The 57671-nt window shown below is 33.5% G+C and carries 53 protein-coding genes and 3 tRNA genes (1 of these 56 running past the window's edge); 41 read left to right on the forward strand and 15 right to left on the reverse strand.

Translation table 11 applies throughout. From position 1 onward, the window contains the following. Nucleotides 1–90: 90 nt before the first annotated feature. Nucleotides 91–486 carry a Fur family transcriptional regulator gene (locus tag QZ659_RS07095; RefSeq protein WP_291724078.1) on the reverse strand — a complete coding sequence of 132 codons (396 nt, stop codon included), beginning with the start codon at nucleotides 484–486 and terminating at the stop codon, nucleotides 91–93. Nucleotides 487–568: 82 nt separating this feature from the next. Between QZ659_RS07095 and QZ659_RS07100 the strand changes: the two genes are divergently transcribed. From QZ659_RS07100 to QZ659_RS07145, 10 genes are all read left to right on the forward strand, one after another. Next, on the forward strand, nucleotides 569–973 hold the full coding sequence (locus tag QZ659_RS07100) for a MerC domain-containing protein (protein ID WP_291724081.1): 405 nt from the start codon (nucleotides 569–571) through the stop codon (nucleotides 971–973). Further along, the gene (gene folE, locus QZ659_RS07105) at nucleotides 966–1628 is read left to right on the forward strand and encodes a GTP cyclohydrolase I FolE (RefSeq protein WP_291724083.1); all 663 of its coding nucleotides are present in this window, start codon (nucleotides 966–968) and stop codon (nucleotides 1626–1628) included. Before QZ659_RS07100 ends, folE begins: the two co-directional genes overlap by 8 nt. A gap of 153 nt (nucleotides 1629–1781) precedes the next feature. After that, nucleotides 1782–2228: a hypothetical protein gene (locus tag QZ659_RS07110; RefSeq protein WP_291724086.1), complete on the forward strand. Its 447-nt coding sequence runs from the start codon at nucleotides 1782–1784 to the stop codon at nucleotides 2226–2228. A 263-nt stretch (nucleotides 2229–2491) separates the two neighbouring features. After that, entirely contained in the window at nucleotides 2492–3346 is an 855-nt protein-coding gene (locus QZ659_RS07115; RefSeq protein ID WP_291724089.1) for an MbnP family protein, read from the forward strand. A 63-nt stretch (nucleotides 3347–3409) separates the two neighbouring features. After that, nucleotides 3410–4462 (forward strand): cytochrome-c peroxidase, encoded by a 1053-nt coding sequence (locus QZ659_RS07120; protein ID WP_291724092.1) that lies wholly within the window; start codon nucleotides 3410–3412, stop codon nucleotides 4460–4462. A 43-nt stretch (nucleotides 4463–4505) separates the two neighbouring features. Next, nucleotides 4506–5435, forward strand: coding sequence for a hypothetical protein (locus tag QZ659_RS07125; RefSeq protein WP_291724095.1), 930 nt, complete (start codon nucleotides 4506–4508; stop codon nucleotides 5433–5435). 20 nt (nucleotides 5436–5455) lie between these two features. Further along, nucleotides 5456–5797 (forward strand): hypothetical protein, encoded by a 342-nt coding sequence (locus tag QZ659_RS07130; RefSeq protein WP_291724098.1) that lies wholly within the window; start codon nucleotides 5456–5458, stop codon nucleotides 5795–5797. A 268-nt stretch (nucleotides 5798–6065) separates the two neighbouring features. Continuing rightward, entirely contained in the window at nucleotides 6066–8414 is a 2349-nt protein-coding gene (locus QZ659_RS07135) for a transglycosylase domain-containing protein (protein ID WP_291724101.1), read from the forward strand. 11 nt (nucleotides 8415–8425) lie between these two features. Further along, entirely contained in the window at nucleotides 8426–8839 is a 414-nt protein-coding gene (locus QZ659_RS07140) for a hypothetical protein (RefSeq protein WP_291724104.1), read from the forward strand. 55 nt (nucleotides 8840–8894) lie between these two features. After that, nucleotides 8895–10130 carry a hypothetical protein gene (locus QZ659_RS07145; RefSeq protein ID WP_291724107.1) on the forward strand — a complete coding sequence of 412 codons (1236 nt, stop codon included), beginning with the start codon at nucleotides 8895–8897 and terminating at the stop codon, nucleotides 10128–10130. Between the two features lie 153 nt (nucleotides 10131–10283). Here the strand turns inward: QZ659_RS07145 and QZ659_RS07150 are convergent, their stop codons facing one another. Continuing rightward, a complete protein-coding gene (locus QZ659_RS07150) occupies nucleotides 10284–11357 on the reverse strand; it encodes a Fe(3+) ABC transporter substrate-binding protein (protein WP_291724110.1) in 1074 nt (357 codons plus the stop codon). Between the two features lie 178 nt (nucleotides 11358–11535). Between QZ659_RS07150 and QZ659_RS07155 the strand changes: the two genes are divergently transcribed. From QZ659_RS07155 to QZ659_RS07165, 3 genes are all read left to right on the forward strand, one after another. After that, the gene (locus QZ659_RS07155) at nucleotides 11536–12657 is read left to right on the forward strand and encodes a DUF3616 domain-containing protein (protein WP_291724112.1); all 1122 of its coding nucleotides are present in this window, start codon (nucleotides 11536–11538) and stop codon (nucleotides 12655–12657) included. Nucleotides 12658–12718: 61 nt separating this feature from the next. Beyond that, nucleotides 12719–14083, forward strand: a complete 1365-nt coding sequence (locus tag QZ659_RS07160; protein WP_291724116.1) for an AAA family ATPase — start codon at nucleotides 12719–12721, stop codon at nucleotides 14081–14083. After that, a complete protein-coding gene (locus QZ659_RS07165; protein ID WP_291724119.1) occupies nucleotides 14080–14658 on the forward strand; it encodes a hypothetical protein in 579 nt (192 codons plus the stop codon). Before QZ659_RS07160 ends, QZ659_RS07165 begins: the two co-directional genes overlap by 4 nt. A 2-nt stretch (nucleotides 14659–14660) precedes the next feature. On the opposite strand, the gene QZ659_RS07170 is transcribed toward QZ659_RS07165, so the two are convergent. Beyond that, a complete protein-coding gene (locus QZ659_RS07170) occupies nucleotides 14661–18359 on the reverse strand; it encodes a sensor histidine kinase (protein WP_291724121.1) in 3699 nt (1232 codons plus the stop codon). Between the two features lie 238 nt (nucleotides 18360–18597). On the opposite strand from QZ659_RS07170, the gene QZ659_RS07175 reads away from it, so the two are divergent. Further along, nucleotides 18598–19410: a lysophospholipid acyltransferase family protein gene (locus tag QZ659_RS07175; protein ID WP_291724124.1), complete on the forward strand. Its 813-nt coding sequence runs from the start codon at nucleotides 18598–18600 to the stop codon at nucleotides 19408–19410. Between the two features lie 11 nt (nucleotides 19411–19421). Further along, entirely contained in the window at nucleotides 19422–20504 is a 1083-nt protein-coding gene (locus tag QZ659_RS07180; protein ID WP_291724127.1) for an aminotransferase class V-fold PLP-dependent enzyme, read from the forward strand. Nucleotides 20505–20726: 222 nt separating this feature from the next. On the opposite strand, the gene QZ659_RS07185 is transcribed toward QZ659_RS07180, so the two are convergent. Together QZ659_RS07185 and QZ659_RS07190 are read right to left on the reverse strand one after the other, a co-directional pair. Next, a complete protein-coding gene (locus QZ659_RS07185; RefSeq protein ID WP_291724130.1) occupies nucleotides 20727–21272 on the reverse strand; it encodes a YbhB/YbcL family Raf kinase inhibitor-like protein in 546 nt (181 codons plus the stop codon). A gap of 95 nt (nucleotides 21273–21367) precedes the next feature. Beyond that, nucleotides 21368–22201 (reverse strand): helix-turn-helix domain-containing protein, encoded by an 834-nt coding sequence (locus QZ659_RS07190; protein ID WP_291724133.1) that lies wholly within the window; start codon nucleotides 22199–22201, stop codon nucleotides 21368–21370. 349 nt (nucleotides 22202–22550) lie between these two features. On the opposite strand from QZ659_RS07190, the gene QZ659_RS07195 reads away from it, so the two are divergent. The 6 genes from QZ659_RS07195 (at nucleotide 22551) to QZ659_RS07220 (ending at nucleotide 27069) form a co-directional block, all read left to right on the forward strand. Further along, nucleotides 22551–23915, forward strand: coding sequence for a 4Fe-4S dicluster domain-containing protein (locus tag QZ659_RS07195; RefSeq protein WP_291724136.1), 1365 nt, complete (start codon nucleotides 22551–22553; stop codon nucleotides 23913–23915). A gap of 152 nt (nucleotides 23916–24067) precedes the next feature. Beyond that, nucleotides 24068–24859 carry a (Fe-S)-binding protein gene (locus QZ659_RS07200; RefSeq protein WP_291724139.1) on the forward strand — a complete coding sequence of 264 codons (792 nt, stop codon included), beginning with the start codon at nucleotides 24068–24070 and terminating at the stop codon, nucleotides 24857–24859. Between the two features lie 81 nt (nucleotides 24860–24940). Then, nucleotides 24941–25375, forward strand: coding sequence for a hypothetical protein (locus tag QZ659_RS07205; RefSeq protein ID WP_291724142.1), 435 nt, complete (start codon nucleotides 24941–24943; stop codon nucleotides 25373–25375). A 74-nt stretch (nucleotides 25376–25449) separates the two neighbouring features. After that, a complete protein-coding gene (locus tag QZ659_RS07210; protein ID WP_291724144.1) occupies nucleotides 25450–25749 on the forward strand; it encodes a rhodanese-like domain-containing protein in 300 nt (99 codons plus the stop codon). Between the two features lie 14 nt (nucleotides 25750–25763). Beyond that, a complete protein-coding gene (locus QZ659_RS07215; RefSeq protein WP_291724147.1) occupies nucleotides 25764–26405 on the forward strand; it encodes an ATP-binding cassette domain-containing protein in 642 nt (213 codons plus the stop codon). Between the two features lie 223 nt (nucleotides 26406–26628). Continuing rightward, nucleotides 26629–27069 (forward strand): hypothetical protein, encoded by a 441-nt coding sequence (locus QZ659_RS07220; protein ID WP_291724149.1) that lies wholly within the window; start codon nucleotides 26629–26631, stop codon nucleotides 27067–27069. A gap of 94 nt (nucleotides 27070–27163) precedes the next feature. Here the strand turns inward: QZ659_RS07220 and QZ659_RS07225 are convergent, their stop codons facing one another. Beyond that, entirely contained in the window at nucleotides 27164–28000 is an 837-nt protein-coding gene (locus QZ659_RS07225) for a hypothetical protein (protein WP_291724151.1), read from the reverse strand. 286 nt (nucleotides 28001–28286) lie between these two features. Between QZ659_RS07225 and QZ659_RS07230 the strand changes: the two genes are divergently transcribed. Continuing rightward, entirely contained in the window at nucleotides 28287–29690 is a 1404-nt protein-coding gene (locus QZ659_RS07230; RefSeq protein ID WP_291724154.1) for a tetratricopeptide repeat protein, read from the forward strand. A 6-nt stretch (nucleotides 29691–29696) separates the two neighbouring features. Here QZ659_RS07230 and QZ659_RS07235 read toward each other — a convergent pair whose 3' ends face one another. The 3 genes from QZ659_RS07235 to QZ659_RS07245 all read right to left on the reverse strand — a co-directional run bounded on the left by QZ659_RS07235 (nucleotide 29697) and on the right by QZ659_RS07245 (nucleotide 31600). Further along, nucleotides 29697–30644 (reverse strand): lytic transglycosylase domain-containing protein, encoded by a 948-nt coding sequence (locus QZ659_RS07235; protein WP_291724156.1) that lies wholly within the window; start codon nucleotides 30642–30644, stop codon nucleotides 29697–29699. A 94-nt stretch (nucleotides 30645–30738) separates the two neighbouring features. Beyond that, the gene (locus QZ659_RS07240) at nucleotides 30739–30897 is read right to left on the reverse strand and encodes a hypothetical protein (protein ID WP_291724159.1); all 159 of its coding nucleotides are present in this window, start codon (nucleotides 30895–30897) and stop codon (nucleotides 30739–30741) included. A 457-nt stretch (nucleotides 30898–31354) separates the two neighbouring features. Further along, a complete protein-coding gene (locus QZ659_RS07245) occupies nucleotides 31355–31600 on the reverse strand; it encodes a hypothetical protein (protein WP_291724161.1) in 246 nt (81 codons plus the stop codon). 357 nt (nucleotides 31601–31957) lie between these two features. Here QZ659_RS07245 and QZ659_RS07250 point away from each other — a divergent pair, with 357 nt between their 5' ends. The 5 genes from QZ659_RS07250 to QZ659_RS07270 all read left to right on the forward strand — a co-directional run bounded on the left by QZ659_RS07250 (nucleotide 31958) and on the right by QZ659_RS07270 (nucleotide 37263). Continuing rightward, nucleotides 31958–33832: a T9SS type A sorting domain-containing protein gene (locus QZ659_RS07250; protein WP_291724164.1), complete on the forward strand. Its 1875-nt coding sequence runs from the start codon at nucleotides 31958–31960 to the stop codon at nucleotides 33830–33832. A gap of 220 nt (nucleotides 33833–34052) precedes the next feature. Continuing rightward, the gene (locus QZ659_RS07255; protein ID WP_291724167.1) at nucleotides 34053–35834 is read left to right on the forward strand and encodes a T9SS type A sorting domain-containing protein; all 1782 of its coding nucleotides are present in this window, start codon (nucleotides 34053–34055) and stop codon (nucleotides 35832–35834) included. Nucleotides 35835–36193: 359 nt separating this feature from the next. Further along, a tRNA-Ile gene (locus tag QZ659_RS07260) sits at nucleotides 36194–36267 on the forward strand. A 419-nt stretch (nucleotides 36268–36686) separates the two neighbouring features. Further along, nucleotides 36687–36758, forward strand: a tRNA-Leu gene (locus QZ659_RS07265). A gap of 421 nt (nucleotides 36759–37179) precedes the next feature. Beyond that, nucleotides 37180–37263, forward strand: a tRNA-Cys gene (locus tag QZ659_RS07270). Between the two features lie 74 nt (nucleotides 37264–37337). On the opposite strand, the gene QZ659_RS07275 is transcribed toward QZ659_RS07270, so the two are convergent. Further along, a complete protein-coding gene (locus QZ659_RS07275) occupies nucleotides 37338–37937 on the reverse strand; it encodes an arylesterase (protein WP_291724170.1) in 600 nt (199 codons plus the stop codon). 221 nt (nucleotides 37938–38158) lie between these two features. Here QZ659_RS07275 and ppk1 point away from each other — a divergent pair, with 221 nt between their 5' ends. Further along, nucleotides 38159–40378: a polyphosphate kinase 1 gene (gene ppk1, locus QZ659_RS07280; protein WP_291724173.1), complete on the forward strand. Its 2220-nt coding sequence runs from the start codon at nucleotides 38159–38161 to the stop codon at nucleotides 40376–40378. A gap of 1 nt (nucleotide 40379) precedes the next feature. Here the strand turns inward: ppk1 and QZ659_RS07285 are convergent, their stop codons facing one another. Continuing rightward, the gene (locus QZ659_RS07285; protein ID WP_291724176.1) at nucleotides 40380–41033 is read right to left on the reverse strand and encodes a metallophosphatase domain-containing protein; all 654 of its coding nucleotides are present in this window, start codon (nucleotides 41031–41033) and stop codon (nucleotides 40380–40382) included. Nucleotides 41034–41207: 174 nt separating this feature from the next. Here QZ659_RS07285 and QZ659_RS07290 point away from each other — a divergent pair, with 174 nt between their 5' ends. Then, on the forward strand, nucleotides 41208–42008 hold the full coding sequence (locus QZ659_RS07290) for an alpha/beta fold hydrolase (RefSeq protein WP_291724179.1): 801 nt from the start codon (nucleotides 41208–41210) through the stop codon (nucleotides 42006–42008). Nucleotides 42009–42094: 86 nt separating this feature from the next. Beyond that, nucleotides 42095–42670: a DUF4199 domain-containing protein gene (locus QZ659_RS07295; RefSeq protein ID WP_291724183.1), complete on the forward strand. Its 576-nt coding sequence runs from the start codon at nucleotides 42095–42097 to the stop codon at nucleotides 42668–42670. A 48-nt stretch (nucleotides 42671–42718) separates the two neighbouring features. Here the strand turns inward: QZ659_RS07295 and QZ659_RS07300 are convergent, their stop codons facing one another. Continuing rightward, entirely contained in the window at nucleotides 42719–43237 is a 519-nt protein-coding gene (locus QZ659_RS07300) for a hypothetical protein (RefSeq protein WP_291724187.1), read from the reverse strand. A gap of 141 nt (nucleotides 43238–43378) precedes the next feature. Further along, a complete protein-coding gene (locus tag QZ659_RS07305; RefSeq protein ID WP_291724190.1) occupies nucleotides 43379–44347 on the reverse strand; it encodes an acetyl-CoA carboxylase carboxyltransferase subunit alpha in 969 nt (322 codons plus the stop codon). Nucleotides 44348–44730: 383 nt separating this feature from the next. Here QZ659_RS07305 and QZ659_RS07310 point away from each other — a divergent pair, with 383 nt between their 5' ends. The 3 genes from QZ659_RS07310 to purS all read left to right on the forward strand — a co-directional run bounded on the left by QZ659_RS07310 (nucleotide 44731) and on the right by purS (nucleotide 49823). Further along, entirely contained in the window at nucleotides 44731–45489 is a 759-nt protein-coding gene (locus QZ659_RS07310) for an RNA ligase family protein (RefSeq protein ID WP_291724193.1), read from the forward strand. Nucleotides 45490–46021: 532 nt separating this feature from the next. Further along, the gene (locus QZ659_RS07315; protein WP_291724195.1) at nucleotides 46022–48955 is read left to right on the forward strand and encodes an MSEP-CTERM sorting domain-containing protein; all 2934 of its coding nucleotides are present in this window, start codon (nucleotides 46022–46024) and stop codon (nucleotides 48953–48955) included. A gap of 607 nt (nucleotides 48956–49562) precedes the next feature. Next, complete coding sequence (purS, locus tag QZ659_RS07320) at nucleotides 49563–49823, forward strand: phosphoribosylformylglycinamidine synthase subunit PurS (protein ID WP_291724198.1); 261 nt, start codon at nucleotides 49563–49565, stop codon at nucleotides 49821–49823. A gap of 97 nt (nucleotides 49824–49920) precedes the next feature. Here the strand turns inward: purS and QZ659_RS07325 are convergent, their stop codons facing one another. Beyond that, entirely contained in the window at nucleotides 49921–51288 is a 1368-nt protein-coding gene (locus QZ659_RS07325) for a tetratricopeptide repeat protein (protein WP_291724201.1), read from the reverse strand. 438 nt (nucleotides 51289–51726) lie between these two features. Here QZ659_RS07325 and yajC point away from each other — a divergent pair, with 438 nt between their 5' ends. The 3 genes from yajC (at nucleotide 51727) to QZ659_RS07340 (ending at nucleotide 53895) form a co-directional block, all read left to right on the forward strand. Continuing rightward, nucleotides 51727–52023, forward strand: coding sequence for a preprotein translocase subunit YajC (gene yajC / locus QZ659_RS07330; RefSeq protein WP_291724204.1), 297 nt, complete (start codon nucleotides 51727–51729; stop codon nucleotides 52021–52023). 25 nt (nucleotides 52024–52048) lie between these two features. Then, nucleotides 52049–52579, forward strand: coding sequence for a hypothetical protein (locus tag QZ659_RS07335; protein WP_291724207.1), 531 nt, complete (start codon nucleotides 52049–52051; stop codon nucleotides 52577–52579). A gap of 143 nt (nucleotides 52580–52722) precedes the next feature. Then, complete coding sequence (locus tag QZ659_RS07340) at nucleotides 52723–53895, forward strand: acyl-CoA dehydrogenase (protein WP_412728039.1); 1173 nt, start codon at nucleotides 52723–52725, stop codon at nucleotides 53893–53895. Nucleotides 53896–53979: 84 nt separating this feature from the next. On the opposite strand, the gene QZ659_RS07345 is transcribed toward QZ659_RS07340, so the two are convergent. Beyond that, complete coding sequence (locus QZ659_RS07345) at nucleotides 53980–54792, reverse strand: hypothetical protein (protein WP_291724209.1); 813 nt, start codon at nucleotides 54790–54792, stop codon at nucleotides 53980–53982. Between the two features lie 40 nt (nucleotides 54793–54832). Between QZ659_RS07345 and QZ659_RS07350 the strand changes: the two genes are divergently transcribed. From QZ659_RS07350 to QZ659_RS07370, 5 genes are all read left to right on the forward strand, one after another. Continuing rightward, entirely contained in the window at nucleotides 54833–55474 is a 642-nt protein-coding gene (locus QZ659_RS07350) for a vancomycin high temperature exclusion protein (protein ID WP_291724212.1), read from the forward strand. A 105-nt stretch (nucleotides 55475–55579) separates the two neighbouring features. Further along, entirely contained in the window at nucleotides 55580–56002 is a 423-nt protein-coding gene (locus QZ659_RS07355) for a hypothetical protein (RefSeq protein ID WP_291724215.1), read from the forward strand. Between the two features lie 54 nt (nucleotides 56003–56056). Beyond that, the gene (locus QZ659_RS07360; protein ID WP_291724218.1) at nucleotides 56057–56665 is read left to right on the forward strand and encodes a TetR/AcrR family transcriptional regulator; all 609 of its coding nucleotides are present in this window, start codon (nucleotides 56057–56059) and stop codon (nucleotides 56663–56665) included. A 117-nt stretch (nucleotides 56666–56782) separates the two neighbouring features. Next, nucleotides 56783–57661 (forward strand): ATP-binding cassette domain-containing protein, encoded by an 879-nt coding sequence (locus tag QZ659_RS07365; RefSeq protein WP_291724222.1) that lies wholly within the window; start codon nucleotides 56783–56785, stop codon nucleotides 57659–57661. Between the two features lie 4 nt (nucleotides 57662–57665). Then, nucleotides 57666–57671: the 5' portion of a hypothetical protein gene (locus tag QZ659_RS07370; RefSeq protein ID WP_291724225.1), read on the forward strand. The gene runs 681 nt beyond the window's last position; only the first 6 of its 687 coding nucleotides appear in the window; it begins with the start codon at nucleotides 57666–57668; its stop codon lies beyond the right edge, outside the window.

Below are 57671 nucleotides of genomic sequence, written 5' to 3' on the forward strand. Positions count from 1 at the left end.
CAGCTTATGGAGCTAAAAAAGTATATGATTTTAGAAACAATCAGAATGATGAGAACTAGTATATACAACTAAGCATGATGACTTTTATTGTTATGATATAGAAGTTTTTGCCAAACAGTTGCTACATTCTCCTTGAATCAAAATGTGAGAACTTGTTACTTTCCTACTTGGAATAGTAGGCAGTTTTACCTTTATTTTTATGCACTCAATCTTTCCACAAACCAAGCACTGGAAGTGTGGATGGTATTCTGGAGGCTCAGATGAACTGTTGCACAGATGTTTGGCATACCACTTTATTCCATCTTTTCCGAAGAAAGAATATAAAGTACCGTCATTTTCTAGTCTGTCCAATACACGATATACTGTGGTCTTGTTTACCTCAGATTCAAAAAGTTTGACTAGTGAGACTGCAGAAATGGCTTCTTGTCTCTTATAAAACTCTTCTAAAATTAGTTCAACAGCCTTTTTTTTCTTGATAAATCTCATAAAACAAAATTAATGCAACAACGTTGCATTTGCAAATTTTCTTTATATTTGCAATAATGTTGCATTTATATAAATTGTATTTATGAGATTATCTTTCTCCAAACCAGATGCTATGGGGGCATTGGCAAGTACAATGTGCCTAATACATTGTATAGCCACACCTTTTATTTTTGTCGCTCACAGTTGTGCGATGAGTTGTTGTGAGGTCACTCCAATTTGGTGGAAGTGGATAGACTATTTCTTTCTAGTAATTTCTTTCCTCTCTATCTATCAATCTACACGTACAAGTTCCAATGATTTTGTCAAGTATGGTTTATGGATAAACTGGGTAATTTTGCTTGTTGTGCTAGTCAATGAAAGTCTAGAAATATTTGCCTTACCAAAAATTACAATTTATGTAGTTGCACTTTCTTTAGCCTCACTACACCTCTATAACCTCAATTATTGCCAGTGTAAGAATGAAAAATGTTGTACCAACTATGAATAAAGAACAAGTAGAATTGATAGGAGATAATCATATTTCTTCAAGTATAGAAACACCTTTACTTCCCAATGCTTTTGAAAAGTCTGATAAAGAAAAAATTGAAAATATTGAAAGATACTTTGCTAAAATAATGACTGAGTTAGGTCTTGACCTTTCAGATGATAGCTTATCTGGAACGCCCTACCGTTTTGCTAAAATGTATGTAAAAGAATTATTTTATGGACTGAATCCTAAAAACAGACCCAAGCTATCTACTTTTGAAAATAAATATGGTTATAATAAAATGCTTGTAGAGCAAAATATTACCATAGATTCAGCTTGTGAACATCACTTTTTGCCCATTATTGGACAAGCACATGTGGCTTACATTCCTAAAGATAAAGTTATAGGTCTTTCCAAAATTAATCGTTTAGTAGATTATTATGCTCATCGTCCACAAGTACAAGAAAGGTTAGCACTGCAAATTCTTGATGATTTGCAAAAGGTCTTAGAAACAGATGATGTAATCGTTATGATTTCTGCCAAACATCTTTGTGTTTCTTCAAGAGGAATTAAAGACAAGAGCAGCTTTACTACTACACTGGAATACGGAGGTTGTTTTGAAGACAAACTGATGCGTGAGGAGTTTTTCAAAATTGTTGGTAATTCGGAAATCTAATGATTTGTAAGGCAAAGTATAGTTTTTTTCACTAGAAAACTCTAAAGTTTTTATAGTAAAGTAGTATCCGAAAGACTTTAGAGTTTTTGTTTTGCTTTTTGTTTTTTTAGTATGTAAATTTGCAAAAATAAAACAAACCAATATCGCAGTTTTTTGAAGCAATCATCTTCCATATTCTCAACTCTCTTGATACTCATTATCTTGATACAACCTTTCCAAAAACTTTGGATTGTTTTGTCTTTCGAAATGAATAGAGAATACATTGCCCAAAACATGTGTGAGAATAAAGAAGCAGAGGAAAAACGCTTAGAAGAACTAGCAAGACTACGAAAAGCAAAAGACTTTCAAGAACAGTATGGCATTCGTTGTGCAGGTTCTTGTCAGCTTCAAAAACAACTTGCAGAGGCTGAAAAAGCAAATCAAGAAAGCTCTTCTATTTCGCCAAAATATACATTAGATGTTCTTTTTTTAGAACCAAGAGAGCTTTTTACCTTTGAAAATCAATTTTTTAGTTCAGAACAACCTGTTTTGAATGGTTTTTATAAAGGTTTTGATTCTACCTCAAGTTTACACGGAATTTTCCGTCCTCCTATAGTTTAAATCTCTATGTATTGTTGTATCATTTTGTAGGTTTAAAGGCTTGCCTTTAACTATACTGTGTGTTTTCCTGTAAAATAACCATTCTACACATTTCAAAGGCAAGCCTTTGTACGTTACCTCAATTTCATACTATTTTCTTATTTCATTGTCAGTGTCTTACCGACGATATATAATTTACATCGATTTTGACAAAATTTTTATTCCAAAATCGCCCTGCTTTTCTATTGATTTTATTCTATTTATTAAATATAAAATAAACAAAAATGAATACTAAAATAAATTTATCAAAAGTTTCTCTTTTTGCCTTATTTATGGCATTTTCTCTAATACTTTTCTCTTGTAAAAAAGACAGTGAAACAGAACCTGAAATAGATCCTAACAAAAGTGGAACGGTCGAAATCAAGTTTGACAATATTTATGGTCAAGATGATTTTACCCTCAATACCGAATATACAAATTCTGTAGGAGAAAATTTTACAGTAGATATGTTACAGTATTATATCAGCAATATTGTTTTAAAAACTGAAGATGGCAGAGAGTACGTCGTGCCACAAGAGGAATCCTATTTTCTTATCAAGGAACACGATGCAAACACACAAAAGATACAACTTCCTAATGTTCCAGAAGGAAATTACAATGAAGTTACTTTTACGATTGGTGTGGACAGTTTGCGTAGCACTATGCTTCCAGAAAACCGTACAGGCGTGTTAGATATTGGTGTAGAAGGTGCAGGAAAAGAAATGTATTGGAGATGGAACTCGGGCTATATTTTCTTTAAAATGGAAGGAGTTTCTTCTGCTATTGAACCAACAGAAAATAATCCTGATGGTCGTTTCTTTTACCATATCGGAGGTTTTGGAGGATATGAATCCCAAACTATCAATAATATCAGAACTATTACACTTTCTTTGGGAAGAGATGCTGCCAAAGCAAGAGAAGAAGCAATGCCATCCATTCATATTGTAGCTGATATGGAGAAAGTATTAGGTGGAAAAACAGATGTTTCTTTGAGAGAATATCCTGTTGTGATGTTTAATCCTTTTTCACTTAGTGTTTCTGAAAACTATATGAAAGCCTTTGAATATCATCACGTTCATAACGAACACGGACACGAATAAAATTTAAACAAACCTATAAGGTTTTCAAAACCTTATAGGTTTGGCAGTAAAAATCCACCAATTATGAAAAATCTAATTTTATCTACTTTCTTCATGATATTTTTGGTTTCCTGTCAAACAGAAAACATAAACCCAAAAGAAGAATTTGGTTTCCAACAACCGAGCAACTTTCCTCCTCCTGTCTATGATTTGTCGGAAAACCCTATAACAGTAGAAGGATTTGAACTAGGCAAAAAATTATTTTATACTGGACTTTTGTCAAGGGATGGGACAGTAAGTTGTGGTTCTTGTCATCAACAAACTTCTAGTTTTACGCAGCACGGACACAGCCTAAGCCATGGCATAGACGACCAACTTACGATGAGAAACTCACAACCAATTCAAAATTTGGCTTGGTCTAAAAGTTTTTTTTGGGACGGTGGTGTTTTTCATTTAGATTTATTTGCTCCTGTTCCTATTGAAGCCGATAATGAGATGGGTGAAACATTGCCAAATGTTTTGCAAAAACTAAGAGAAACAGAAGGTGCTAAATCTCCCAAAACAGATTATCCACTGCTTTTTGAAAAGGCTTTCGGAACAAAAGAAATCACGACTGCTAATTTTTTAAAGGCATTATCACAGTTTCAACTCATGTGTATTTCATCAAATTCTCGTTACGACAAACACATTAGAAATGAAAGTACAGACGAAAATAAACTCACTGCTCAAGAACTAAAAGGTTTAGAACTCTTCAATCAGAAATGTGCGACCTGCCACACTACGGAGCTTTTCACAGACTATTCCTTTAGAAATAATGGTTTGCCTATTGGAAATCCGAATGATGAAGGACGTTTTTTGATTACACAACTAGAAGAAGACAAATTTAAGTTTAAAGTACCCAGTCTTAGAAATGTAGAAGTTACTCGTCCGTATATGCACGATGGTAGGTTTAGAAATTTGGAAGCTGTTTTAGACCATTATGCTGATGGAATTGTAGATTCTGAAACACTAGACCCAATTTTGAAGAAAAATTTGAAAATAGAATTGAACGAAGACGAGAAAAAAAACATAATAGCTTTTTTAAAAACACTTACCGATGAGGAATTTTTGAATAATCCTCTTTTATCTGAATTTTAACCATCAACGAGCTTAAAAGCGTCGTTGAGGAAATTGCACAACAATGAAAAATCTTATTACCGTTTTACTTCTTATAAACTCCTTTTTATTCATATCATATTCCTCACAAGCCTGTGATTTGTGTGGGTGTGGTGCAGGAAGTTATTATTTGGGTGTGATGCCACAGTTTCAAAAAAACTTTATGGGTGTGCGTTATCGCCAAGCTAGTTTTGATTCTCACTTAGGAGGAACTGGAAATTATTCAGACCTTTTCCGAACACAAGAGCGTTTTTATGCTACCGAAATTTGGGCAAGATATTATCCCACCCCAAAACTACAACTTTTGGCTTTTTTGCCTTACCAATGGAATTTTCAAGATGAAAGAGGCAATACAAAATCGCTTCATGGCATGGCTGATGCTTCTTTGATTGCTCAATATGAGATTTTAAATACCACAACAGATACTATTTCTCAAATCTTTGAACACAATTTTTTGATAGGTGGAGGCATAAAATTACCTACTGGAAAATCAAACTTCGACGAGGAAGATGTCTTGCAAGTCGCTAATCCTAATTTTCAACTTGGCACAGGCAGTACAGATTTTCTTTTGACGACTCAATATACTCTTCGTTATAGAAATGTAGGTTTTACAGCCGATGCTTCTTATAAAATCAATACAAAAAACAACGAAAATTATCGTTTTGGAAATCGTTTTAGTAGTAATGCTACACTTTTCTATGTCAAGCAAATTGGAAAATTTGGTTTTATGCCAACCTTAGGAACATACTATGAATACAATCAAAAAGACCAGAGAGAAAATACTATTGTTTTTGATACAGGAGGAAATCTTCTAAATGCCGTTTTTGGAACGCAAATTTATACTGGACGTTTTATGGTAGGAATAAATTATCAAAAACCAATTTCTCAAAATTTGGCTAACAAAAAAATCAAATCAAGAGATAGATTTATGATTCAGACGGCTTTTTTGTTTTGAGTATAAATTAAACCAATTCAATGAATCCAAAAAAAAGAACAGAGTGGCTTATAAAAAATACGGAAGAAATTTATCAGAAAGCAGAACAGTGGAAAGACAAGGAGATAAAAGCAAGTATTTCTCTAACAGATAGAGATTTTGACCGACATGGAACGAGCAATACTTCTTTTTTATTTATGCTAAAGTCATTTTCTCTACGAATAAGTGGAGCAAGAATGATGTTTTGGGGAACAAAAGACGAACTCATAGAAATAGCTACTGATTTTCTTGTAGAAATAACTTTAGAAGAATCTAAAATTACTTTCTTAGAAGATTTGGGTAATAAATGGTATAAAAAAGTGATTTTAGAAAAACAGGAGTAACTTGTTGATAATTTACTAAATCTTATCACAGTTCTTTATGTAGTTCAAACTTTTAGTCTAACGACAAAGATTAAAAAGAATTTATTTCATTTAAAAACTTAGTTTTTGATTTTACAGACTATTCTGGAGGACTGGTGTATAAAATTAACCGTGATAATTTGTACTTTTCAAAATATTTTCATCTTGCAAAATATATTTGGTTAGATTCAAACAAAATGTTTTGTAAATTGTAGTGTACTAATTACAAACTACTCTGATAAGACTATTTATGAAGAATTATCTTCCATTTTTTAAAACAATAGCGCAAAAAATATGGTCTGTTTTCGGTTTTCCAAAAGGAGAATCTAAGCTAATACGCTTCTGTCGTGTGCTTTGGTGGCTTACCATAACAGGACTTTCAAGTATCATTTTATTGTTCGTTGCCATAATTTTCAACTGGTTTGGTTTTTTTGGAGAAATTCCTTCTCTAAAAGCCTTAGAAAATCCTAAAACGCCTATGCCATCGGTGGTTTATACATCAGATAGTGTAGAAGTAGTGCGTTATTATAGCCGAAACAAAACGCCACTCAAGTACGAACAGATAGATTCGATGACTATTTTGGCTCTTCTAGCGACTGAAGATGCTCGTTTTGAAAGGCATTCAGGCATTGATGCAAAAGCTACGTTTTCCATTTTTTGGTATCTTTTGAAAGGAAATAACAGAGGAGGCAGCACCCTAAGTCAGCAACTTGCTAAAAATATGTTTGATACTCGTTCCAAAGAAAATACTGGTAAATTGGCAGGCAAAGGCAAAATCAGTACTATCATAGCAAAGGCAAAAGAATGGGTTATGGCAGTTCGTTTAGAACGTTCTTATACTAAAAAAGAAATCCTTAATATGTATCTGAATGAAGTAGCTTTCGGAAATAATGCCATCGGACTTCATGCAGCAGCAAGAAAATATTTTTCTACTTCCCCTGATAGCTTGGAGGTACATCAGTCGGCTCTGCTTGTGGGACTTTTAAAAGCTCCTTCTACGTACAACCCTCTAAGAAATCCAGAAAAGGCTATCAAAAGAAGAAATACAGTGCTGAATCAGATGGAAAAATATAAATATATTTCTTCAAAAGAAGCGTCCTCTCTGAAAGAGTTACCCTTAGATTTAGATATTTCGTACGAAGTAGCTGAAACAGGAACAAGTACTTATTACAAGAATTTTGTTACACAAAAACTCAAAAAATGGTGTGAGCAAAATGGATATGACCTTTATGCCGATGGGTTGGAAATTTATCTTACCATAGATTCCAAAATTCAAGCTCATGCAGAGGCTGCCATAGCTAGACAAATGCCTATTCTGCAAGATAAATTTTATGAGCAATGGAAAGGTTTAGTTCCGTGGACAAATAGTGATAAAGAACCTATCGAAAATTACATTGAAAATGCTGTTGCTAAAACAGATTATTATAAGTTTTTGGTAGAAAAATATGGAAAACAGAGTGATTCTGTTCAAATTTTATTAGAAAAGCCTAAAAAAATGACTGTCTTTACTTGGGCTACAGAAAACCATAGAACAGATACTACACTCTCTACCATAGATTCGGTAAAATACTACAAGCAAATTTTGAGGTCAGGCTTGGTTTCACTAGACCCCTACACAGGACATATAAAAGCGTGGGTAGGAGGAATCGATTTCGAATATTTTAAATATGACCAAGTACGACAGGCAAAAAGACAACCAGGTTCTACCTTTAAAATGTTTGTCTATGCTGCTGCGATTGATTCATTGAATATGTCACCTTGTGATACTATCTTGGATACAAATCCTATCATCAGATATGAAGAAAATGGAGAGCAAAAAGTTTGGACACCTCATAATGCAGACTGGACAAATACTTACCGATATATGACACTTCGACATGCTATGGGACGCTCTATTAATACGGTTACAGCGAAGCTAACTGAAAAAGTAGGTTGGACAACAGTAGCACACTACGCAAAAAAAATGGGAATAGAATCTAAGTTAGCAGAAGTTCCTTCTATCGGATTAGGTTCTAGTGATGTATCTCTTTTCGAAATGGTGGGGGCATATTCAACCATTATGAATGCTGGAATGTGGCAAGAACCACAAATTTTATGGCACGTAAAAGACAAACACGGTAAAATATTGAATTATTTCTACAACGACTCTCATCGTGCTTTGTCTAAAGAATCGGCTTGGCTAATGAGTTATATGCTTAAAGGAGGAACACAAGAACCTTATGGAACATCACTTGCTTTATGGTCGTATGGCGTTTTGGGAAATGGAAATGATATAGGAGGAAAGACAGGAACATCTTCCAACTTTGCTGATGGCTGGTATATGGGAGTTACAAAAGACTTAGTTACTGGGGTTTGGGTAGGTGGAGACGATAAAGCTATTCGCTTCCGAACCTCTAGTGTGGGAGAAGGTTCTAAAACGGCACTTCCTATCTTTGGAGTTTACCTCAAAAGCCTTTATGAAGATAAAAATACAGGTATCAGAAGAGGAAAATTTTTGCCTCCCACAGTAGAAGTACAACGTTCTTATTATTGCCCTACTCCAAAATATGACCGTTATCCAGAAAAGGATAGTACGGATGTAGAGGAAGTTATTGAGTAAATTTTAATTTTATGCAAGGAACATACAGATTAAAATTAGGTTGGTTAATATTTATTGGAGCAGGTAGTTTACTACTTTTATACCTATATTTTGTAGGAGTTTTCATGATTTATGAAAGTAGAGAGTTATATAATCTAACTGATTTTATAGTGTTTTTTATATTCTCACTCCCTTTATTAGCTTTAGGAACAGCAGGAGTTATTGAGCTTTTTTATGCAAAAATTGTAATTGAAAAAGATAGAATCTACTCAAAAGGAATTTTGAATAATCACTCATTTACTTTTGATAAAATTACAGGAGTAAAGAGAACGATTCATTATGTCCATATCTTTTCGGGGCAAGAACATATAGATATATCTAAATATGTAAAAGATGTTGATAAAATATATAATTGGTCAAGCAATAAATTCAAAAAAATTAGATAAATACTGTAAAAGATAGGTATTCCTTGGCTAATGCCTAATTAAAAACTAAGACGATATGCAAGATATAGAAGGCACTTATAAATTAGTTAAAAAGGCAAGTCAACAGAGTTTAATAATAGGTTTAGTTGGTATACTTTTGAGTATCACCCCATATTTTTTTCTGATTAGAGCAGAGCTTTTGGAAGCTGCTCTATATTTATCTTTTTTTCTAATTCCATTTTTGATTTTAGGTTTAGTAGTAACAATACACCCTTTTATTTATCAAGTTACAATAACAGAAAAATCTATTTCTTTAAAACTACCAACTAAAAAACGCTCGTTTTCTTTTGATGAAATAAGAGGGTTTAGAACAAGTCCAGGCTATATCTATATTTACTCTAAGAGAAAGAAAATAGCCATTTCTGCATATACTGAAGGTATTGATAAGATACGTAACTGGGTACATCGAAGCTTCGTGAACTTAGATGCACTACCACAAGAGGAAAATGATTTTGCAGGAAAGTTTAATGCTTTTTTCGACAGGCATTTTTCGAATCTTGATAATGAAGAGAACACTGATATTTCTTTAGCTTCATATCAAAAGCAGCTAAGTAGAGCCAAATACGTCACTAAGATATATAATATTATATGTGTCATTTGTATTATTTGGTTGTTCTTATACCCTTATATTGGCAACTCTTCTTTTTTTGCTGATACTTTTTTTGATAGTTATAAAAATGCTTTTATTTCAATAGTTGTACTCATTATAACAGGTATAATTCTTCCTAAGATATCAAATGGATTTATTAAGTATTCCAATAAAGAAGATAACAAACCCTACGTAAGTAGTATGTTTTTACCATTGGGGGCAGTTTTAACTTTGAGAGTTTTACTTGATATAAACCTACTAGGCTATTCTACTATACTTCTTTACAGTGGCATGATAGGATTACTATTAACTATAACCGTCATGACAAGCAAAGAATTTAATGTTAAGCAATTAAAGACTTACTTACAAGGAGTATTTTTTCTGTTCTCATTTACCATTTTTGGATATGGAACAATAGGTATAGGTAATTTTTTATATGATGAGTCAATGCCAAAGATATATAGGGCTAAAATTATAAAAAGAGAAATGTATTCTGGAAAAGTAATCACATATAATTTGAGAGTAGAAAAGTGGCACGAAACTTTTTCCAACGATAGAATAAATATCTCAAGAAATAAGTATCGAGAGTTAGAAGGTGAAGATAGTGTTACAATTTATCTAAAAGAGGGCAAGTTGGGTATTCCTTGGCTTATTCCTAACTAACTTTTTAAAAACCTAGACCCTTTTGAGGATACTCCTTTTCTTCGTAGTGTTGGATTTATAAACCCAACGCTACGAAGAGACAAGTAGAGTTTGATTAACTAAACTGTCAATAGGCAGAATTGTAAAAAACTGTGATAGCCTTTAATTTTTAATTTATTTCCAACTCACTTCATCAAAAATGATAACAGCTTTTTCTTGGTTTTCGCCTAGTTTTGAAAGGTTGAGAGTATCTTCTTTGAATGTTCCCCAATCTTTTAGTGTTTGTGCCATCTCTACGTCTGTGCGAACAGGATATTCCATTTCTTCTCTTACATAGACTTCTTGTGCTTCTTTGCTTGTCAAAAACTCAATCAGTTTGATAGCATTTTCTTTATTAGGTGCATATTTGGTTACAGCTGCTCCACTTACGTTGATATGTGTTCCTCTTCCATCTTGATTTGGGAAAATAACAGCTACTTTTTTTGCTGCATTTACGTTGGCTTCATCTGTATCGTTGAGCATTTGAGCAAAGTAATAGGTGTTTGTTACAGCAAGTGTTCCTTCTCCTGCTGCAATGGCTTTGATTTGGTCACGGTCGCCTCCTTTTGGCTCTCTTGCCATATTTGTGACTACACCAGTAGCCCATTTTTTAGCTGTTCCTTCATCCGAATTGGCAATAACTGAAGCTAAAAGCGACTGGTTGTACACATTGCTAGATGAACGGATAAGTAGTTTTCCTTTAGCTTTTGCATCAGCAAGACTCTCATAAGTAGAAAAGTCTTCTGGCTTTACTTTTTCTTTATCATAAACAATAACTCTAGCACGCTTTGTAATGCCAAACCACTGATTATCTGCATCTCTCAAGTGAGCAGGAATATTTGTAAACAAAACTTCTGATTCAATCGGCTGTAAAAGGTCTTTTGCTTTAGCTCTATGCAAACGCCCAGCATCTACAGTTATCAGAATATCAGCAGGTGAATTTTGTCCTTCCATTTCTAGTTTGTTGATAAGCTCATCAGCCGAAGCCTTCACAACATTTACTTTAATGCCTGTTTGTTTTTCAAACTCTTCAAAAAGATTTTTATCAGACTCATAATGACGATGCGAATATACATTTACTTCCTTCACTTCTTCTGCTACAGTAGTAGAGTCAGTAGTTGTTTCTGCATTATCTTTTTTATTGCCATTGCAAGAGAAAAATGAAAGAGACAGGATAAATAAAATAGCACTTAAAAAAATACGGTTCATAATTTAGAAATTAATTGTTGTTCTTATTTAGAATCATTTTAAACAATGCAAAGATAGTAATTAGATTTAGATTTGCCTTGTCTGATTTATTTTTTTGAAAAAATTAGTAACTAAACAATATGAGTATAGGGAAGTTGAATCAATACACAATTTTTTAACCTAAAGCCACTTTTTAGATATGCAAGACAAAAATATAGACAAAGAACCAAAGCGTATTCAGTTTTATCTCAACAACGAACTCAATCCTTTAGAAGATGCCAAAATTAGAGATGATATTTCATCAGTTGTCAGAACAGGAAAAAATATTTGGATTGGTTTTGATGAGAGCTTAGGATTGGAACGCTTAGAGCTTGTTACTTTTGGAGAGAAACAGAGTTTTAGAAAGCACACTCATTTTCCATTAGAAGATTATATTGATTTGACAGACGATAGTGAAGTGGACATTGAAGGTTTGGCGTATGACAATTATTATCTTTGGGTAACAGGCTCACAGAGTAAAAAACGCAATGATGTAGATAAAGAAGATGACCTAAAAGAACAGATAGACGACCTTACCGAACTCAAATACGATTACAATAGATACACGCTTGCTAGAATCCCTTGTGTTCCCAATAAAGAAACTGGAGACTGGGAACTTCACAAAGAAATTCAGCATCCAAAAAATGAAGATATTACGCTTAGAGCTGCCAAACTAAAAGGAGGAAAGAAACATACACAGCTTTCTAAAAAGTTGGGTAAAGACAAGCACTTTAAGGAATTTATGGATTTGCCTTGTAAGGAAAACGGTTTTGATATTGAAGGGTTGGCAGTAGATGGAGAGCGTATTTTTCTAGGAATGCGAGGTCCTGTATTGAGAGGTTGGGCAACTATTATTGAAATTGCTGTCAAGGAAACCAAAAAAGGAAAGCTAAAGCTCAAAAAAATAGGAGAAGAAAAAGATGGAAAGACAATGAAGTATCGCAAACACTTCCTAGACCTCAAAGGAATGGGAATTAGAGAACTTTGTTTGCAAACGAACGATTTGCTCATCTTGGGAGGTCCTACAATGGATTTGGATGGAACAATTTCTTTATACAGAATAAAAAATGGTTTGGAAGATGCCAGTTATTCTATTAACCCTGATGTAGAACGTGTTTTTGATGTAGCCAAAGGCGCAGAAATAGAACGAGGCAAAGACAAAGCAGAGGGAATTACACCTATGGCAAATGGCGATTTGCTTATTGTTTATGATGCACCAAAAGACGACCGTCTGATTGGAGAATCTAATATAGAGATGGATATTTTTCCATATCAAAATTGATAAATACTAGAATGTTATTTAACTTCAAATGAGTTAATAACAAAACAATGAAATAAGAAAAATGGAAAAACTGATAGTAAAGAACTTCAAAGCCATAGAATATGCCGAAATAGAAGTAAATGACCTTACTTTTTTTATTGGACAACAAGCTAGTGGAAAAAGTACACTCGCTAAGTTGGTGTATTTTTTTAAGACTTTGGGGAAGTTTATTGGTAATGAATTACTTTATCAAGAAAATACTTATGATGTTTCTCAAATAGAAAAGAAAATTGAACATATTATTTGGGTATTTTTCTTAGCTCTATTTGGCAACAATGAAAATTTCTACATAAATTTTGTTTATGCTAATGGTAACTCTATAAAGTTTTTTGCAAGTGAAGAAGTGGGTTTTACATTACAAGATGATAATGATTTTTTATCAAAACTATCTGAAGAATTAATACAACCCATCGAAGAATTAAATTCATTGCGAAAAACAGATACTTCATTTAATGATAGAATATTCAAATTGTGGGAAGACAAAATTGATAGAGAATTAAATAAATATTTGCCTTATAAAAAAGATAATATTTATTTTCCTGCTGGGCGAAGTTTTTTGTCTTTAGTCGATAAAAATATAATAGAGATTGGAAGAGGATATAGAGAAGAGTTTGAAAATTATATAAGACAAGCCGAAACAGGAGATTCAGGCTCTCCTTTATTATATCCTACTATTAATGAAAATGCTTTACTCATTTCTTCTTATATTAATCATTGTTTAGACTTAAAAAAAACTTTTAAAACTCTAAGTAACATTATTTTCCAAGATAAAAATTTGATAGAGTTTGTGGTTAAACAAGAACAAATTTTAAAGGGAAATTATTTTCAAAATAATGGAGAAGAAGGAATAAACACAGAAAAAAATAAAATACTTTTACAAAACACTTCATCAGGACAACAAGAAGCAATCAGACTTTTACAAGATATTAAGAGCCTTATAATTTATAACAAAAAAACAGCCTTCCGAGTGTACGAAGAACCTGAAGCGCATTTATTTCCTGCCTCACAAAAAGCATTAATGGAAATGATTGTAATTTTATTAAATTCTAATCCAAATGTACAATTACTTATTTCTACGCATACGCCGTATTTATTGGCTGTTTTGAATACGTTGATGAAGGCAAAAAAATTAGAAAAACAGCTAGGAGAAAATGATTTGACTTTAGATTCTTTAGTTCCAAAAGAAGAACGTTTAGATTCTAGTCGTGTACGAGTTTATAGTGCAAAACAAACAGAAAATGGAAGATTTGTTTTTGAGAATGTTGTTAATCAAGAAACACAAAGTATTGATGCAGAAATCATAGATAAAGTTTCAGAAGAAATTGGAACTACTTATGAGCAGCTTTTAGACTTACAAAGTAATCTTTCTAACTCTGTATCTGAATGAAAAAAATAACCTCTAAAAAGTGGATAAGTACAGCCAATCAGAAAGAAAGACATAATAGGCTAACTACTATTTTATTTGACAAACAAAACTGTTTTGAGTTTTTTGAGGAAAATACATTTTTTGAAAAAACAGAAAATGGAAAAACCATTATTTTGAAGTCAAAACCTACAAAAAATACAGCACAAACAAATCGTCTCATCTGTATAGACTTTGAAAAACTTTTTGATTTTGTGAATAGTAACTTGAGCCAAAAGTGCGATTTTGTTTTTATCGATTATTACAATCAAGAATATTACTTTATAGAATTGAAAGGAAATGCAGAGCATATGTCAAAACCTTACGAACAGATAAAAATAACTATTGAACTTTTCAAGCAACGAGCAAATATCAATAAAAACTCCATTTTTGGAATAATCATAGGAGGAAATAACAAAATAGCAGGTATTGGTATTCCACAGGTTGTAAGTAAAAGAAATGAGTTTATTCAAAAAGTCGGTAAAGACTTATTTCACGCTCAAAATAAAGGTATTATGAATTCGCCATTTATTTCAAGTACTGATTTTATTGGCTCATAATTCTATTCTACCAAAGGCAGTTCTATAAAAAAGGTTGTTCCAAAATAAGGTTCTGTTTCGAACCAAATTTTTCCTCCTGCGTGTTCTATTCCACGTTTGGCAACTGAAAGACCAATTCCAGACCCTGTTGATTTGGTTGTGAAGTTAGGAATAAAGAGCTTTTTAGCTGTTTCTTCATCAATTCCCTTTCCATTATCACGAATATAAATCAATATCGTTTCAGGGGATTTCTGATTTGTTTTTTCCAAAACAACATTAATATGTGGGTCTTTATCTTGAACTGCCTGTATTCCATTCAAAATAAGGTTTGTCAAGATACGTCCCATTAGCTTTGAATCTCCATTGATATAAAACTCTCCTTGGTCTAGGATAGCATCTAAACGAACGCTTCCATCATTTTTGTAAAGAATTAAAGTTTCTTGCAAGACCATCGAAACATCAAAACGTTCACTCTTAGGAATAGGCATTTTGGCAAATGCTGAAAAAGAAGTCGCAATATCGCTTAGTGTATCTACTTGTGTAAGCAAACTTTTTATAGAACGCTCGGCAGGAGACTCTTCATTAGCAAGCACTCTTTGTAAATGTTGTAATGTCAGTTTCATCGGGGTTAGAGGATTTTTTATCTCGTGTGCTACTTGTTTTGCCATTTCTCTCCACGCCGATTCTTTTTCACTAGCAGCCAGAGCAGCTCTACTTTCCTCTAGTTTTACCAACATCTTATTGTATTCTCCAGCTAGAAGACCAATTTCATCATCTGATTTATAATCCAAAGGCTTATTATCTCCACTAAGCGTAATTCTTTTCAAACGAGATGTAACAAGATTCAATGGCTGTGTCAAATCACGAGAAGCAAAAAATGAAAGCACTACCAAAAGCAAAAATATTCCTGTAAAAACATTGAGGATGGTAGAAACTACTTCCACAATCTGCTCATCTGCATAGCGTTGAGATTCAAAAAAAGGAACATCAATAATCCCCATCACTCTGCCTGTTTCTGGAGATTTGACCACTACATAGGCAGAATTATAATTTAGCTTTCCAATAGACTCACTCAAAATGGCTTTGTTTTGTTTTTGTTCGATAAGCAATGCCATTGCCTTTGGATTGATGAGTGAAGAAACCAATCCGTTGTCGTAAATGGTGGGTTGGGAAGAAGCTAAAAGAACACCATTTCTGTCAAAAACATTGATTTCGGTTTGTGTGAGGCGAGCAATTTCTTCTAATGATTCTAGTAGTTCGTCTTTTGAAATATCCTTATCAATAACATAATCACTTAGCTTGTCTGAAAAGTTTTGTGCCACATTTTCAGCCTTTTGAAAATAGGTTTCTATGGTCTGATTTTTATTTTCTGAATTAAGAATACTGACAATCAGAATACTCAAAAGAATGGTAGGAAGGAAAAACGCAAGGTTGAGATAAAGCTGAATTTTTCCAGTAAGGTTAAAGGCAAAAGGCTGTTGTCTAAAGTAGAAACGATAAATTGCCAAAAGCAAAAGCATCATCAATACAATACAGATAAATTGCATTGAAAAATTGGTCAGTATAGATTTTAAAGGATATTTTACAGATGAAATAACAACAGCTTTTTCGTCATTGTTTTCTGTTACTAAAAGATGCTTATAGGAGGAAGTGGAAAAGGTTTTTTGACTATCAAAGTTTGTTAGAAAATCTTTTTCATAAACAAAATTTCCTTGTGTGTATATGGGTTCGCCATTTTTAAGAATAGCATAACTCCACGCATTTCTTCCTCCCCAACGGTTATATGTTAAATAAGGATTGTCTGATAAAAGATTTGGATAAACACTATTCGAAACCACTTTTTTGAGCTGTAATTCTAACACAATTTTTCCAATCTTGACACCACTTCTACTAATTTCACTAAAAGCAAAATAGCGTTTAGTATTGGTGGGCAAATCATGAACTAGGAAAATACTTTCATATTCTGTACTGTACTCTTTTTGCGCATACCTAGAGTACATCTCATCATAGGTCATGGTGTTTTCATAAGGCATTCCATTTCCATTAAACAAATGCACTTTTATATCATACTTATCAAAATAATAGTCTAAATAAAACTTGCGTATTTTTCTTGAAATAATATCCTTTGTAGTAAAGGATGTCATAAGTCTATTTTTAATAATAGGGTCGTAGGGCAAAGATTCGACAACGTCATTGAGTAAAAACTCTCCTTGCAAATCATTTTCTAATAAAAGCTGTTCAGCAAAATTTTCTTTGGCTGTTTTTTCTCTTGTCTGTTCGAAACAATAGATGATATAACTACTCATAATAGAAGTAGTAATTGCCCCTAAAAATATATAGATAAAGATTTGATAGGTAAAAGAACGTTCCGAACGTGGCAATTCTACAAAAATAACTATCAAAATATAGATAGTATGAGCAAGGGCAATCCAACCATCTGAAATATTAGCGTGTACACTAAAAGCATAAATACCACTGATTATCCAACCTATCAACATTCCTATCATAACCATTGAGATTATCTTCTTCTTGTCCACATGTAGCCATTCTACAAACCTAACTAATATATGAATCAGCAAAAAATAAGTTGTGGCTGTCAAGATACCTATCAGAAGAGCAGTTATTTTTAGTAGAGAAAAGTCTAGTTCTCTTGTAAAGTCTAAGGAAATTTGAGGCGAGTGAATATAAAGGTTACGAATATTTATAAAATGATAGAAAGCAACAGCAAAAGACAGAGCAATAGCTATCACGATGCCAAACTTTTTACGTTTTCGGCTGCCAATGCTTCTCATGTGTGAGAGTTCGCTAAAGTGTACAAATAGAAAACTACTGATAATAAAAATACAGACTACATTTAAAAACAAATCTCCCAACGAAGGAGCAACTATCGAAGAGGCATAATAACGAGCATTGAAAAGCAAAGTAGGAACAGCACTATTGGGTAAATCTAAAAATAGCATCAAAAAACGAATGCCAAGGAAAGTGGACAGTAAAATAAAAAAAGCTGACCAAACTTTTCCATTTTTGAGATGGTAAAGCATCGAAATGCGAGCTTGCAAAAACACAAAAATACAGGAGATGAGCATAAAGAAAAGCACTGTATAGTTTTGTGAAGATTGCCAGCTATAATCAGAGGGAAAAATAAGTGCAAATAGTAGATTACTTCCTGTTCCATAAATTCTATAAGATGAACCCTCTGGAGTGAGTTGTATGCCTATATCTGGTTTTGAAAAGAGCTTTGGGTTTACACCTAACGTAAGAAACTGATTGTAGATTTTGTATTCAGAAGCAAGTGGAATCAGTACAACACCTGTCATATTATCATATTTGGTAACGATAATTTTTTGTTTTATCAGAAACAGACCCTTTGGTGTTTCGATGGTATATTCTGAATACTTATTTTTGAGTTGGTCATAAGACAATATATAGGTATTGTCTGTCCAGAAAAGCAGTTCACTATTCCTAAAAATATAAATTGGATATTTTCCTGTGTTGGAAGTGATGAGGGAAAAATCTAGTTTTTTGTAGTTTTGAATAACAGCTTCCTCTAGTTGTGTAAGTTCTTGTTCAGCAACTTCTAACTCCTTATCTACTTTATTGCTTACTTCTTGTCTATATTCATTATAATCCTTCGTATTTACCAAAAAGTATCGAAAGCCCAAACCAGCTAGCAGAGTAGCTAATGCAATAAACAAGAAAGAATAAGAAACAGGTTTTGACATGCTTTTTCTATAGACCAAACAAATAAAAATAAAACGCTAAAATAAGTCTCAAATTTTGAACCTTAAATTTTACAAGAACATTTTGATGAAAAATAAATGACAGACTGTTAGATTATAAAAGAACAAAACCTCATATTTGTACGTATATTTGCAACTATTTAATTTTTTATTGGCTTTTTTGGTACTACATTAAGTGTTCTATTGATTCAATCAAAAAATTTCTCTTTCTAAAACAACTATGATGATACAGGAAAAATTATATGAGCTTAGAGATGCTTTCTTGCTTTATGCAAAAGATAGAGGGCTAATGATTTTGATGCGTCCTTTCACAACCCTTTTTCAAATTGCCTTCTCTATGTGGACATTTTTCAATTTCTTTTGGATTATGGTGGTTTGTGCGCCTTTTATCATCTTTCCAATTCTTATGGGCGAAAAAAGAGGTGGAAGGTTTGCCTTTACAATTATGAAGATTTGGGGTTTTAGTTTTAGTCTTTTGAGTGGAATTATTTATCGTATCAAAAACAAAAAAACGCTTCAAAAAGGACAGCCTTATATTTTTATTGCTAATCATAACTCTTTTTTAGATTCGCCTGCCATTACGCTTGCTATTCCAAATCAGTTTAGAGCCTTAGGAAAAATTGAAATTTTGAAGATGCCAGTTTTCGGACTTATTTTCAAATATATCGGTGTTGTAGTAGATAGAAGTAGTATGCAAAGCAAAAAACGAAGCCTACGCCTTATCAAAGAAAAACTAAAAAAGCAGATTCATGTCATGATTTTTCCAGAAGGAACAATGAATAATTCTGACTTTGATATGCTGCGCTTTCACGATGGGGCATTTCTAGTTGCTATCGAAACACAAACACCTATTGCCCCTCTTGTCATTAAAAATACTCGCAGAATGCTTCCTAAAAACAGCTGGAGAGTGAAAGCTGGTTTTATAGAAGTAGAATTTTTAGAGCCTATTTCTACTGAAGGAATGACAATTCAAGACCTTCCTGCACTCAAAATGCAAGCCTACCAAATGATGCAAACTGCATATTCAAAATAATATTTTTTTCTATGAAAATCTATCTTACCCCCGGACCTTCTGAAAACTATTTTATTGTAGAAGAAGCCATCAAAGAAGCCTTAAAAAATAAAGTAACAGCCATTTCACATCGTAGTAAAGAGTTTAAAGCTATCTTTGAGCATACTGTTTCAGAGCTTAGAGAATTGCTTCAACTTCCTGCTAATTTTTCGATGGCTTTTACAGGGTCTGCCAACGAAATTTGGGAGCGTATTCTGCAAAACTGTGTAGAAAAAGAAAGTTTTCATTTAGTTAATGGCTCATTTTCTAAGAAGTTTTATCAGTTTGCAGAGCAGCTTCATCTTAGTCCTTCGAAATATGAAGTAAAGTTTGGGGAAGGCTTTGAGGTAGAAAATATTAATGTTCCTTCATCTGCCGAACTTATTGCTGTTATCCAAAATGAAACAAGTAGTGGAGTTCAGTTTCCAGTAGAAAATATAGCCAAAATACGAGAGAAAAACCACGACAAACTCATTGTTGTAGATGCAGTTTCGTCGTTGCCGTATGCCAATCTTGATTATTCTGTGATAGATTCAGTTTATTTTTCTGTACAGAAGGGTTTTGGTGTTCCTGCTGGGTTGGGTGTTTGGGTATATAATGACAAAATGATAGAAAAAGCCAAAAACTTAGAGGCAAAAGGAAAATCTATTGGCACATATCACTCACTTTTGGAATTGGACAAGTACGCAAAACAAAACCAAACTCCAGAAACGCCAAATGTCTTAGCAATTTATGTCTTGGGAAAGGTAGCCGAAGCGATGAACAAAAAAGGAATGGCTATGATTCGAAGAGAGACAGATTATAAGGCAGAGCTTCTATATCATACCTTAGAAAAAACGGAATTTTTGTCTCCTGTAATTAATGATAAAGTCAAACGTTCAAAGACAGTTGTAGTGGCAAATGTAGAAAAAGGAACTTCCTCTGATGTGGTTGCATTCTTAGAGAAGAAAAAAATCTTGATAGGCAAAGGCTACGGAAGCTACAAAGACTCACAAATCCGAATTGCTAATTTTCCAACTCATTCAAAAGAACTAATAGAACAAGTAGCTGACTTTTTAATGGAATATGGGAAATAAATAAATGTAGAATTTAGAATAAACTTCTCTATACTGTTGTAAAAGGTAGAGTTATAATTTCTTATAAAGTACATTGGTGTATGAGAAAAAATAGAAGACTTATAAACCTTATAATAAGCAAAAGTTTGTAGAATCTTTCTTTACGAGGAGATGAACTTAGATATTGTATTTGATAAACCAGCCTTATACTCTACAAGAATATGAGGCTGGTTTTTTTCTGATTTATCTTTGATAATAAAACACCAAACTAGCTTTTGCAATAGTATTATTCCATAAATAATAGCCTACCACAGCAGGGTTAGTTGATGCATCTAAACCTAGTTTGTCAGTTTTGAGAGCGTGTAGAGTTACAATATACTGATGTAATCCGTGATTTTTAGGTGGACAAGGTCCTCCATATCCTGCTACGCCATAATTTGTTATACTTTGAATAGCTTCCTTAGGCATAAGATTCTGTTTTATATCTCCAGCACCAGTTACTAGCTCATTTATATCAGATGGAATATCAAAAACTACCCAATGCCACCATCCACTTTCAGTAGGAGCATTAGGGTCATATACTGTAATGGCAAAGCTTTTGGTCTCTTTTGGCGCATTCTTCCAAGATAAATGAGGGGATTGATTTTGACCTGTACATCCAAAACCATTAAATTCTTCTGTTTTGGTGGCTTGTCCTCCTATATCTGAACTACTAAGTGTAAATGTTTCTTGAGCAAAGGAAATAGTGCTATAAAGAAAGAAAATTAAGAATACGGTTACTTTTTGCATTTTATTTTTGGTTTAAAGTTAAAATACAAATTTATGGAATCAGTAGAGTGGATAGTTAGAGCTAAAAGGTCTAAAAGTGTTGCTAAACGTCCCTTTTATATAGTATGCTGTTTAGGTGTTTTACCAAAGTGTTTTTTATAGGCTTGTATGAATGAGGATAAACTTTCATAACCCACTTGCATATAAATATCACTAGCACGAAGTTTCTTATGTTTTAATAGAAATGCTGCATGAGATAATCTCTTCTCTCTAAACCACTTTATAGGACTATCATCATATACCTTTTTAAACTCTCTTTTAAAGGCAGAAATACTCTTATTACATAGAAATGCCAATTCTTCGACACTAAGATTAGTATAAATATTATTTTCAATGACAGAGGTAAAATGTTCTTTGTTGTATATCGTGCTGTTCAAAAATTTGTAAAGAAATGCTGCTCCATTTTTATGTACTAGATACAGCATAATTTCTTCTAACTTTGTATGTAAAATTTGTTGTTGTAACATCTTAGATTCCTCGTGAATGTGTATTAAGCTAAGAACAAAGTTCCTTATGTACCTATCATAATCAAATGCTATAAATGGACTCGGTGTATTATTATTTTCAAGTATTACCTTATATTTTTCTATAAAGCTAATCAGCCAGTCGTCGTCGAAAAATAATAAAAAACTTCTATACTGTTTTTTTTGTGATAGCTTTTCAGTCATCAAACACTTACCTGATTTAATCAATAAGAACTTGTCATTTTGTATAGTAATGTGTTTATCAAAATGTGTTACCTCTTTTATTCCTTCTTGTAAAAAACTAAATATATTCTGATTGAGCGTAATTTTGTTTTTAGTAACAGTATTACTAATTAGATAGTCATAAATACAAATCTGTTGGTCTTTATTTTCTAATAAATCATTGGGCAGTAGGTAAGTAGTCATTAGTACAAAATTTTTCTAAGGTTCATATTCTTAATAACCTATATCACACGTAATTTCACAATTATTTCAAGATGAAAATAAAAATAGAATCATTCTAAATTAACTGAAAAATGTGTCAATTCGGACTTCAAATTATCAAAATCAGTAGTTTCTTTGCAAATTTGTTATGCAAACCGAGTAAATTTTGAAATTTTCTCTACTCATTGTCTTTGCAATTCTTTATCTTCAAAACTTTCAGATTTATTTTAAGTTTAGCTATTGCTATGCTAAAACAAAAATGATAACAGAAAATTTAAGATACTAAATCATACATTTTTAATCCGATAATTATTTTATATAGTCCCTTTTTATGAAACCAGTAGAAATTTTTGGTTATTTATTTCCAGCCTTATTTGTTACAGCCTTGGCAGTAACAGGGCTTATAATTTATAACCGTTACAAATACATTCGTAGAAATATTGAGCTTGGGAAAGAGTGGAAAGCTGCTCACAACCCTGCCGAACGAATGAAACTTATGCTCTTGATAGCTTTTGGTCAGAAAAAAATGTTTGCTCGTCCTGTGGTTGGACTTATGCATTTTGTTGTCTATGCAGGCTTTCTTCTGATTAATATTGAAATCTTAGAAATTGTCATTGATGGACTAACAAACCAACATCGTATTTTTGCTCCTCTTTTTGGAACAACAGTTTATAAATTATTGATAGGCTTTTTTGAGTTGATGGCATTAGGCGTTTTGGTAACGTGTGCCATTTTCCTCATCCGTAGAAATGTTGTCAAAGTAGAGCGTTTCGAAAAGCCAGAAATGAAAGGTTGGGCACATCTTGATGCAAATCTTATTTTAGTTTTTGAGATTGTCTTGATGTTTTTCCTTTTCACAATGAATGCAACAGATTCTATTCTTCAAGAAAAAGGATATGGACATTACGTGCATGAAGGAATGCAACCTATGCGCTTTTTAGTTAGTCAAGTTCTTATTCCTTTATATGACGGACTTTCAGAAAATCAACTCGTTTTATTGGAACGTGGAGCTTGGTGGCTACATATTTTAGGCATTATGGGATTTGCAATTTATGTAACCTACTCAAAACACCTTCATATTTTTCTTGCTTTCCCAAATGTATATTTTACTCGTTTGAAACCTGCTGGAGAGATGAACAATATGCCTTCTATTACTAAAGAGGTGAAAATTACGATGGGCTTAGAAGAGCCAGACCCTAATGCAGGAATGGAAGATGAAATTCCTTCTTTTGGAGCGAAAGACGTAACTGACCTAACTTGGCGAAATATTTTAGATGCTTATACGTGTACACAATGTGGACGTTGTACAGATGTTTGTCCTGCCAACACAACAGGTAAAAAACTCTCACCTCGTAAGATTGTAATGAACGTGCGTCAGCGTGCTGATGAAATTGGACAACGTATGGATGAAATGGGAGAATACTACAAGCCAGATGATAAAATGCTTTATGGCGATTATGTAACGAAAGAAGAGCTAATGGCTTGTACGTCGTGTAATGCCTGTGTAGATGCTTGTCCTGTAAATATCAATCCGTTAGAGCCTATCTTAGAAATGCGCCGTTATGTGGCGATGGAGGAGGCGAATGTTCCTGACGCTTGGAAAGCTATGCTTACAAATGTAGGAAACAATGGTGCGCCTTGGGCATTTGCACCGACCGAACGCTTTAAGTGGGCAGAGGAAATGAAAAATCAGTAATCAGTAATCAGTTATCAGTTACCAGTAAGTTTATATATTTTTTACTAATAGTTAGTATTAAACTATATCCTAATACAAAATATGTTTCCGTCATTCGTAATTGATAATTAGCTACGCTGAATTTTAGTTCGTAATTTTTAATTGAAAATAAAATGAGTGAAACTATAAAAATTCCTACAATGGCAGAGCTTTCTGCTGAGGGGAAATCTCCAGAAATATTATTTTGGGTAGGCTGTGCAGGTTCTTATGACGACCGTTACAAAGCTGTTACTCGTGCAATGATTCGTATTTTGAATAAAGCAAATATCAATTTTGCTGTTTTGGGAACGGAAGAAAGCTGTACGGGCGACCCTGCTCGTCGTGCTGGCGATGAGTTTACCTTCCAAATGCAAGCAGCGATGAATATTGAGGTTTTGAATGGTTATGAAATCAAAACTATTGTTACAGCTTGTCCTCATTGCTTCAACACATTGAAAAATGAATATCCAGAGTTGGGTGGAAATTATGAAGTCATTCATCATTCTCAATACCTTCAAAAACTTATCAATGAAGGTAAAGTGAAATTTGGAGGAGGAGAGTTCAAAGGAAAACGTATCACATATCATGATTCTTGTTATTTAGGACGTGCCAATGATATTTATGAAGCTCCTCGTGAAGTTTTGGAAAAACTAGATGCTGAACTCGTAGAAATGAAACGCTGCAAATCTAAAGGGCTTTGCTGTGGTGCAGGTGGAGCGCAAATGTTTAAAGATGCTGAAAAAGGCAATAAAGAAGTAAATATTGAGCGTGCAGAAGAAGCTGTGGCTGCTCGTCCAGATTACGTAGCTGTAGGCTGTCCGTTCTGTATGACAATGATGGGAGATGGAATTAAACACTTCAACAAAGAAAAGGAAATCAAAGTATTAGACCTTTCTGAGTTTATTGTAGAAGCACAGGATTTGTAATCTGTCATTTTTATGAAAAAACTAAATACTCTTTATTCTCTCTTGTGCAGAATAAAGAGTATTTTTTTACCAAAACAAATAATGAAACTAATACTACAAGTTATAATCATAGTTTTGTTGAGTTCCTATACACTAGATACTCAAAAACAGATAGAAAACAATAAAGAAGAATTAGTTATAGACCAAAATCAAATTGATAAAAGGTTACTGGGTAAATGGGGAATCTATGTGCAAGTTATAAAAGGGACAAATGTGTTGTGCAATGCTTGCCCAGAGATAGAGTTTGATTCTTTAAACAGAACAATTTTGACTCTACCATCTGGAGATAAAGAAAAGTATGAGTGGAACACATCTAACAGTATTTTACATCTCAAACTCATTGAAAAAGAAACACCAGAAGCTCACTTTATAGATTCAAAATACAAGATGAGTTTTACTCAAAGAAAAGAGTTTATGGAACTGGTTTTATCATTGAATAAGAATAGACAATATATATTGAGAAAATCAGATAGATAATAGACCTTTTTTACTCAAAATAACTAACTTTGTATTTGTCTGAAAAATAGATTCTTATTAATTAATACTATAAAATGAACGACATCACACCACAAGAACTAAAAGCTCTCAAAGATGAAGGCAAAAAAATCAATCTTCTTGATGTAAGAGAGCCTTTTGAATATGAAGAATATAACCTTGATGGAAAACTAATTCCTTTAGGTGAGCTTCCTTCTAGGCTAGACGAACTAGAAGACTGGAAAGAACAAGAAGTCATCGTACACTGCAAAGCTGGTGGTAGAAGTGCTAATGCAAAGGCTTTTTTGATGCAAAACGGTTTTAAAAATGTTCGTAATCTTTTGCAAGGTGCAGATGGTTATAAAAAACTCTCTTAACACAAGTTTCTGATTTGACTACACCAAAAGAAGAAGCAGTTATTTCCATTTCTGCACAAGATATTGGGAAAAGATTTGAAAGAGAATGGATTTTTCGACATCTTTCTGCTGATTTTTGCAGCAAATCCCCAACAGCTATCGTAGGGTCTAATGGAAGTGGTAAGTCGACGCTTGTCAAAACGCTCATTAGTTATTTGCCATTGTCGGAGGGAAAATTAGTTTATTCTGAAAATTCAAAGCCTATTTCAAAAGAAAATTGGCAAGATTATATCTCTTGGGCTGCTCCATATACTGAACTCATTGAAGAATTTACGTTGTTAGAGCAACTCAAATTTCATCAGTCTTTCAAGTCTTTTGAAATAAAAATAGAAGAAATTGTTGAAAAGCTGGGTTTTTCTAACATCAATAGTAAAACCATACGTTTTTTTTCTTCAGGTATGAAACAAAAGCTCAAATTAGCTCTAGCTTTATACTCTGAGGCAAAAGTTGTATTTTTAGATGAGCCGACTTCTAACCTTGATAAACAAAATAGTGAGTGGTACTTGAAAGAAATAGATGCAGTTATTGATAAAAAAGTCCTTATCATTGCATCAAATCAAGAATCTGAATATCATTTTTGCTCGCAAATTATTGATATTCAAAAGTTAAAGCCGTAAACTTGCAAAAAATTGTATTTACGTGGTAAACTTTTGTCTTTTGTGCTTGCTTTTTTTACAATTCCAAAAATTCGTACTATCTTTAAAGACAATTAATTTTAAACAAAAATTACAACTAGAAATACATATCAAATTCAAATTAATGACATTAATACTGCTTTAATCTTAACTTCAATTTGATTTCTAAATTTTAACTCAATCTCAACTCTTAAATTCTGAATTTATGAACGCATTTCGTAAACCTTTTCTTCTAATTGCATTATTTTGCTCTATGTTTCTTGCAGGCTGTTCTTCTTGTGAAGATGATGAAGATGTAGAAACCCTAGTAGCTCAAATTTCTAAAGACTGGAAAATCCAATCACTTACAGTAGGTGGTAATGAAGTTGCTGATACAGATCAGTTTAGACTTTCTTTGAACCAAAGTGGTGATGAGCCAACTACTTTTACAATTACTACTGGTGGTGTAGCTTATAACTTTGCTGGTGCAAATTCTGGTTCTTGGTCTTTATTGCCTAATAATGAAAGCCCAACACAGGCTGTATTTGCAGGAAACACAGTAAGTTTTTCAGCATCTGCAACTCAACTAACTATTTCTTATACCGTTGACCCTGCTGTTGATAAAAATGAGCCAGCAGTACGTTTTGTGTTAGTTCCAGTTGAATAATATTATATTTCTAAAAAAATATTAGAAAAATAAATTATATAAAAAAGACTTTTCTCATAACAAGAAAAGTCTTTTTTTGTGTTGTGCTAAGTTTTTAGAAGGTATAGCTCACTCCTAAAGCTCCTTGTGTTGCTTTGTACCTAAAATGGTCGTTGTCGTCTTGATACTGTCCTTCGGTAGTATATTCTGTAAATAAATATGAAAATGCTCCTCTTATCATCACATTAGAGGCAATTCGATAACCTATCCAAAATTCTGAATTGAGTGTTCCAATATCATTATTACCTACCAAAAGAAGATTAAAACTGGTTGGTTTTGCTGTGTCGGGAACTCCTACGCCAGTAATGGCTGGTTCTACTATAACTACTCCGTCTTTTTCTCCTCCAAAACTAAAGCCTACAATATCGATATTGAAACCTAGTAGTAGATTTTCTGTAACAGAGTAGTCTGTATAAAGTCCTAGATTGATAGCATTGAGTTGACTAGATTCTGTTATAAAGACCTGTGGATTATCCTCTGAAGCCAAATCTGGAGGAGCAGCTGAAAATTTTCTATCCGAACCAAAAAAAGATGATAAGCGAATACCATATCCTAGTTTGAAACGGCGAGATGAACCAAATCCATAAAGGTGAGAAAATCCTGCTGTAAGGCTAGTTGAGCTTTCACCAAATGCACCTGTAATTCCAATTCTTTTTTCCCAAGGTTGGGTTTCATCATCTTTTATCTCATTGATAGAAAAAGAAGACAGATAGTTTGATTGAATCGTTTTTGAAAATTGACTTTCTAATGAGCTAGTTTTTCTAAAATTGGAAATAGTATTGTTAGTGGTTTGATAATCTTGCGCTAAAGTGCTAGAGGTTGCCAAAGCAAGACATCCCAAACTAGCCAAAAAAGTAACACATTTTTTCTGTATTGATTTTTTAGATTGCATAATAGAACTATTGAAAAATAATATGAGTTAAAAATAATTTGAATGCTTTCCCCAAAAAATAACACCACATAAAAACATGAAGTGTTGCCTTAACTTTGTTTGAACGCTCAAAAGCAAAAAGTGTTATCTTAAAAAATGGTTGTTTTTTCTTTTAGTAATGCTATTTTATTCTGTAACAATTTCTAATACAATTCTTTAACTATTTCAAGTAAAAATTCGTATTTTTATATAAATCAGAAAAAATTAGACTGAAGTTTAGTACAAGGATAATATGTCATAAAGAGTTATGAAAAAATCTACATCAAAAATTTATTCCCATTTTATAGATGCCACTAAACATGCTCACTTTCTTGAACAAAAAAGACAAGATTCTATCACTCATGAGATAATAAGAGAAGGCGACGAGGTAGTTTTTTGTAGCGTTTGTAAGTCTGCTTTTACAGTAGATTCTTGGGAATATATTGGGCGTTCGCATTGTTATCAGTCGCAGACACTCAAAAAAGTGCCTATGTTGCGTTCGCTTTCTTTAGATAGAAAGAAAATAGAGAAAAGGAAAAAAATAGCATTCTATAAAAAATATTCTGGGGGAATGGTAATAGCATTTTTTATAGTAATTGGAACGCTAGGAATGCTTACAATGGCAGTAGATATGCTGACTTCTCCAGCCAAAAATATGACAGTTCAAGGTATTTCTATTACAGAAAAACATTATCTCAATAATGGAAAAAAACAATATCAAGCTCAAAACTATACGGAAGCCGAAAATTACTATATCAAAGTATTGAACATCAATCCAAGCAATACAGAAGCCTTACATTTTTTGGAGCAACTTGAAAATGAATATCTTCTAGCTTTAGAAGAAGCTGACCATTTTTTTAAATCTCAAAAATATACGGATGCAAAATATTGGTACAGAAAAGCAGTCAAATACAAACCTAATGCAGAATATCCGACACAGCAGCTACTGCTCATCACACAAGCAGAAGCCGAACGCCCTGTTTCTTTTGTACCTAACGAAAATCTGAATGAAAATAATAGCTATTCTTTACTGAAAGAATATCCAAAAGAGTGGGCAGTATTTATCAATCCAAATGAACAGCTGCATTTTTGGGTTACCAATCTTCAAAAAACAGAGGTCTTGTTGAGCTATGAAAGTGGTTTGGTCGAACTTCGAAGTTTAGAAGTGGATGATAAAATTGATGAAGACGAAGACAAAAAGACTGAAACAGGCAAACTTCTCAATACATTTAAAGGGGCTAAAATGCCACAGGCTACATTTATCTATCCAGAATTATTTTTAAAGGAATTTGAAAATCTGACAGAAGAAGAAAAAGACGAAATACAAAAAGACTTTACCTTCAATTATAAATCTATTGCTGTTATTAATAAGGGAAGTAAAATTTATTATTATACACTAGATAAGCGTGGAGCAAGACAAGTAAGCCAGTTCTCAACCTTTCACTACAAGAAAAATGAAATTATGATTTTGAGTGAGGATGGACGATATTTTATGACTCAAACACCAGACAAAATTCTTCATCTCTATGATGCTAGAAGCAAAACGCTAATAAAATCTTTAGGTACAAACGAACATAAGCCTTTTGTTGGTAATGCGTATTTTGATTTGGAAAACAATCAAATTGTGGCACAGACCACTGAAGGCGAAAGCCGTTGGAATATCAGCAATTAGAAAACCTTATTTCTTCTTCTTAATGCGAAAAATATAACCTCCTTTCGGAACAACAAAATTGTATTGGTTGTCATTGATAGAAACAGCAGGATTGTAAAGGCGAAATTCCTTGTAGGTCATTCCTTGTTTCTTTGCCCACGCAGGAACACTTTCAATATCTTCTGTAATCAATACTTCTTCAAACTCAAATGTATCGTAATATTCGTATTTTTCTATACAGTAGCCATATTTTTTTGGGTTTTCCAATACCATTTTTAGGGCTGCAATGCGAAGCACATAGCGAGACGTTTCTGAGTTGAGAAACAAATCATAATAGTTTCTAGTGCCTTGGTTATCCATTGCTTTTTCTAGTCCTGCCATTCCTCTATTATAAGACGCTGCGACAGCTGCCCAACTTTCAAATTTTTGGTAGGCTTGCTTAAAATATTTAGTCGCTGCCACACAAGATTTTAGAGGGTCTTGTCTCTCGTCAATATTATCGTTGATGATAAGTCCGAACTGCTTTCCTGTGTTTTCTAAGAATTGCCACGTTCCTAAGGCATCTCTAGGAGATTTTATCATTGGGTCAAGACTACTCTCTGCAATGGCTAAATAGAAAAAATCTTTATGAATACCATGTTTTTCTAAGCTGTCTTCTATGGGTTTGCGCCATCTGCCAGAGCGTTTGAGAAGCAGCATAGTGTAAGCGTGTCCGTACACAATAGAGGAAAGTTCTCTGTCTAGGCGTTCTTTTACATCGTCGTCTTCTAAGGGAATTCTTTCTCCAGCAAAATATACTGTATCTGGAATTTTGACAGGCACAACGGTTTGAATATCGTTAATATTTTGTGCTTGACAAGAGAAAGAAGTCGCAACGCTAAACAAAATCAAAAGACCAAAAAAAATAGGGCGTGTTTTCAAGATAAAGTAAAATAAAGTAGTGAGAGGTAAAACATTAGCATAAACTAAAATCAAAAAATGTTCCTACTTAGATACTAAGGTATATTTCATTTGAAGGGTAGGTGTTTGCTAAAACTTAGAAAGTCTAACATATCACTATGCAACTGATTTAAGTAGATGTTATCATAACTAAGATAAAGAGAATAATTCCTAACACAAAACCACTACTAATTCCTATAAGTATTAACTTGACATAAAATGTGTTTTGTTTGTCTCTTCTAAGAAGTTCTTGTTCAAACTCTTCATCACTATATTTTTGTTTTTCCATTACTATATATTTTTAGTGTAATCTTTTACTGTAGATAATTAAAGCAAAGTTATGTAATAATGTGTTTTCTCAACTGCAAAACGAGTTTGTAAACCCTCATTTAGGATAATTTTTCCTTGTTGATGACTATAGTTTTGAGCCTCAATAACAGTTATTCTCTATTCATTAAACAACTTCATTATTTAGATAAGCAATTTGTAACAAAATTAGTTTTATTTCTTGTGATAATTCAGTATTGTTTAGAGAGTAGATTTTTAAAAAAACTAAAGTACTGGACATCAATAGACATTTGCTGTTCTGTGAGCCATAGAACAGAGGAAAAATATCTTTCGTTGGTGTTTTAGTGTAGCGACACCAACAACTTTTTATCTCAATATATATATAGTACTCTAAAAAAAACACCTTTCTTTTTGAAAGGTGTTGGTAAGTAGGTAATTAAGTTGTAAGTTTTATATAATTATTTTTTGCTAAAGATAGTACGGCTATTACTATAAATGGTAAGGGCTGCCATTATGAGTAGGACACCTACAAAAATAGTTAGCCCACAAAGAATAAGCATTTGAATCTCTTGTAGTGTAATGGTAGCTTCGCCTGCTGTTGATTGTGCATACGTTGTATTAGAAAATAGTATGGTTAGCATAAACATAAAAACACTAATAATTTTGGAAGATTTTGCAAGGAGAGATACAACTGTATTTTTCATATTAAAAGAAAATTTATAGTAAAACGTATTTTTCTGAAATAAAAATTTGAAAATCCTTTAGGAAGTGAATAATGCCTTTTTTTGATTTTCTATACTACAAATTTACAGAGAGTAAAAGCCCTAAAGTAGAAGTTTACTCAATTTAAAAGATGACTTTTGATAGGTTTTGAAATAAATTATTGTGTTTGTCTGATTCTTTTAAATTTTTGATAAAAAAGACAATGTTTACTTGATTTTTTATTAAAAAAAGTAGTAGTTCAAAATGATTTTTGATATTTGAAATAGGGCATTTATTGTTTGAATCACAATTAAAATGTACTCATTATCGTTTTATTAGGTAAAAAAGACCTTGAACTTATGAAAGAAAAATACTACTTATATCTTACTACTTTAGTATGTTCTATACTACTTTCACTAATCTTTCATTTTGATGTTTTGGGTCAGTGTGGAGCATGTGATATAACCATTAATTCTAGTGTAACTTGGTCAAGCGTATCAAGTCCACCACCCACTGCTGTTGTTTGTGTTAGCGACCCAGGTGCTAATATTACAATAACCTTAACAGATAATATTACCATTGCAGGTTTAGAATTATGTGACCGAACTGGTGCTGGCTCTACCAATGTAACTATACAGGGTAATGGTAACTCGTTGATAGTAACAGGAGGAGTACATATTGGTAATAAAAGAAATTTGACAATAAATGATGCGCTTATTGATGTTAGTGGAGACCTAACGATTGATAATAATGGAAATATTGGTGTTTCAGGTAATGGAGAGTTGGATGTAGATGGATGTTTCGCTCCTGCTGATAGATCTAACACCATTGACAATTCGGGTGGACTTACTTGGTGTGTTGCTTGTGCTGGAAATCCAAGTAATAGTGGAGAAGGAACTCCAACAGATTGTGAGACATTAAACAATCCTATTTTATGTAATGGCACTCGTATTCCAGGAGAGCCAGATTGTACCACTTGTACATCAACTATCAACTCCTCTACTGGTGGACTTAATATAAATGCAGGACAGGTAGTATGTGTACAAGGAGGAACTGTAGGCAGTCCAGTATCTCTTAACAATATAAATATGAATGGAGGAGACCTTCAAATATGTAGTGGTGTTGTGCAAGGTAGCATCTCAAATTTTGGTTCAGGAACATTAAATGTCCTTACAGGAAGTGATTTTGACATTACAAATAGCTTTAATATGAATGGCAATGTCGAAATTAATGTTTATGGCACTTTAGACTTGTCAGGAAACTATAATATGCAAAATGGAAACAATATTATAAATGTTTCTTCTTCAGGCATACTCTCCATCAACTCATTATCTATGACTAGTACAAATTCCAACCCAGGTCATGAATTAAATATAGTTGGGCAAGTGGATATTACCACATTAGCCGTTAATTCTGGTAACAACTCAATTAGTGTGGAAAATGGCTCACTGGATGTTGGTGTTTTATCTGCTAATAATGCAGAGAATAGTTTCTGTACTAATTCTTGTGGTGCTTTTACTATCAATAACTCAGCACAAATCAATGAACCTATCTCTGATGATAGTGGCTTATTGTTCTGTTATCAAGGAGGAAGTGCTATTTCAGGAGGCAGTGGGCAACCAGCTGGTGGTGGTGATGGTTCTTATGCTGGTTCGGCTACTGAAGGTTGTCCAGCAGATTGTAATTCTGTACTTCCTGTTTTACTTACTTTTTTTGATGCAGAAATAAAAGAAAATAACGTTATACTTCGTTGGCAAACAGCTACTGAATACAATAATTCTCACTTTTTCATAGAACGTTCTTACAATGGATATGATTTTCAGATTATTGGTAGCGTAACAGGACAAGGGACAACCAACAAAGTACAAAACTACCAATGGATAGACAATAATCCCTTAGATGGAGAAGCGTATTATCGACTAAGACAAGTAGATGCTGATGGCAACTACAATATTTCAAGTGTAAAACATATAGAATATAAACACAGTCAAGAAGAAATATATATTTATCCAAACCCAACACAAGACAAACTAACGATTAGGCTTAATCCAAAGCTTCAACAAGTTAAACTTGAGTTGATTGATTTGTCTGGAAACGTTATCATTACCAAAGACATTGCTCAGTTTTCGACAAGTAATATTGTTTGGAATGGTTTAGGAGGCTTAAAAGGTTTGTATATATTGAGAATATCTCATCAAGAGTTTGTAAGGCAACATAAGATATTATTTCATTAGAATAGGATAATATTGTGTTTTATCTAATGTTTTACGGCAAAATATATGCTGATGAATATGAAGATAAAAAGCTAGGATATAACTTGAGCATAAAAAAAGTTAAAATAGGAGGTGGATTGATTTTTGTTAATTTTTCAAGAAATGAAAATAATTACCACAAAGCTCTCATAATCAGATGAATAAATGCACTTACTTACTCATATTATTTTGCTTTTTATCTATGCATACTTTGTATGCTGCACAATGTACAGCCACAGCTACTGGTATTTGGGAAGACCCTAGTATCTGGTCTTGTGGAAGTGTTCCTGGAGATGGAGATGGAGATGATGTCATTATTCCTTTTGGTATTGAAGTACGTGTAACTACCAGTAACTATACTGGTGGTGGTACTAGGGTAGAAATGAATATATTAGTTGATGGTGTTCTTAGCTTTGACCAAGGCGGAGCTGGAGGACGCCCAGCACTATTTTTAGACTGTCCGTCTAGTGTAACTGTGGGTGAGAGTGGAATTATATCTGCTGAAGGAAATACAGGAAACAATAACGTGATACAAATTGACCCTGGGAATAATAATATATGGTCAGACGGAGATTGTAGAGTAATAGCTGGTCCAAGAGCCGTTTCTTGTAATGCAAACAATGGAAATAATGTGGGCGAACCCAGTAGTCTATGTGAAGATGACGCTATTACTAATTTTCCTTGTATAGTTCCTGTATTACCACCAACTGAACCAGTTTGTCCAGTAGGAAATACTGAAATTACAGGCTCTACAGACATAAATGGAACAAATGCTCAACAAATAGATTATTTTTATGATGATGGAGGAACAATACCTACATTATCGGCTTCAGATGTAGGAGACGGTTCTGTTGTAACTTTTTGTAGTGATGCTACAATCTCAAACCTAGACTTAGGTAATAATGAAGAACCCGTAACGATTATAGTCAAAAGTGGTACTACTCTAACGATAGATAGTGGGTTTGCCTTAGATGATAATGTCTCAATACTCAATTATGGTACTATAATCATTAATGGTGATGTTGATTTAACCAACCGAGCTATAAGGCTTGTTAATGCAACGCCTACGGCACTTATTGATATTAATGGAACACTAACTATTGACAATGAAGGTACGTCTATTTTTAATCTTGGTGTTGATGATAGTGGAGGTGGGATTCAAGTAGATCAATTAGATATTACTTCACAAGCTGATGAAGATGGAGTAGTTTTAGGTGAAAACTCTAGCCTAGATGTCGGTACATTTAACTCCAACGACAGACTAAACTCTATTTGTGGAGCTCAAAACTGTGCAGAAATTGATATCCAAACCGTAACACCAGGAGGTTTTACACAAGATATGACAGCTTTTTCAGAAGTGCGTTATTGTGCTCAGAATAATATTGACCAAGTAATGCCTGGTTCTGCTACAGAACAATGCCCTGTAGATTGTAATATACTTTTGCCCATTTCTCTCACTTTTTTCAATGCAGAAGCAAAAGAGAGTGATGTTCTACTACGTTGGCAAACAGCTTCTGAATATAATAATTATCAATTCCTCGTAGAGCGTTCTTCTAATGGAAATTCTTTTCAAGTTATTGGTACGATAGCAGGACAAGGCACAATTAATAAAGTACAAAACTACGAATGGATAGATGTAGCTCCCATAGATGGGGGAAATTATTATCGTTTAAGGCAAGTGGATGCTAATGGTAATTATAGTTTTTCTATGATAAGACATGTAAAAAGTTATTATCATAATGAAGAAGTAGATGTGTATCCAAATCCAGCAAAAGATAAATTAACAATTAGACTTAATTCTGAATTTCAACAAGTCAAACTTGAACTGATTGATTTATCTGGAAATATTATTGCTGCTAAAGAGCTTACTCAGCTTTCAGATAGTGGTATTGTTTGGAATGGCTTAGGAAGCTTAAAAGGTTTTTATATATTACGAGTACAGCATCAACACTTTATAAAGCAATATAAGATACTATTTCTTTAGCTATGAAATATAGTTGTGCTTGTAAAGTAAATTTATAAAAGAAACGAGTATAGCCTAAGACTTAGCTTCCGTTTTAAAAAGTAGATAGATTCGCCAGTCTCATACACTGGCACTCTGATAGGTCGGAGCATAATTTATTTGCTATTAGTTTAAGTTTTTCGCTCGTAGTGTAAGTCTGATAGCATTTTTAAAAATGCAGAGGGTTGGTATATATGACTTAGTGCAGAAGTTCGAATCTTCTCGCCTCCACAAATATAAACTCAAACTGGGGGCGTAGCTCAGTGGCAGAGCAAGAGTTATGATGTTAGTAAATCGTCTGTATGATTTTTAAAAATGAGTAGTTATAGAATACTACAACCAATGAAATAGCCGAAGTGGATTAGGCGTTTGGCTCATAACCAAAAGTATGTGGGTTCGAATCCCACTTTCATTACGGGCAGGCACATAGGTTAGGTGTCTGTCCATTTTTTTTGTAAATTGAAAATAATATATAACGAACTCTTTAGAGTGATAACGTGAAATATAAAAGAAATGAGTATAGCCTAAGACTTAGCTTTCGTTTTAAAAAGTAGATAGGTTCGCCAGTCTCATACACTGGCACTCTGATTGGTCAGAGCATAATTTATTTGCTATCAGTTTAAGTTTTTTGCTCATAGTGTAAGTGTAATAGCATTTTTATATCGTTCTAATTATTGGTATATATGACCCAGTGCAGAAGTTCGAATCTTCTCGCCTCCACAAATACAAATTCAAACTGGGGGCGTAGCTCAGTGGCAGAGCAAAGGTCATTTGACGTGAGTAGATAATTAAAAAAACTATAAAAATGAGTAATGACTAACAATCATTACAGCCAATGAAATAGCCAAGAGGTTAGGCGTTGGGCTCAAGACCCGAAAGACGTGGGTTCGAATCCCACTTTCATTACGGGCGGGTACATAGGTTAGGTGTCTGTCCATTTTTTTTGTAAATTAGAAAAAATATAGCTCACTCTTTAAAGTGAGTAAATTAAAATATAAAAGAAAATGAGTATAGCCTAAGACTTAGATTTCGTTTTAAAAAGTAGATAAATTTGCTAGTTTCATAGACTGGCACTCTGATTGGTCAGAGCATAATTTATTTGCTATCAGTTTAAGTTTTTTGCTCATAGTGTAAGTCTAAATGTATTTTTATGTTGTTTTTGATTACTGATTGTGTGACCTAGCGCAGAAGTTCGAATCTTCTCGCCTCCACAACAAATATAAACTCAAATTGGGGGCGTAGCTCAGTGGCAGAGCAAGGGTCATCTGTTGTAAATAGGTAATAAGAGACAGATGAAAATACGTAATGCTTAAGAAGCGTTACATCCAACAATATGGCGAAACTTGGAAAACGCGCTTGAATGCAGGGTCAAGTGCCGAAAGGCTTGTGGGTTCGATTCCCACTATTGTTACGGACAGGCACATAGGTTAGGTGTCTGTCCATTTTTTTATATGTGTGAAAGTTTGAATTCGTCTTAAAAAATATTCAATTTGTATAGGTCTGTCTTAAAATAGGATATATAGTTTTCCACATTGTCTCTGCTACAATTTTATAACCTTCTGCATTAGGATGCAAACGGTCAGGGAGGTTCAAGTGTGTCTCTCCCATTACACCATCTAGTAAAGAAGGAATGAGAGGTAAATTATATTTTTTTGCTAACTTTTCATATACACTTTGATAAGATTGAATATACTGAGCAGCTACTTGCCCCATCATCCCAAATTCCATAAGTAATTCTAAAGGAAGTTCTACTCTTACCAATACAATCAATACAGTAGGATATTGTACTTTTGTGCGTTCAATAATTTGTATTAGATTTTGTTCCATTTTTTGAGGTGGAATCCCCCTAAAAAGGTCATTTATGCCTAGTTCAAGCACAAAAATATCTACTTCTTGCTGTTGAAGAACATTAGGCAAACGCATAATTGCACCATGTGTAGTATCACCACTTATCCCTGCATTTATGGTCAAGTAGGGTAATCCATATTCATCAATTTTTTTTTGTAGAAGGGCAGGAGGTGCTTGTGCTAACGTTAAGCCATACCCTTCTGTTAGGCTATTGCCAAAGAATAGAATATTCTTCATGGCTATTTTTATAAAAGTAAGTAAGAGATAAAAAAGTAGTTTTGCTTTGAAGCTATCAAAGATACATTATTTTAGTGAATTATGAGGATATTAATAGCCTATGAAGTTTGGTAGTTTTACTTTAAAAAAAAGAAAACAACTTGACCATTACACAGTTTTTTTTGTAATTTGTATATCACATCAAAAATAGCCATCCAATAATCTATAGAAGCCTCTAAAATATGATTTCTCCAGAAAAAATAGAAGAAGTAATTGAGCAGAGTCAGTACCTAAGTCGTGATTTGAGCTGGGTTCAGTTCAATTATAGAGTTTTAGACCAAGTAAGAGCAGAGCGTCGTACTATTTTGGAGAAGTTTAAATTTTTAGCCATTACAGCTTCTAATTTAGATGAGTTTTTTATGATTCGTGTGGGTAGTCTCTACAACTATATGGACTACAACAAACAGCGTTTAGACTATTCTGGCTTGCGTGAACTTCCTTTTCGTCAGAAGCTCTTACAAGAAAGTCAAGATTTTGTTCAGAAGCAATATCAATATTTGAAAGAACTCTTGCCTCAATGTGGAGAAAATAATTTTAGAATTATAGATGGCAACGAAGTTTTAAAAGAGGAAGAACAACAAGTAGCTGATTATTTTCAGAATACTATTTTTCCGATGCTTACGCCAATGGTCTATGATAATTACCATACGTTTCCAATTCTGATGAATAAGTTGTTGGTCTTTGGAGTTGTTACCAACATTAAGGGAGCAAGCAAGGCAAGTAGAAAAGTTTCTTTTATTCAAATCCCTCAAAACCTTCCACGCTTTTTCGAACTCAACCGAGCAGAGACAGTTATTTTCCTTCCTATTGAGGAAATTATTAGAAAATATATCTATAAGTTTTTTAGAAATGTAGATATTTTGGGAGTGAGTTTGATTCGTATTACTAGAAATGGCGATTTTACACTAGATGAAAGCGACGATATGGAAGTCGACTTTGTACAGGAAGTAAAGCAAAAGCTCAAAACTAGAAAAACAGGGCGTGTAGTACGTTTAGAAATAGAGTCAAATTATTCTACGTGGATGCTTAGTCTATTAAAATCTCGTTGGGATATTGAAGACGATAATGTTTTTGAAATAGAAAAGCTCATAGACCTTACTAGCCTATGGCAAATCGTAGGGCATAAAGATTTATCTGAATTTTTACCTCTACCACAAGAACCTGTAAAACCACTTGCCTTTTTACGCCAAGAAGAAAACATACAAAAGAAACGCCACGACGATAGTATTTTTGATAGAATAAAGAAAGAAGATATTGTTCTGCATCATCCTTACAACAGTATGGAACCTGTTTTGGAGATGATAGAAGAAGCTGCCGAAGACCCAAATGTTTTGGCTATCAAAACAACAATTTACAGATTAGCTAAAGATTCAAGAATCACATCTGCACTTTTGAGAGCTGCCGAAAATGGCAAACACGTTTCTGTTTTGTTTGAGGTAACAGCTCGTTTTGATGAGGAAAATAATATCAGAGAAGCAAAAAAATTACAGCAAGCAGGATGTTTTGTAATTTATGGAATTACACAGCTCAAAACGCATACAAAAATAATGTTGGTGGTAAGGAAGGAAGGCAACCATGTGGTACGTTATGTTCACATGTCTAGTGGAAATTACAATGAATCTACTGCCAAACTTTACACAGATGTAGGACTGCTGACCACCAATGAAATCTATGCTAGAGATGTTTCAGAATTTTTCAATGCTATTACTGGACACTCCGACCCAGATAGCTATGAGCAACTTCTGACTGCTCCAAATTTTATGCGTCATCAGCTTATTGCGCTTATTCAAGGAGAGGCAAGAAATGCACTAGACGGATTGCCAGCAGGAATTTGTATCAAAGTAAATTCATTACAAGACAAGTTAATTATTGATGCGCTTTATGAAGCCTCACAAGCTGGCGTTCCGATTGAGCTTATTGTGAGAGGAATTTGTTGTATTCGTCCGAAAAGAGAAGGATTAAGTGAAAATATAAATGTACGCTCAATAGTAGGAGATTTCTTAGAACACTCACGAGTTTTTTATTTTCATAACAACGGCGACCCTAAAATTTATAGTGGTAGTGCAGATGCTATGGTACGTAGTTTTGATAGAAGAATAGAATCGTTGTTTTTACTTCTCAATGAAAATGCAAAGCAACAAATTATTAATCTTCTTTGCTACAACCTTAAAGACACAATGAATAGCTATATTTTGCAAGAAGATAGCAGTTATTATAAATATCAAAGAGCAGAAGATGAGCCTGTTTTTAATCAACACGAAGAATTTTTTCACATCACACCCGAATCTGTAAGTAAAGCCAACTTATACGAAGAGTTTTTAAAACCTAATCAAAAACTGATTACACCACGCATACAGAATAACGTGGAGTTGTATAACTCTTCTGAAAGTGATTTGAAGTAAATTATTTGAAATCTTTCCAATCTAACAAAACAGGCTCATTTTTGAGTTTGTAACGAATATCTAGTACACTTGCATTTATAAATGTCGTATCAGAATGATTTGTCATTCCATAGCCTTCATGAATGTGTCCGAAAGCGTGTATTTTTGGTTTTATTTCTCCAATCACTTCACTAAGCTCTTCACAACCTACCTGCAAGCCTTGAATGGTTTGGTCTAAGATTCCATAAGCAGGACCATGTGTGAGGAGGATATCTGTATCTTTTGGAATTTGATTCCAATGTTGTCTAATTTTTTCGCCTCTATCACAGTTGAATGCCCAGTCGAAAAAACGTGGCGTGATAGGCGAACCCCAAATTTTTATACCTTCTATTTCCACAGCAGAATTATTCAAGTAGATACAATTTGTTGGAACGAGCGACTCTGCTAACGTAGGATTCATTTCAAATAAAAAATCGTGATTTCCTGCAATAAAAATTTTATAAGTATAGTCTTGAATTTCAAACCATTCTAAAAAGTCTTTAACTTCATCTTCCTTGCCTCGCTTGCTAATGTCTCCTGTATGAATGAGCATCGTACTTTCAGTTTCTTTGTCTAATTTTGGTAACTTAAGACTGGCGTGCTGTCCGTGCGTATCAGAAATAAATAGAATTTTCATAGCTTGTATAGGTTAGAATAATTATTTTGAAAATCAAACAGTTAATAGGTACTTTTTGTAATAATACTAATTTTTAATTGCTTTATGAGGCATTTTCTCAAAACCATTTTCCGAAGGAAACGAACTTATATTTTTGTACTTTTTATCATTGGTTTACAAGCCATTTCTAGTTGTATGCAATTTCGAATCAGCGACCGAAAAGTTAGAAAAGAATTTAAAGACCAAAAACTCAAACCTACTTTTGATTACATCAATTTCGAAGAGCGTAAAATTCATTATGCCAAGATAGGAAATGATTCACTTCCAACACTATTTTTTATACACGGCTCACCAGGAGATTGGAGTGCATTTTTAGATTACTTCAAAGACTCTATACTCTTAGAAAAAGCCAATATGGTTGCTTTAGACCGAACAGGCTACGGAAAATCAGATTTTGGAAATTATGAAAAAGTATTGAAAGAACAAGCTCGTTTTTATAAAGGAGTGCTAGAGAAATTTCAAGATTCTACCAAGCAAAAGCCTATTTTAGTTTCACATTCTTACGGTGGTTCTGTGGTACTACAAATGGCGATGGATTATCCAGATATGATAAGTGGAGTAGTGATTTTGGCAGGACTTTCTTCAGCCGAACTGACTGTTCCTCGTTGGTACAATGGTGCTGCTAAGTCTATTTTTGTGCGTTGGTGGCTGCCTACAGCTCTTACGGTTTCAAATAAAGAAATGCTACATCTTCAAGCAGACTTGAAAGCGATTGAAAATGATTTTGATAAAATCAGAGTACCTATAATGGTTTTACATGGAAAAAAAGACAAGATTGTTCCTTACGAACATGCTACGTTTATGGAAGAAAAACTAAAAGGCAAAGTTCCTTTTGAACTGACTACACTACCAGAAGCCAACCATTTTATTCCGTGGACACATCAAGAGACTGTCAGAAATATGCTTTTGAAAATGTTGGAAGAAACGAAACCTTAAAAGCCAACTAATTTTGTAAGTTTAATTATCTTTCTGATACTTATCAATATAAATAACATTATTTATTCAACAAATTAGCTTTTATTATGCAATTATCAATTCGTTATGGTATTATTTTAGGCGTCCTGAACTGTCTATTGGCTCTTTTTGGTTATCTGATGGGAGCAGAGTTTTCTTTAAGCTATTACAGTATTATTTCATTTATTTTGTCAATTGGTTCTATTGTCCTTGTTAGTTATCTTTTAAAGAAGAATACACAAGGTGTAATTAAGTATTTTGATGCTGTAAAGTTGGTATTCGTTGCTCTGATGGTAAGTTTTGCTATTGGTAGTACTTATAACCTTGTCTTCAATAATTTTATTGCTCCAGAATATAATGAAGAAATAGGCAGAGTTACGCTAGAGAAAACACAATCTATGATGGAAAGTATGGGAATGCCAGAAGATGCTGTAGATGAAGCCATAGAAGAGGCTCGTAAAGGCTTAAAAGAAGCTAAAGAAAATCCGTATTTGCCATTTTTACAAGGACTTATGACAGGAGCAGTTGTTCTTTTTGTGATTTCTCTCTTAGCAGCTATTTTTGTACAACGCAAACCAAAAGACGGAGAGTTTTTATATGATGATGATATTATAGATGATAGCTCTTCAAAAGAAACTTGGTAATTTCCTGTTGTTAGACAGGGTTAAAACCCTGTCTAATTGATGTCTATATCAATTTAGAAATTCGTTGTAGGCGTTGAAAACCTCATCAAAAATATCTTCTAATATCTTTCTCTGCCTTCTGATACTCAAAACACAAACAGCTGTGTGAGCAACTGTAAAAATACCTATCAAAACGGCATAAAGAGCATTTATTTTATAAATGCTAAAGTAAAGCGTTAGGAAAAGTCCTAAAAGTCCCCAAAACCACATCAATATTCTAGTAAATTTGAAAGTTTTGTACTTGATTTGAACAAAACATCCTTTTGAAGTAGCTTCTACTCTTCCCTCTGCCACACAGAGAAAATTATTAGGTTCTAAAACAGTTCTTGAAAGCCTAAACGTATTATTTTCTATTTTTCCAGTGAAGCGATAACGTTCAAAGTCTTTTTTACGCTTAGGCTTTTCTCCATAAGGTTTGGTAAGTTTTTTCAAATAAGCAAGTAATCGTTTGCTATTGAAGGGTAAAATATAAGTGCGCTGATTAAAGTCCCAATCTTGAGAAGAATAAAAATTTTGTAGCTTTTTCATTTTATATATAGTTGAATGCAGCTCCTAAAATTTAAAATTACTTATTCATTGCTCCTATCTATTTCTATGTTTGCCTAACTTGCTTTGTTAACCTGTTGTTTCTTCTTCTAGCTGTTGTTGGTATCCCCACCAACGACCAGTCTAGCTCACTTGGCTTGCTTGTTGTTCCTCAAACTCTCCCATTTTAGCAAATTTTTCTGTTCGCTGTTGCTTTAGTGTTTTGCTGTCTAGCTTAGAAAGCTCTGCTATCATACTCAAAACTTCTTTTTTCACTCTCTGCATAGTTTCTTCTTGATAACGATGCGCTCCTCCTAGTGGTTCTTCAATGATTTTGTCAATTAGTCCAAATTTCAACATATCAGAAGAAGTAAGGCGCAACGCACTAGCAGCTTGTTCTTTGTAGTCCCAACTACGCCACAAAATAGATGAACAAGATTCGGGTGAAATAACTGAATACCACGTATTTTCAAGCATACAAACTCTATCTCCAATTGCAATACCCAAAGCTCCACCAGAAGCTCCTTCTCCAATTACGATACAAATAATAGGAACATCTATCAAAAACATTTCTTTTAGGTTTCTTGCAATGGCTTCTCCTTGCCCTCTTTCTTCGGCTTCAATACCTGGGTACGCACCAGGGGTGTCTATAAGTGTAAGAATAGGCATTCCGAATTTATTGGCAAGTTGCATGAGACGCAATGCTTTTCTATATCCTTCTGGGTTTGCCATTCCAAAATTACGATATTGTCTTTGTTTGGTGTTTCGTCCTTTTTGTTGTCCGATTATCATTACTGATTGTCCATCAATAGTAGCAATTCCTCCTATCATAGCTTTATCATCTCCGAAGCCTCTATCACCATGCAATTCTATAAAATCATCTGTCAGATGAGCAATATAGTCTAGTGTGTACGGACGGTCTGGGTGGCGAGAAAGTTGTACTCTTTGCCAACGTGTTAGATTTTTGAAAGTTTCCTTCTTTAAATGTTGGATACGCTCTTCTAGTAAAGTTACTGCTTGACTAACGTCCATATTGTTTTGAGCAGCTAGGCTTCTAGTTTCTTGTAACTTTTCTTCTAATTCAAAAATGGGTTTTTCAAAATCTAATAACATAACAAATAATAAATAAACTGATAAAATATAGAGGAGATGACATCCGTTTTTTGACAAAATCAACTGCAAATATACTAAAAAAAGAATGAGAAAAAGTTATATAAAAAATGCCAAATACAAGATGTACAACAAAAACTCACTTTTGACCTTCGTCAAATATGAAAGAATAACTGCGTGGTGATTCAAGGTTTGTTCCTACGGAACTTGAATTTGCGAAAATATTATTTCTACCAATGGTAATCCCTTACAAGGCTATTTTTTAGCCTTATTAGAGGCAAACCATTGGTAGCCAAAATAGTCATTGATAATCATAAGCGCCGTAGGAGCGAACCATAAATTCTAGTTTCAAATCAAATAAGTATTTTATTCCAAAAAAAAAAGAAATGAGTAAAAAAATCAGACAAAACTCAAAAAATAGAATCAAACCTTTAGGACATTCCAATTATGGCAGTATTCCTCATTTGCCAAGTTCTCGTTTGGGAAAAGGCGAACATCATATTCCAGAAGGACAAGAGCGCATCGCCACATTGGAAGTGAGAGACAATAAAGATTTGATTATCGTACAAGAAAAATTAGATGGTGCAAATGTCGGAGTTGTGAAGCTAAACAACAGATTACGAATTTTGAGTAGGTCTGGACACGACTGTGAAACCTCTATTCATCCAACACATCAATATTTTGTTAGGTTTGTAAAACATAATTACACTCGCTTTTTTGATATGCTTGGCGAAGGAGAGCGAGTTGTGGGCGAATGGCTTTTAGTGGTTCATGGTACAAAATATCAGCTTCCACACGAGCCTTTTGTAATTTTTGATTTTTTTACCCCTCAAAACAAACGCTTAAATTATCATAGTTTTTTATTGCGTGTTTTGCCTTTTGCTTTTGTTGTGCCACGACTTATTCGTTTGGGAAATCCTATTCCTGTTCAGAAAGCATTAGAGTTTTTAGACCAAGACAAATCATATCACGGAGCATTGGAAAACGAAAAAATTGAAGGGCTAATTTATAGAGTGGAGAGAAATAATGAAGTAGATTATCTCTGTAAATATGTCAGACCAGATAAAATAGATGGACTTCATTTGGACAATGACAACATAATTCTGAATGGAATTTTGCCAAAGTATGAGTATTTGTTAGAATAAAAATTTATGCAATTTGCTTATTTTCTGCATCAAAAGAGAAAGAAAATTAGTATTTTGAGTAAATGTAGAACTTTTGCAAAATCGATTGCTTACCAAGTTTTATTTTGTTACTCCTTCGGTACTGCCCTTTCGGGCTGACCTAAGTATGAAAATAAGGTCAGTCCCGTAGGGCAGACCGACATAATAAATATTCTTCTATTAAGTAGTTAGCTGGTATAATTTTGTTATTTTCAAAAGCTAGTGCAATTTTATAAAAAGTTGAATTTTAACTTTGTCAAGGGTCTTTTCGAAGAAAAAAACAGACCTTGACAATAGTTTTTATAAACTAAATTGTACTAATCAACTACTTAAAAAAGTTACTTGTGAAAGTCCTAAAATGAAAAGTTTAAAATTACTAATGAAAAATTATTGACTTTGAATATTTCGTTTTATCAAAAACAGTAAACTACTACTTACTGCCTTCAAAATATCAAATCATAAATTATCTATAGTATGAATTGTCAATTTTCAATTCTACATTATCCATTGCCTTATGAATCCATTTTTGCACCCTCGTTGGATATTCTTTTCTACTGTTCTGCCACAGCTTACTCTTTTCATTATCTACTACAATGCGTTTCAAGTTTTTGGAATGGAACTAGATGAAAATACAGTAAATATGTGGTATCTCTATGGTTTCAGCTTTCTAGGAATTATCATTACTCAAGCAGCCTATGCCACCTATTCAACCTACCACTCAAAACCTGTCAATGGAACTTGGTCGGTTGCAACAGTAGCCATTTATTTGTTTCTACTTCTTTCCTATTATTTGCAGTCTAAAGATTTAGTTCCTCGTTCTGTCCCTACTTGGATTCAAGGCGTTACAGATGTACAGAGTTTTATGGGAATGTTTGTTTTTCCTGCTATGCTGCACGCTATCGTGGTAGGAGTAGTTTATTTTACTGACCGAGAACAAAAAGCAAAATACCATCTTTGGGCTGTTATTGCGATTCCTCTAAGTATTTATCTTTCTATTACATTGCTTGTTCCAGTTTTAAATAGAGCTTTTTCGTATAAGTTTACAGAGTTTGCCATGACGATTCTGATGTCGGCTATTATTATTGCTGCATTGTTTTGGCTTTTTAGAGTGGTGTATTTGGTCTATGAACGCAAAAAATTCCCTCATCTTCGTAGATTTTTAGAAGTTTTTTTTATTGGAGTTTGTCCCCTTCTAGGGCTTTATTTGTCCAAAGAAATGGATAATCCTTTGGGGAATTTTCAAAGCTACTGGTTCTTTGGATTAGCTATTTTGGCTGCTATTGTCTTGATTTTGCCTTCCTCTACATTCAAATCTTACAAAACTCGTCTTGTTCATTTTGTTCTAAAAGCCTTTGTTTTCCCTTACACAGTATATTTTATGGTGGTTTTTATGCCGTTTACGCCTCTTTCTGTGATTATGGTTATTATTGGCTTTGGTCTTTTGATGCTCACACCACTTGTTTTGTTTCTGATTCATGCCCAACAGTTGTATCAAGATTATCAGTATTTATTAAAACGCTATTCTAGTTTTACACTTATTTCTAGTTTTTTGATTGCTGCTTTATGTATTCCCATCGCCTTTTCTATCAGCACATATTACGATAAAATTCAGCTACACAAAGGCTTAGACTACCTTTACGCTTCTGATTATGATGAAAGCAAAAGTGTACCAAATCCTAATTCTATTGCCAATACATTAAGTCATATAGAAAACTTCAAAGTTAGAAGAGATAGAAACTGGTTTGCCGTTGGAAACGATGGTGTACCACTTTTAGATAGTTTTTATAAGTGGATAGTGTTGGATAATATGACACTTTCAGAATCAAAAATCAATCTTTTGAACAACGTATTTGTAGGGGAAGATATGCCAAAACCGAAAAACACATGGCGATGGTTTACAGACCAAAACAGAGATTTACAAACAGGAAGAGGAGACGAATCAGTAAAAATAGATTCTACTGCCATAACTTCTTATTTCGATGAGAAACAAAACGCTTGGGTTAGTCAAATAGATGTAGTTTTACACAATGAAAAAAATGGTTTCGGACAGCGAGAATATGCTACTTTCTTCGATTTACCACAAGGAGCATTTATTAGCAATTATTATTTGTATGTCGGAGAAGAAAAAGTAGAAGCACTTTTGGCAGAAAAGAAAACGGCTCTTTGGGTCTATCGCCAAATTGTGAGCGCACGCAGAGACCCTGGAATTATGTACTACAACGACAAGGGAAAAATTGGTTTTCGTGTCTTTCCGTTTGTCAGAGACGAGTATAGAAAGACAGGCTTCGAAATTCTCCATGCAGAACCTTTTGAACTCAAAATTGATGATTCTACAACTGTCTTTTTAGGAAACAAAGAGGATTTGAGTGATAGAGTTTTGATTACAGATACAGAAGGAATTGGTGTAAATGTTCAATCAGAAAAAAATGACTTAGATTATAAAACAACATCAAATTCAAACTATATTTCTGCTAGTGAGCTTCAAAGTGCAAAGAAAATCACAAGAAAGCCATATTATCATTTCATCTTAGACAATTCAAAATACGGAGGAATAGGCAAAGAAAAGTATATTGAACGGATAGAAAAATTCTTAGCAGAAAATCCATTACCCAAAGGAGACGCAGCAACTCTGCAAACAAGATTTACAAGTGTAGATTTTGAAGTAAATGAACTAGATAAAAATAACTGGAAAGAAGAATATTTAAAACAGAATAATAAAGGTGGTTTTTTCTTAGAAAAGGTTGTCAAGACGATTTGGTTAGAGAGTTATTTGAGAAACTTGAGTGCTGAATCTGCTTCACAGCCCATCATTGTAGTGGTAAGTGATGAACTAGAAGATGGCGTTTGGGCAGGTTCGCTCCACGAATGGAGAAACTATGTTCCAGAAGGCTTTGATTTTTATGAATTAGCTTCTAATAATCGCCTCATGGCACAGAACTTCGAATATTTTAAAATGCTTGGTGAACCAGTAGATAAAATTTCTTTACAGCAGATTAGGCAAGTTGAAAAAAACAATGAAACGTATTTCTTACCCATTTCTACTCAAAACGGAACACTTCTTCCTCTAAAAGATTTTGAAAAAACAGAAGAGATTACAAGCGCAGATTTAGAAAGTTTTGAGAAGCTAAACAAATATGAGCAAGCTCTTTCACTTCAAAATCTCAATGAAACAATGGCTCTTTACCCTACACAATCTGATAAACGCTGGCTAGAGCAAGTCCAGAAGAGTTTTACAGCTCGTTTGCTCACACCAGTTACGACATTTATGGTCTTGGAAACCGAATCACAACGAAAAGCACTTTTGAAAAAGCAGGAAGAAGTTTTGAATGGAAAACGCTTTTTAGATTTGACAGATACAAGACGTTCGTCTGAACCTAGTCTGTGGATTTTTATAGGTATTTTTGTTCTATTTATTTTGGTAAAGTATCACAAAATGATAGTAGGCTAATTTTGAGGGCATAAAAAAAACCACACTCTTCAGATGAAGAGCTGTGGTTTTGATTCCCTTAGTAATTTTGTAATACTACCGTTTTTATCTATTATGAATAGATATTTTCAAATTAAGGAGGTCAGAGATTTTTAATACATAGATAGAATATTCCCCAAGACCCTACTATATACTTCCTTTAATTTTCTTTGAGTACTCGTCCCCTTAAAATTTTCCTCAATCTTTTAAAAAAGAAATGTTCTCTGACCTACTGCCTGTTTGGATTTAAAATGAAGTTTTACCAAACGAAGGACTTAAATATATCCCCTTATACTACTTAATGTCAAAAAACACCTAATCATTACAGGATTTTTCAAAAAAAAACAGAATATTTTTTTAAAAACTATATAAACATCTGATTATCAGCAATTTAAAAGTAAAAATATTTTTTATTTATAGAGTATAAATAAACCCGATAATCTTAACAAAAGTTAATTTTCAATCTATTTATTTTTAGATGATAACTGATAGATTCGTATTTCTACGTAAAATAAAGAAAGAGATTACAGACTTAGTCCGTATATTTGTTATTATTTCAGAAATATCAATACTCAAAATTACATACACTATGAAATTCAGAGCAGAAATTGACGTAATGCCACTCAAAGAAATTTTAGATCCACAAGGAAAAGCTGTAAAATTAGGCTTAGACAACTTGGGAGTAACTCAGGTTCATGACGTCAGAATAGGAAAGCATATTCAGTTGGAAGTAGAAGCTGAAAACAAAGCAGAAGCCGAACAAAAAGTAGAACTGGCTTGTAAAAAACTTCTTGCCAATCTGATTATGGAATATTACGAATACGAAATTTTTGAAGTAGAAATGGCATAGTTTGCTTTTTTATAAAAACATTAAAACACAAAAAAAGCGTAGGAAAAATTCCTACGCTTTTTTCAATCCTATCCTATCCTTAATCTTAAAGTTCTTATTAGTCTTCAATTTCTTTTATCGTTACCGAATAACGAGCAATATCTTCTTTCTTGATGCCTTCCAAACGGTATGCTCTTCCGATACTACGAATTTGGTTGGCTTTGAGTGTTGGCTCAGATGAGTTTATAAAATAAGTTGTTCTACTATCCAAAACTTGTCCTTGATGTCCTAACCAGTTGATTTCAGCTTGTAAAAGTTCTATATGTCCTTTTTCCGTAGCATTTTGGATTTCCCATTCTACGTGATGGAATGCCCCAACTTTTCCATTCTCTTCAACATTTTGCAAATTGCTAACACGTTCAGCAAGTAAAATATTTGGATTAAAATCACTCATATCATTCCATTCTAAGTTTACAGGAACAGTATTGATAGTCGTATTTTCTCCATACTCTACTTTTTCTACTCTTACTCTTACCAAAGCTGCATTTTCAACAAATTCTTCTCTATATTCCAAATAACGAAACGGAATAGATTCACCTTTTCTAGCCACAGGGTCAAAGGCTTCTACTGCCTGTACTACGTCTTGTGCTATGGCGTGTCCGTCTCTGTCTAACAGTTCAATTTTTAATTTTAAATTGGAGATTGCTCCACTTGCTACATATAAATCTGCTAATAAGTTGTAAGAATAAGCTCCATTAAAATTCTTGAATTTTGATTGTTCTACTTCTAGTTTCAAACCCTCAAACTTAGGATTGATAATCCACTCTACAGGCAAATGTAGTCCTTCGTCTTCCAAAATTGTTATAGACTGCAACGAGCCTTCTGCTTGCATCGGCGAGTCGTTGTTGTCAAAAGCTAAATTTGCTGTGCTGTTACTTATATCAGTAAGCGTTAGAGGCTCTTCAAACCTCAGTACATTATTTTCTTGTTCTAAATAACTATATCCCAAATAACTTCCAGAAAGAAACATTACGCCTACAAGTCCCATCATAATATTGGTATGCCAAGAGCGTGTTCTCATTGCTTCTTCTAAAGCTGCTCCTTTATAAATCTGACTTAAAAGCTGCATTGCCTTATAATGTTGTGGCTGATTGTCCACACAACGACGAGCCAATCCTGCTGCACGATATTTGTCTTTTGCTTTGCCATAATCCAGCCAACGATTATAGTATGAAACAGCCAAGCCAAAAAGAGCTTCTGTATGGTTAGGATGAATGGCAATTACTTTTTCAAATTCTCTGATAGCATCGTTCCAATTTTGAAACTCTGCATACCCATACCCTCTTTCTAAGTGCGATTCTAATACAGCTTGCAACTCATAATAGTCAGCAGCATTCATAGCTTCGGCTGTCTTACGATAACGACTACTATTTGAAAATAGCTGGTAGAAAAGTTCTTCCGATTTGTAGAGAATATAGTTCATCATAATTGAAAAATCTTGTAGCTGGTTGTGCTTGGTATATAAATATCTTTGTCTTCTGTATTAAAAAATTTATGAATTTGTTCTTGTTCAGAATTGCTAGATACTATTCAAAATCCACGCAAGAAATCTTGCCAAAACACCAAATAGGCTTCGTTTTCGATAAACACAAACTGTCTTTAAGACAAAACCCTCTATTTTTCAGATAAAAGAAAATGAGCTAAATCAGCCAAAATGAAGCTAAAAGATAAACCTTGTAGTAAAAAAAACTGAATGACTGTTTTTTTTAGTAATTTTGCCTCAACAACTAATACATTAAAGAATACAAGTGAATTGATATTGCTTTTATTACACCTCATAAATAATTGATAGTTAATTATGATTTCGTAATGCGTAATTTTTATTTCATAATTGTCTCTTAATTCACTAAACAAAACAAAACGTATGTTATTACAAGCAATGGATGGTACAGGAATGGCAAATATTCTGATGATTGTTGGAATGGTCGCTGTATTTTATTTTTTCTTACTTCGCCCACAACAGCAACAGCGTAAAAAACAAAAATCATTTTTGGAATCTTTAAAGAGAGAAATGAAAATTGTTACGACAGGAGGCATACACGGAAAAATTGTTGATGTAAGCGAAACAACTGTTACTGTAGAAGTAGATAAAGGAGTGCGTCTTAAATTAGACAAAACAGCTATTTCTTATGAATTTGGAGCAACAGCAGACAAAAAATAATTATTCAATATCAAATTTTAATCAAATGAAAAATATAAATCTATTTTTAGTTTTTATCTTATCTCTAGTAGTCTTTTCTGGGTGTAAAAAAGAAGATGAAGAGCCAACACCAAAAGAACAACTAGAAAACAAAACGTGGGTAGTAACCAGTTCTGATACAGAAATACTTACTCCACTAGGAACATTGCCAGACAGTCTGACAAATGATTTTGACCCAACACAAGGTATAGAAGGACAAACCATTATATTTAATACAGACGGAACGTTTGTAGTTGGAGAAGGAGATAATCAGCAACAAGGTAACTGGACACTTTCAGAAAATGGCAGCACACTTACTTTCACTGGTTTAGTAGAAGGCGAACTCACAGATTTTATAGATGCAGAAACACTTGCAAGCCTACAAACTTTTGAAGTAACTTCACTTACAGATACACAGCTTGCTATTCAGAACAGTACAAATGTTACGATTCCAGCAGAGATAGCCGAGCAAATTACAGGATTTGCATTTCCTATCACGCTTACAGTAAATCTTACTATAAACTTCTCTAAGCAGTAAATAAAAATCATTTACAAAAGGCTTAAAAATAAGGACTTAACAACTTTCAAATCTGATTGAAAATTTGTATTTTTGTCTGATTTTAAAATAAAACATCACACATCATTTGTGCTCCGACAAATGGTTTAACATAATAAAAATATATGGCATTAGTAGCAGATACTCCACAAGTTTTGGGTTTCCAACTCACAGAAGAGCAAGCAGAAGTACAAAAGGCAGCAAGAGATTTCGCACAGTCTCAACTTTGGGAAGGTGTAATAGAAAGAGATAACAAGCAAGAGTTTCCAGCAGAGCAAATCAAACAAATGGGTGAGCTTGGCTTTATGGGAATGATGACTAGCCCAGAATATGGAGGAAGTGGAATGGATACAGTTTCTTACGTTTTGGCAATGGAAGAAATTTCTAAAGTAGATGCTTCAGTTTCTGTTTGTATGTCAGTAAACAACTCACTTGTTTGTTGGGCGATAGAAAAATATGGAACAGAAGAGCAAAAACAAAAATTCTTAAAACCACTTGCATCAGGCGAAAAAATTGGTGCATTCTGTCTTTCTGAACCAGAAGCTGGTAGTGATGCGACTTCACAGCGCACAACAGCAGAAGACAAAGGCGACCACTATCTTCTAAACGGAACAAAAAACTGGATTACGAACGGAAAAAGTGCTTCTATCTATCTAATAATGGCACAAACTGATGTAGAGAAAAAACACAAAGGCATCAACTGTATCATTGTAGAGCGTGGAATGGATGGTTTTGTAGTAGGTAAGAAAGAAGACAAAATGGGTATTCGTGGTTCAGACACACACTCACTTATGTTTACAGACGTGAAAGTGCCTAAAGAAAATCGTTTAGGTGCAGACGGACAAGGTTTTAATATTGCTATGTCGACTTTAAATGGTGGACGTATCGGTATTGCTTCTCAAGCCTTAGGTATTGCTTCTGGAGCTTTAGAATTGGCTATCAAATATTCAAAAGAGCGTAAAACATTTGGTAAAGAAATTCATAAACACCAAGCTATCGCTTTCAAATTGGCTGATATGGCTACAAAAGTAGAGGCTGCTCGTTTACTTTGCTTGAAAGCTGCTCAAATTAAAGACGCTGGTGGAGATTACTCTCTTTCTGGAGCTATGGCAAAACTCTATGCTTCTAAAATTGCGATGGAAGTAACTTCTGATGCCATTCAGATTCACGGTGGTTATGGTTACGTAAAAGAGTTCCACGTAGAGCGTATGCTTCGTGATGCCAAAATCACAGAAATTTATGAAGGAACTTCTGAAATTCAGAAAATTGTTATTTCAAGACATATTTTGAAAGACTAATTTGTATTTAAGTAGCTCATACTTTAGTGTGAGAAATAAGAAGACACTTTATTTATAGTAAGTAAAGTGTCTTTATTTTTTGTATCATTTTTTCTTAGCTAAAAATACATCTACTCCAAAGGCATGTGGAAATAGAACCTCTTCATAAATAGGAGCAGAGTTTTTAGGTTTTGAAAATGCTTCTTCATATTTTTTTCTATTTTCAAACATCGATATTCCCATTCCCATACCTCCTTGCAAGTGAATTATTATGAGTTCGTAATTTTTACTTGTATAAGTACTCATTGAACTAATTCCTCCTGGATATAGATGTGTATTCCTATACTCGTCCAAATCGTCTGGAATAAAGTAATGTGTACTATCTGTTAATAGTGGTAAAGAATATTTTTTTTGTTGATGAAAAGCAGAATATTCTTTTGTTAGACTGTCATATAAAACATTAATATTTCTTTTCTTTGGAAATGCTGTAGAATCTTCTTCAAAATAGCCTAAACTATAAAAAGTTAAGTTTTTAGGTTGTAATAACTCTATTTTTCTATACTTCCTCAAAACTTTCCTTCTACTTTTTTTATAAAGTTCAGTAACTTTATCTATATATGTAGGTCTAAAAATAACAACAGAGTCTTGTCGTTTTGTAGAGATTAAATTTTGTTCTAAATCGTAGATAGAAATGTGGCTTTGTAATACCCAAGCCATATAATATGCATCATCTGGTATGTTTGCGTTGCGTAAAGTATTAGATTCTGTTCTTAGGATTTCTATATCTATAGTAATTATATTTCCTTCATAAATTCCAATAGGAAAAGTTTTTAATTGTTCTGCCCCCAAACATGAAAAAACATTGTGAGCAGGAAGAGCGAATAGCAATAACAATACAAGTTTTTTAATTAGATACATAGGTGGTAAATTTATAATAATTTTTTAAAAGCAAAACTCAATGAAATACCTCAAAAAATTAATGATTCTTCTTTTAGTTTTGATAACTGGAGCAGCAGGTAGTATTTCCATAGCTGAATACCTCATTAAATCAACAACGAAGGAGAGCCTATATTATGATATAAATGAAGTTCCAAAAAGAAAAGTAGGACTGCTTTTGGGTACAATAAAAACTCTCCCTAACGGAAATAAAAATCTGTACTACAAATACAGAATTGAAGCTGCTACTAGGCTCTATAATACTGGGAAGATAGAGTACATTATTGTTAGTGGCGACAACAGCCGAAAGGATTACAACGAACCAGAAGACATGAAAAACGACTTGGTAGACAGAGGGATTCCAGAAAATAAGATTTTCATGGATTTTGCTGGCTTCCGAACCCTAGATTCTGTTGTAAGAGCAAGAGAAATTTTTGGACAGAGTACATTTATGGTTATTTCTCAAAAGTTTCATAATGAAAGAGCTATTTATTTAGCTCACTTGGAAGGAATGGAAGTAATTGGTTTTAATGCAAAAGATGTGAGTGGACGCTATGGTCTCAAAACGAAAATTAGAGAAAAGCTTGCTCGTGTGAAAGTTTTCATAGACTATCTGACAGGAAAAGAACCCAAATTTTTAGGTAAAAAAATTAAAATTCCATAGAAAATAAGGAAAATCAAAACAATTTTATTTATATTCACGTAATACATACCAAACAGTCGGTTTATAAATATAGCTCACTCTTTAGAGTGAGAAAATAAAAACAAAATGAAACTTCAAACGGCAGTAGAAAAAGTCAGGTCAAATCCAAAAGTCATTTTCTTAATGGATGGTGCAGGTGCGTTAGTTACATCGCTTTCTCTATTTGGAATTGGCTTTTTGCTACAAGAATATTTCGGAATGCCTAAAAATATTCTGTTTATTTTGGCGAGTGTAGTTATTTTTTATGCCGTTTATTCTTTGTCTTGTTCTTTTTTTCTATTTGATGAGACAGGAAAACCTAAAAGAAAATGGCAATCTTTTTTAAAAGTTATCATTGCTGGCAATATTTTGTATTGCGTAGTGATGTCATTTTTATTGATGACACATTATGACACTCTAACAGTTTTAGGGATTGCCTATTTTACCTTTGAGATTATCATAATTTTGAGTTTGGTACTTTTTGAAATCAAAATAATTTCTTCTAATTGAATTTTCAATAAAACATTGTCGGTGGTTCTACTGACGATAGCATTATAAAAATTTATGGCAGACAATCCGACAAAAGACAATATTCTGATAAGTTCGTTCCGTGTTTTCTTAGAAAAAGGTTACGAAAAAGCAACACTAAACGAATTGGTGAAGGCTTCTAAAGTTTCTAAGGGAGCGTTTTATCATTATTTTAAAGGAAAAGAAGAACTCTTTGATGCAACTATCGAAAAATATTTTTTTGAGATTGCTTCGCCTGTCGTGAAGTTTGAACCGTCAGAGGAAAAAAACTTCTTGGAAAATGTACAGGCATATATTGACAATAAAAATGGAGAGGTATTGAAAGTAATGCAGCGACTAGAGCTTGACTTTACTGCCAATTACATGAATATTATTTTGGAAGCAATGAAGCTTTTTGAGCATCACAAACAGCGTTCATTAAGGCTTTTAGATGCAGAGTTAGCAACTTATCAAAAAATAATAGAAACAGCACAGAAAAAGGGTGAAGTTCGTACAGATGTAGAGGCGAGTTTACTTGCCAAACATTTTTATTTTATGCTAGATGGCTTTAAGTTTCACGTCTTGATTTTGTCAGACTGGAATGTAGAAAAATATACAGAAGTTCATCAGCTTATTCAGCAATTTCATCAATTAATTAAGGTTTAGTAGTTCAATGGCTCGCCTTTGAAGATGTTTATTTCAGCGTTAAAGGCAAGACTTTACCCTACAGATTACTGTATATATTAACCTACCAACCGTTCGGTTTTTAAATTTACACAAATTATGATTAGCGTTCAAAATCTTATTTATTCTTATCCAAAAACTGAAACTCCGACGGTAAAGGAAGTTAGTTTTGAGGTAAAGGACGGCGAAATTTTTGGTTTTCTTGGACCAAGTGGTGCAGGAAAAAGTACAACTCAAAAAATCTTGACTAAGCTCTTAAAAAATTATGAAGGAGAAGTTTTCGTGAAAAATGGAACTTCTGAAAAAGAATTACGAGAGTGGAAAAATGATTTTTATAATAAAATTGGAGTAGGCTTTGAGCTTCCCAATCACTATTCTAAACTCTCTGCATTAGAAAATTTACAGTTTTTCGCTTCTTTTTATGAGCTAGAAAAGAAAAACCTAAATGAAAAACTGATGCAACTTTTGGAAAGCGTTGGGCTAGCAAAAGATGCTAAAAAGAAAGTACAAGACTTTTCGAAGGGAATGAAAATGAGACTGAATTTTGTGCGTGCGCTTATCCATAATCCAGAAATTTTGTTTTTAGATGAGCCAACTTCTGGACTAGACCCAGCCAATGGAAAAATTATTAAAGACATTATCCGTAATCTTCAAAAAGAAGGAAAAACCATTATCCTAACCACTCATCATATGAACGACGCCGAACAGCTCTGTGATAGAGTGGCATTTATGGTAGATGGAAAAATTCCTTTGATAGATTCTCCTAAAAACTTAAAGGAAAAATACGGAAAACGTACCCTCAAAATAGAATATTCTCATCAAGAAAGGCGAGAAAGTAAGTTATTTGATTTGGAAAACTTAGGACAAAATGAAGACTTTTTAAAGCTAATTAATCAGAACTACATTCAGTCTATACACTCACAGGAAGCTACATTAGAAGATATTTTTATTGAAGTAACAGGAAAAAAATTGATTTAAGATTATGAAG

It is taken from the genome of Bernardetia sp., assembly GCF_020630935.1.
Taxonomy (GTDB): domain Bacteria; phylum Bacteroidota; class Bacteroidia; order Cytophagales; family Bernardetiaceae; genus Bernardetia.

Excerpts from the sequence above, each read along its gene's own strand:
- QZ659_RS07095 (WP_291724078.1), bottom strand. The coding sequence starts at position 486 with ATGAGATTTATCAAGAAAAAAAAGGCTGTTGAACTAATTTTAGAAGAG.
- QZ659_RS07100 (WP_291724081.1), top strand. The coding sequence starts at position 569 with ATGAGATTATCTTTCTCCAAACCAGATGCTATGGGGGCATTGGCAAGT.
- folE (WP_291724083.1), top strand. The coding sequence starts at position 966 with ATGAATAAAGAACAAGTAGAATTGATAGGAGATAATCATATTTCTTCA.
- QZ659_RS07115 (WP_291724089.1), top strand. The coding sequence starts at position 2,492 with ATGAATACTAAAATAAATTTATCAAAAGTTTCTCTTTTTGCCTTATTT.
- QZ659_RS07120 (WP_291724092.1), top strand. The coding sequence starts at position 3,410 with ATGAAAAATCTAATTTTATCTACTTTCTTCATGATATTTTTGGTTTCC.
- QZ659_RS07125 (WP_291724095.1), top strand. The coding sequence starts at position 4,506 with ATGAAAAATCTTATTACCGTTTTACTTCTTATAAACTCCTTTTTATTC.
- QZ659_RS07130 (WP_291724098.1), top strand. The coding sequence starts at position 5,456 with ATGAATCCAAAAAAAAGAACAGAGTGGCTTATAAAAAATACGGAAGAA.
- QZ659_RS07135 (WP_291724101.1), top strand. The coding sequence starts at position 6,066 with ATGAAGAATTATCTTCCATTTTTTAAAACAATAGCGCAAAAAATATGG.
- QZ659_RS07140 (WP_291724104.1), top strand. The coding sequence starts at position 8,426 with ATGCAAGGAACATACAGATTAAAATTAGGTTGGTTAATATTTATTGGA.
- QZ659_RS07145 (WP_291724107.1), top strand. The coding sequence starts at position 8,895 with ATGCAAGATATAGAAGGCACTTATAAATTAGTTAAAAAGGCAAGTCAA.
- QZ659_RS07150 (WP_291724110.1), bottom strand. The coding sequence starts at position 11,357 with ATGAACCGTATTTTTTTAAGTGCTATTTTATTTATCCTGTCTCTTTCA.
- QZ659_RS07155 (WP_291724112.1), top strand. The coding sequence starts at position 11,536 with ATGCAAGACAAAAATATAGACAAAGAACCAAAGCGTATTCAGTTTTAT.
- QZ659_RS07160 (WP_291724116.1), top strand. The coding sequence starts at position 12,719 with ATGGAAAAACTGATAGTAAAGAACTTCAAAGCCATAGAATATGCCGAA.
- QZ659_RS07165 (WP_291724119.1), top strand. The coding sequence starts at position 14,080 with ATGAAAAAAATAACCTCTAAAAAGTGGATAAGTACAGCCAATCAGAAA.
- QZ659_RS07170 (WP_291724121.1), bottom strand. The coding sequence starts at position 18,359 with ATGTCAAAACCTGTTTCTTATTCTTTCTTGTTTATTGCATTAGCTACT.
- QZ659_RS07175 (WP_291724124.1), top strand. The coding sequence starts at position 18,598 with ATGATGATACAGGAAAAATTATATGAGCTTAGAGATGCTTTCTTGCTT.
- QZ659_RS07180 (WP_291724127.1), top strand. The coding sequence starts at position 19,422 with ATGAAAATCTATCTTACCCCCGGACCTTCTGAAAACTATTTTATTGTA.
- QZ659_RS07185 (WP_291724130.1), bottom strand. The coding sequence starts at position 21,272 with ATGCAAAAAGTAACCGTATTCTTAATTTTCTTTCTTTATAGCACTATT.
- QZ659_RS07190 (WP_291724133.1), bottom strand. The coding sequence starts at position 22,201 with ATGACTACTTACCTACTGCCCAATGATTTATTAGAAAATAAAGACCAA.
- QZ659_RS07195 (WP_291724136.1), top strand. The coding sequence starts at position 22,551 with ATGAAACCAGTAGAAATTTTTGGTTATTTATTTCCAGCCTTATTTGTT.
- QZ659_RS07200 (WP_291724139.1), top strand. The coding sequence starts at position 24,068 with ATGAGTGAAACTATAAAAATTCCTACAATGGCAGAGCTTTCTGCTGAG.
- QZ659_RS07205 (WP_291724142.1), top strand. The coding sequence starts at position 24,941 with ATGAAACTAATACTACAAGTTATAATCATAGTTTTGTTGAGTTCCTAT.
- QZ659_RS07210 (WP_291724144.1), top strand. The coding sequence starts at position 25,450 with ATGAACGACATCACACCACAAGAACTAAAAGCTCTCAAAGATGAAGGC.
- QZ659_RS07220 (WP_291724149.1), top strand. The coding sequence starts at position 26,629 with ATGAACGCATTTCGTAAACCTTTTCTTCTAATTGCATTATTTTGCTCT.
- QZ659_RS07225 (WP_291724151.1), bottom strand. The coding sequence starts at position 28,000 with ATGCAATCTAAAAAATCAATACAGAAAAAATGTGTTACTTTTTTGGCT.
- QZ659_RS07230 (WP_291724154.1), top strand. The coding sequence starts at position 28,287 with ATGAAAAAATCTACATCAAAAATTTATTCCCATTTTATAGATGCCACT.
- QZ659_RS07240 (WP_291724159.1), bottom strand. The coding sequence starts at position 30,897 with ATGGAAAAACAAAAATATAGTGATGAAGAGTTTGAACAAGAACTTCTT.
- QZ659_RS07245 (WP_291724161.1), bottom strand. The coding sequence starts at position 31,600 with ATGAAAAATACAGTTGTATCTCTCCTTGCAAAATCTTCCAAAATTATT.
- QZ659_RS07250 (WP_291724164.1), top strand. The coding sequence starts at position 31,958 with ATGAAAGAAAAATACTACTTATATCTTACTACTTTAGTATGTTCTATA.
- QZ659_RS07255 (WP_291724167.1), top strand. The coding sequence starts at position 34,053 with ATGCATACTTTGTATGCTGCACAATGTACAGCCACAGCTACTGGTATT.
- QZ659_RS07275 (WP_291724170.1), bottom strand. The coding sequence starts at position 37,937 with ATGAAGAATATTCTATTCTTTGGCAATAGCCTAACAGAAGGGTATGGC.
- ppk1 (WP_291724173.1), top strand. The coding sequence starts at position 38,159 with ATGATTTCTCCAGAAAAAATAGAAGAAGTAATTGAGCAGAGTCAGTAC.
- QZ659_RS07285 (WP_291724176.1), bottom strand. The coding sequence starts at position 41,033 with ATGAAAATTCTATTTATTTCTGATACGCACGGACAGCACGCCAGTCTT.
- QZ659_RS07290 (WP_291724179.1), top strand. The coding sequence starts at position 41,208 with ATGCAATTTCGAATCAGCGACCGAAAAGTTAGAAAAGAATTTAAAGAC.
- QZ659_RS07295 (WP_291724183.1), top strand. The coding sequence starts at position 42,095 with ATGCAATTATCAATTCGTTATGGTATTATTTTAGGCGTCCTGAACTGT.
- QZ659_RS07300 (WP_291724187.1), bottom strand. The coding sequence starts at position 43,237 with ATGAAAAAGCTACAAAATTTTTATTCTTCTCAAGATTGGGACTTTAAT.
- QZ659_RS07305 (WP_291724190.1), bottom strand. The coding sequence starts at position 44,347 with ATGTTATTAGATTTTGAAAAACCCATTTTTGAATTAGAAGAAAAGTTA.
- QZ659_RS07310 (WP_291724193.1), top strand. The coding sequence starts at position 44,731 with ATGAGTAAAAAAATCAGACAAAACTCAAAAAATAGAATCAAACCTTTA.
- QZ659_RS07315 (WP_291724195.1), top strand. The coding sequence starts at position 46,022 with ATGAATCCATTTTTGCACCCTCGTTGGATATTCTTTTCTACTGTTCTG.
- purS (WP_291724198.1), top strand. The coding sequence starts at position 49,563 with ATGAAATTCAGAGCAGAAATTGACGTAATGCCACTCAAAGAAATTTTA.
- QZ659_RS07325 (WP_291724201.1), bottom strand. The coding sequence starts at position 51,288 with ATGATGAACTATATTCTCTACAAATCGGAAGAACTTTTCTACCAGCTA.
- yajC (WP_291724204.1), top strand. The coding sequence starts at position 51,727 with ATGTTATTACAAGCAATGGATGGTACAGGAATGGCAAATATTCTGATG.
- QZ659_RS07335 (WP_291724207.1), top strand. The coding sequence starts at position 52,049 with ATGAAAAATATAAATCTATTTTTAGTTTTTATCTTATCTCTAGTAGTC.
- QZ659_RS07340 (WP_412728039.1), top strand. The coding sequence starts at position 52,723 with ATGGCATTAGTAGCAGATACTCCACAAGTTTTGGGTTTCCAACTCACA.
- QZ659_RS07345 (WP_291724209.1), bottom strand. The coding sequence starts at position 54,792 with ATGTATCTAATTAAAAAACTTGTATTGTTATTGCTATTCGCTCTTCCT.
- QZ659_RS07350 (WP_291724212.1), top strand. The coding sequence starts at position 54,833 with ATGAAATACCTCAAAAAATTAATGATTCTTCTTTTAGTTTTGATAACT.
- QZ659_RS07355 (WP_291724215.1), top strand. The coding sequence starts at position 55,580 with ATGAAACTTCAAACGGCAGTAGAAAAAGTCAGGTCAAATCCAAAAGTC.
- QZ659_RS07360 (WP_291724218.1), top strand. The coding sequence starts at position 56,057 with ATGGCAGACAATCCGACAAAAGACAATATTCTGATAAGTTCGTTCCGT.
- QZ659_RS07365 (WP_291724222.1), top strand. The coding sequence starts at position 56,783 with ATGATTAGCGTTCAAAATCTTATTTATTCTTATCCAAAAACTGAAACT.